Below are 57,671 nucleotides of genomic sequence, written 5' to 3'. Positions count from 1 at the left end.
CGTCAGCGCCGCCAGCACATGGTATTGCCGCCGCTGGAAGGGCACATCGTCCGCGCCTTCCATTTCGACACCGATGGAATAGCCATTGCACTGCGGGCGTCCTTCGAACATGGACGCGCCGGCATGCCAGGCACGTTGATCAGTAGAAACATATTGCAACAGCGCACCATCGCGCCGCACAAAAAAGTGCGCCGACACCTGCAAGCCACGCAGGTCGGCGAAAGAAGGATCGGCATTATAGTCTACCCGGCCGGTAAACAAGTCCGACACATGCGGTCCGCCAAAGTGGCCGCCCGGCAAGCTGATGTTATGGATCACCAGCAAATCGACTTGCGCACCGTCCGGGCGCGCATCGTGGTACGGCGAGTCATAGCGCAGCGCGCCGTCGCACCAGCCATCTTCATCTATCGTCCATGCTGTCATCAAGGTAGCGCTTCCTGTATCGTCAATTTCTGCATCCGGTAACGCAGCTGGCGCACGCTCAGGCCCAGCTGGCGCGCCGCCCGTGCGCGGTGATAGCGCGCCTGCAGCAGCGCCTGCATGATCATGTCGCGCTCGGCCTGGCGTAAATACATGTCCAGCGGCAAGACGGGCGGCACGCCATATGCCGCCATGCCGGGCAGACACAGCTGCCGCTCCGGCGCGGCCGGCGGTTCCGGCGCCGCCCGCAGCGGCATGCTGGCCGCCGCGGACGGCAAGGCCAGCGCGTCGAGTGCAATCACGCCGCCGTCGGCAAACGCCAGTGCGCGCTCCAGCAGGTTTTCCAGTTCGCGCACATTGCCGGGAAACGCATACGCGGCCAGAGCCGCCAGCACGGACGGCGCCAGGCTCACGGCCTGGCGTGGCGCCAGACGCGCCAGGATCACCTCACATAATACCTGCAGATCGCCGCGCCGCTCGCGCAGCGGCGGCAGCGCCAGCTCGATCACCTGGAGGCGGTAAAACAGATCCTGACGAAACGTGCCGGCGGCCACGCCGCGCGCCAGGCCATGCTGGCTGGCGCACAGGATGCGCACGTCGACGGCCTCGTCAGCACTACCGCCCAGCTTGCGCACGCGGCGCTCCTGCAGCACGCGCAACAGCTTGACCTGCATGGCCAGCGGCAGATCGTCGACTTCATCGAGCAGCAAACTGCCGCCATGGGCCGCCTGGAACAGGCCCTGGCGCTCATGCAGCGCCCCCGTATAGGCGCCCTGGCGGCAGCCGAAGAATTCGGCCTCCATCAACGCTTCGGGAATCGCGCCGCAGTTGACGGCAATAAAAGGGAAGCTGGCGCGCGCACCCTGCGCATGGATGGCGCGCGCCGCCAATTCCTTGCCCGTACCCGATTCGCCGCGGATGGCCACTGGCGCGCCACAGCGGGCGATACGGGCGATCTGCGCACGCAGCGCCTGCATGGGCAGGGAGTTGCCGCTCAGTTGAGGCGCCGGTGGCATGCCGGCGGCGGTCACGGCATGCGGGCTGGGGCTGGACATGGGACACGCCTTTCTGCAATGGCGGCGACGAAGCGCCTGCTGCAGATGCTACGCCGGACGCAGGCCGGAGGACGTTACGATACGGATGAGCAACGCGAGCGAATCTGCCGGCCGGCCCTTACAGCGTGGCGTGCGCGTGGCTGCAGTAATCGTGGCCCTTGGCCTGCACGTTTTCCGAGGCCGGGTAATATACGCCGCAATGGGCGCAGCACAGCATCAGCTCGGCATCGGGCAATTCCTGTGGCCGCACCGGCGACGCATACGGATTCGGCTGCTGCTGTTGCGCGCGGGCCCGTTGCTGCATGCCACGAATCTTGCTGCGGATAGCAAACAGCACCAGGAACACCAGCGCCAGCCAGAATAAAACACGTGTCATGCGAATCCTCGGTGTAAAACCACTTCCAGTACAAAACGGCTGCCGACATAGGCCAGCAACAAGGTGGCGAAACCGGCCAGGGTAAAACTCAGGGCCGTCTTGCCGCGCCAGCCGCGAAAGCGCCGGCCTGCCAGCAGCGCGGCAAACAACAGCCACGACAGCATGGTAAACACCGACTTGTGATCCCAGGTCAAGGCCTTGCCAAATAATTGCTCGGAAAACACGATGCCTGACAGCACGGTCAGGCTCAACAGGATGAAGCCCAGGCCAATCATGCGAAACAGCAACTTTTCCATCGTCAGCAGGGCCGGCAACTGGTCCAGCGCGCTGCCGATGAAGCCGCGGCTTTCGCTGCGCGTATGCAAACGCGATTCCTGCAGCGCCATCAGTACGGCGTGAAAGGCGGCAATCGTCAGGGTGCTGTAAGCGAGCACGGCCACGGCAATATGCCAGCCGAAGACGGCCGACTTGCCTTCCATGCTGACCTGGCTGCCAGGAAAGGCCCAGGCCAGGCCGATGGCGATGACGGCGCTGGGCATGACCATGCGGCGCAGGCCGTCCAGGCTGAAATTGCGGTTCTCTATCCAGTAGGCGCCCACCGATACCCACAGCGCGGCCGACAGCATGGCGGAAAAGCCGAAGCGCAAGGTGCCCGGCGCCATCAGGTCGAACCACAGGGTGGCGGCGTGCGCCAGCCAGGCGACGCCGGTCAGGCCGGCAATGAGCCGGGCACGGGACGAGGGAAGCACCGCGCACGCCGCGTACAACAGGGCGGCGATAAGAAAGAAATAGATCTGCATAGTTTAAGTTTACACCATAGCCGACAAGCGCGATTCAAGCGACAGCATGGGTGGCGGGCAATATGCCACCGACCGAGGCTGCAAGCCTGCCATGATATCGCGCCTGAGGCGTGACGGGGTGGCGCACCCTCAAGATTTCGACAATCTTTCGCGCCGCCCACCTATATATATGTGTGCCACAAAAAATGATGGCCCGCTCAAGCGGGCCATCGGGCACTGCCCATCTCCGGTTTACTTCACGTTCAGGCTCTTTTTCGCCTGCTCCAGCAAGTCCGTCTTGACCCAGTCCTTGGCCACGGGCGGCTTCGTCATGCGGCCCACGCCCGTTTTCACCATCACATCGGTGGTTACCTGGATATGCTCGGGCGAGATGTCGTACGAATACGGCGAATTGCTGATCGCGTCGTCGAAGTCATCCTTCGTGATCTGGCCGCGGAACACGACTTCGCGCACGTACTTTTCCGCCGTCGCCTTGTTATCGATAAAGGTTTTCGTCGCTTCGACGAAGCAGCGCATGAATTTTTCCGCCACCGGACGACGTTCCTTGTAGAACTTTTCCGTCATCACCATGGTCCGCACGGGCTCGCCGATCGGCGTGTCATACGGTTTCAGGATTTCCGTACCAAAACCTTTGTTGATCGCCTGCGACGATTGCGGTTCCGACTGCATCATGGCGTCGATATTCTTGCCCATCAGCGCCTGGTTCAAGTCGGCGTACGCGAGGAACACCAGTTGCACATCCTTGCCCTTGGTGTCGGCATACGTCAGGCCCGCTTGCGCCAGCTCGGCCAGCAGCAGCACTTCCTGGATGCCGCCGCGCGTCACGCCCACGCGCTTGCCCTTCAGATCCTTCACGTTGGCAATCTTTTGCCCGGCGCCCGCCACCAGGCGCGCGCCGCCCTTGGCAAAACCGGCCACCACATAGATGGGCGCACCGCCGGCACGGCCGGAAATGGCCGCTTCGGACGCCGTCGCGCCCACGTCCAGCTCGCCCGCGATGATCGCCTGCATCACATCGAGTCCCTTGGCGAAGATATGCTCTTCGACCTTGATGCCGCACTTGGGCGCGATTTCCTTGATGTACGACACGGCGCCGTAATGGGCGAATTTCAAATTCCCCAGGCGCACGACTTCCTGTGCCTGGGCCTGCACGGCGCCCATGCCGAACGCCAGCATGAGGGCGGCGGCGATACCGGTCTTCAAGGTTGATTTCTTCTGCATCGGGTTCTCCTGTGGTGGTTGGTGTGTGCCCGCAAGGGCATAAAACACAGCTTTTCTTATATTATGGGGAGATAGTACCGTGTGTTGGAGCCAGGGCAACATTTTTTTGCCGGCAGCGTGGCTGCCGGCATCGTGACGACACCTACTGTCCCGCCAGCGCCACCACCGGATCGAGTCCCGACGCCTTGCGCGCCGGCATGAAGCCGAACACCAGTCCCGTCACCACGGCGCAGGCAAACGCGCCGGCGATGGCGCTCAGGGAAAAGATCACCGGCACGTCCCACACCAGCAGCAAGCCGGCCACCGTCACGCCGACCACGATGCCGGCCACGCCGCCCACCACCGACACCAGCACGGCTTCGGTGAGGAACTGGCGCAGGATGTCGCGCCGGCGCGCGCCCGTCGCCATGCGGATGCCGATTTCGCGCGTGCGCTCGCGCACCGTCATCAGCATCACGTTCATGACGCCGATGCCGCCCACCACCAGCGAGACGGCGGCGATCAGGCTGAGCATCATGGTCATGTTGTCCTGCGTCTTCGCTTCGGCGGCGATCGACGCGGCCGCGTTGCTGATGCCATAGTCGCGGATGCGGTGGCGCTCGAACATGGTGGCGTCGACCGCCGCCTCCACTTCCGTCACGCGCTTGACGTCGGCCACCGCCAGGACCGTGTACGTCGGCTCGCGCTGGCCGAAGACGCGGATGCCGGCCGTGGAAAACGGCAGCAGCAGCACGTCGTCTTCATCCTTCTCGCCCGTCAGCGCGCCCTTCGCGCTCATCACGCCGATCACCTGGAACGGCACGTTGCCGATCAGGATGCTCTGCCCCACGGGGTTGGGCACGTCGGGCATCAGCTTTTCGGCCAGGTGCGCGCCCAGCACGGCCACGGTGGCCATCTCGCGTTCGTCCTCGTCGGTAAAGAAGCCGCCCTTGGCCACCGGCCAGGTCTGGATCTGCGGCAGGGCCGGCCCCGTGCCGCGCACATAGGTCTGCACGTCGAGGTTACCGTGGCGTATCACCTTGTTGCCCGTGACATTCGGCAGCACGTGGGTGATGCCCGGCACATCCTTGAGCGCATCGAGGTCGGCCAGGGTGATGCTGCGCCCGGGGATGCGCGAGCTTTCGCCGCGCGACGCCATGTACAGCAGGTTCGAGCCGAACGCGCCCAATTGGGCCATCACTTGCTGGCGCGTGCCCAGGCCGATGGCCAGCATGACGATCACGGAAGCGACGCCGATGACGATGCCGAGCAGGGTCAATCCCGTGCGGAAGCGGTTGATCCACAGCACGCGCCAGGCGGCGCGCGCCGCGTCGAGCAATTCCGTGCCCAGCGACGCGCCTGTATCGTGGGCGGCGCGCGACATGTCCAGCGGCGGCAGAGCCGTCGACGTGGCGGGAATGGCGATGGCGCCCGAGTCTGCGATGATTTCGCCATCGCTGATCTCGATCACGCGGCGCGCCTGGGCCGCCACCTTGCGGTCATGCGTAATGAGGATGATGGTGTGGCCCGCGTCGGCCAGTTCACCCAGCAAGGCCATGACTTCGGCGCCGCTGCCGCTGTCGAGCGCCCCCGTCGGTTCATCGGCGAGGATGATGCGCCCGCCATTCATCAGGGCGCGCGCGATCGACACGCGCTGCTGCTGCCCGCCCGATAATTGATTTGGCCGGTGATCGAGCCGCTCGCCCAGGCCCAGGCGCTTGAGCAGCGCCTCGGAACGGGCGTGGCGGGCGGCCGCCGGCATGCCCGCGTACAGGGCCGGCACTTCCACGTTCTCGCGCGCCGATTCGGTGGCGATCAGGTGATAACCCTGGAAGACGAAGCCGAACGCTACACGCCGCAGCCACGCCAGTTCATCGGGATTCAGGCTGGCCACGTCCTGGCCGGCGAAGCGGTAGGTGCCGTCGCTGGGACGATCCAGGCATCCCAGCAGATGCATCAGGGTCGATTTGCCGGAACCGGACGCGCCCACGATGGCGACGAATTCGCCGGCGCCGATGGACAAGGTCAGGCCGCGCAGCACTTCCACGGCCGGCGCGCCGTCATGGCCGCCGTAGCGCTTGCGGATGCCGGCAAGTTCAATCAGTGGCGCCGGCTGGCCAGGCTCTCCGGCCTGCCCCAGCGACGCGGCCTCGCTCATGGCGCTCACAGCTGGAACCTGCTGGCGCCGCTGCTGGCCGGCTGCTCGCCCGTGACCAGCAATTCACCTTCGCGCAAGCCTTGCAGCACTTCCGCGCTGAGGCGATTGCGCACGCCCACGGTGACGGCGCGCGTATCGACCTTGCCGTCGGCATCCATCACGCGGGCCGTGAACTGCCCCGGCTTGGCGCCTTCCTCGGTCGATGGCTTCAGGGCCGGCAAGGGCACGGCCAGCACATTGTTTGCCGCTGCCGTGACAAACACCACCTGCGCCGTCATCTGCGGCATCAATTCGCCATCGGCGTTATCCACGTCGAACAGCACGGTATATAAAATCACCTTGCTGGTCGACGGCGCCAGGGCCGTGCCGGCGGCGGAACCACCAGGCACCGGCGGGGCCGGCAGCACTTGCCGCACCTTGCCGCTCCAGCGCCGCTGGTCGCCACCGAGGGTGGTGAAGTACACGGGCATGTCCGGGCGCACGCGGCGCACGTCCGCTTCCGACACTTCCGTCCACACCGTCATGGCCGACAGATCGGCGATGCGCAGGATGTTCGGCGTCTGGTACGTGGCGTTCAGGGTCTGCCCTTCCTTGGCATCGAGGCCCACCACCTTGCCGGCCATCGGCGCGTAGATGCGCGTATAGCCGAGGCGCGCCTCGTCCGCCTTCAGGCTGGCCTGGGTCTGGTCGATCTGCGCCTTCAGGTGGTCGATCTTGGCGCCGGCCGAGGCCAGCGTGGCTTCGGCCGTTTCCAGGTCGGCCAAAGGCGTGGAATCAAACTTGGCCATCTGCTTCTGGCGGCCATGCTGCTGGCCCGCCAGGCGGTGCTGCGCCTGCTGGTCGGCCAGTTGCGCGCGCAAGCCCGCCAAGGCGGCGCGGCCCGCGTCGACCGTGGCTTGCTGCACGCTGGGGTCGATCTCGGCCAGCAACTGGCCTTTTTCCACGGCGCTGCCCGGTTGCACGTGCAGGCGCGTGATCTGGCCCGACACCTGCGCGCCCACGTCGACATAGGTTTGCGGCTGCAGGGTGCCGATGGCCGTGACGCTGGACTCGATATTGCCGCGCTTGACGGGCGCCGTGTCGAACACGGTGGCCGGGCCGCGCGTGGCCCACAGTGCGCCGGCGCCTAACAGCGCCAGCAAGACCGCGCCGCCCAGGATGCGGGCGCGGCGGGAAGGCAGGCGGGCCGCCATCAGGAAGCCGCCTTCACTACATTCAAAACATCAATCGGTGTCGCCAGGCGTGAAAAATGCATCAGTCTATCCTTGAAAATGGCGGTGAACATCACCGCAGAAACGTCACAAGACCTGCCAGCGCGGCGACGGCTGCCAGCAGGGAACTACGAAACAGCAAGCGGGGGGCATACGGCAGCAGCAGGGCCACCAGCAACGCTCCCGCCCCGATGAATCCCAGCCAGGCGACCACGCCGACGCTGGCGCTCCAGCCGGCCACGCAAGGCCAGATGGCCAGCGCCAGCAGGATGGCGCCCGCCAGTTGCAGCGCGCGCCGCACGTTCGGCGCCGCGTCCCTGCCCCAGACCTGGCCATGGTGGCGGTCCATCGCCAGCGAGAGGCTGGCCATGCCCGCATACGACAGGCCCAGCGCACACAGGATGCTGCTAATCATGACTGTCCTTCCGTGTTGACCTGCAGGCTGGCCGCGGGCGCAGCGTTTTCTCTGGCGGCGGCTTTTTTAAGCGGCTTTTCCTTGCGCTGGTGGACTTTCCACGCGCCCCAGGCGGCCAGCAGGCCGAAGGCCATGCTGCCCAGCTCCACGCCCGCGCTTTCCCAGTCGCCGCGTGCCACCTGCGCCACCAGGTTGTCGCCCGTGCTCAGGACATTGAGCACGGGCAGCAGCAGGCACAGGGCCGCCAGCAAGCCCAATTGCTCGATCCACGCGCGCTTTTCCGCGCGCAGGCAGGCATGCACCAGCATCAAAAACCACACGCCGAAGAAGGCGCGCACTTCCCAGCCGGCGCGGTGCTCGATGCCGACGGGGATCAAACGGTTGGCCCACAGGAAGCCCACGCAGGCGATGGACAGGCCGGCAATCGCCGCCACGTTCAGGCAGGCGATGACGCGGTACACGCGCTGCGTATAGGCGCCGAACTCGCCGCCGGACTTCTGGCGCCGCTTGACCATGAACATGATCGCGCCCGTGCCCATCATGGCCGTGCCGGCCAGGCCGCAGAAGAAGTACAGCCAGCGCATCGGCGTGCCGCCGAACCCCGCCATGTGCAGGTTCGACATGACGGAGCGCGTCAGGCCCGCGCCGCCCGTGTCGGACGCGCCGGGCCGGCGCAAGGCGACCTGCTCGCCCGTGGCCAGCGCATAGCAGGCCCTGCCCGAATTGGCGCTCAGGCGCGTGAGCAGTTCCGTGTCTTCATTCCAGCCGTACATGCAGACGCGCATGGAGGCATCGTTCGGATTGTCCAGCACCACGGCGCGGATTTCCTGGCCGATGGCCTGTTCGGCGCGCTGCGCGAACGACTCCAGCGCGGGAATGGCCAGCGGCTGGCCCGAGCGCGCAGGTTTCCCCGCATCGTTCCAGTCGGCCAGGAAGGCCTTCTTGGGATTGTCCATGCCGTATTGCGCCACCACGGGAGCCGGCACATAGTCATCGCTGAAAAATGCCAGGCCCGTGTAGGCGATCATGAACTGGAACGGCAAGGTCAGCACGGCCACCGCGTTGTGCGCGTCGAGCCACGAGCGCTGGCCCTTGGCCGGGCGGAAGGTAAAGAAATCCTTGAAGATGCGCTTGTGCGTGATGACGCCGCTCACCAGCGCCACCAGCATGATCATGGTGGTGATGGCGACGATCCATACGCCGATGCGTCCCGCGTGCAGCTCGTAATGGAAATCGACGAAATGGTGGCCGCCGATGGTTTCGCGCTCCGTTGCCTCGCGCGCATGCTCGATGACGGCGCCCGTCAGCGGATCGAGATCCGCCGAGCCATAGCCGCCGCTGGGCTGGAACCAGTAGGCGGACAAGCCATGGCCGGGACGCTGCACGGGCCAGATTTCCCACATGTCCGCCTGCGGATGCTCCTTCGCCATGAAGTCGAGCGCCAGTTCCAGGCGGTGCGCGCGGTCCGTGACCTTCGGCAGCGGCGGATCGTTCGCATGCGCCGTCTCTTCCAGGGCGTGTTCGGGCGTCATCCAGTGGCCGATCGGGTCGTCGAAGACGGCCAGGGTGCCGGTCAGGAAGATGGCGAACAGCAGCCAGGAAATCCACAGCCCGCTCCATGTATGCAGCCAGGCCATGGCCTGGCGCAAGCCGCCCTGCTGCGGCGTCTTGACCACTTTGTCTACCTTGACGGCGTTCATGCGGCACCTCGCGACAGCAGCATGCCGATGCCGCCGCAGGCAATGGCCGGCAGCAGCATGCCGAGCCAGGCGCGGCGCAGGTCTTGCACGGCAAAGACCCAGATCACGGCGCAGGTGTAGACGACGAAGGCGCTCAGGGTCGCCGTCAGCACGGCTTCGGCGCGCGACAGCGGCAGCACGGCCGACAGCAGCACGGCCACGCCGGACGTCAGCGCATAGCCGCCAAAGATGGCGGCGAGCACGCGCGAGAACAACATCATGTTGGCCGATTTCATCATCGCGGCGCTCCCTGCGGCACCAGCGTGGTCACGCCATCGCGGGCCAGGTTCAACTGCACATCCATAAGCCATGCATCCTTCATCAAGATAGGTCATTCAAAAGTGATTGTTTACAGTTTGTAGTTCAAGGTCAGCATCAGGTTGCGCGGCGCCCCTGCCAGATTGCCGAAGACATCGGAATAGATGCTCTGGTAATAGTGCTTGTCGAGTGCATTGTTGACGTTCAGGCGCAGCTCGGCGCGGCTGTCGATCTGCCAGGCCGCGTTCAAGCCCACGATCGCATAGCGGCCCTGGCGCAGATGGTAGGTGCCGTCGGTTGATTCGGTAGCGCCCTGCCCATACACCGAGGCGCCGACGCGCCAACCCTGCGCGGCGCCGGACAGGCGGTAGCTGGTGGCCAGCTTGAGCTGCTGGCGCGGATAGCGGCTGTTGAAATCCTTGCCGATATTGGCCGGATCGCTGTCGCGCGTAAATTGCGCCTTTACATAAGTAAAACCGGCCGACAGCTGCCAGTCGGGCGTCAGCGCACCCGCCACATCCAGCTCCACGCCTTCGCTGCGCACTTCGCCCGACGCGCGCTGGCAATAGCCCCAGGTGCTGCCGGGGCAAGGATTCGGGCCAGCCAGGTCGTCCACGCCGCGGTTTTGCTGGCGGATCTGGAACACGGCTGCGCTGGCATTGAGGGCGCCGCCAAAGTATTCGCCTTTCACGCCCGCTTCATAGTTGGTGCCGCTGATCGGCTTCAAGGGCTGTCCATTGGCATCCGTGGAAGCCTGCGGCTGGAAGATCTCGGTCCAGCTGGCGTACACGGAATGCTGCTTGTCGAGGTCATACACGACACCCGCATAAGGAGTGAATTCGCGCGCCACCGAGTAGCCGGCATCGTCCTTGTACCAGCTCACGCGCCCGCCCAGCACCAGCGACAACGGGTCGGCCAGGCGCATGCGCGTACCCGCATACACGCCGCTTTGCTCGGTGATGCTGGCCGTGCCCCACTGCGCGTAGTTGATGACGGGGGGCGCCACGCTGCCCGCATCCCAGTTGAACGGGTCGATCACCGGCGCGGCCGCGCCCCAGCTGTACGGCGCCCAGCCGCCATAGCTGTTTTTCGACGAACGGCGGTGGCTGGCGCCGACGGTCAGCTCGTGCTCTCGGCCGAACAGGCTGTAGCTGCCGCTGGCATAGGCGTCATAGCTGGTGTTGGCCAGCTCGGCGCGGTAGCTTTGCGAATTGAAGCGCAGGGTGTCGCCGCGGCGGCTGATGCCGGAAAACGTCGTGTCGATCTCGGGCGTCTTGCGCGTGGCGGCCAGCCTGGCCTTCCAGCCGTTAGCGAAGCGGTGCTCCAGTTCGGCGAAGATGGTCTTGTCCGTCTGGCGCCAGTCATCGAAGTCGGTGCCCAGGTAAGTCGAGCGGGGCAAGTTCAAAAAAGTGCCGTCGGCGGCCGTCACCACGCCCGTGGTGACGCCGTCGTTATCGGTCTTGCGGTAGTGGGCGCCCAGGGTCAAGGTGGTATCGGGGCGCAGGTCGGCCTCGATGATGCCATACAGCTGGTGATTGCGGCCATGCAGCACGTCAACATAGTCCTTCTTGTCCTGCAGCGTCACGACGATGCGCCCGCGCAGGGTCTTCGCTTCGTTGAGTGCGTTGGCCGCATCGGCTTCCAGGCGGTAGTTGCTCCAGCTGCCGATGCTGGCCGAGAACGAGGCTTGCGGCATGGCCGTCGGGCGCTTGCGCACCATATTGATGGCCGCGCTGGGCGTGCCGCTGCCCGTCATCAAGCCTGTGGCGCCGCGCACCACCTCGATGCGGTCGTAGATGGCCAGGTCATCATTGTCGCCATTGAAGGTGCCGTTCGCACCCAGGCTGGTAGGCAAGCCGTCGAACAGGATGTTGTCGACTGGAAAGCCCCGTGCGCTGAAACTGCCCGAATCGCCCGTAAAGTTGCCCTTCTGCATGACCAAGCCCGTGATCGACTGCACGGCGTCGTCCAGGGTCGTGATACCCAGGTCGTCGATCTGCTGGCGCGTCAGCACGCTGACCGACTGCGGTGTCTCGCGCAGCGACAGATTCAGCTTGGTGGCCGTATTGCTCACGCCTGTCGTGTAGGAGCCGCTACCTTCCGTCGTCGCATCGCGCCCCGCCGTGACGGACACGCCAAGCATGGTTTGCTCGGCAGCAGGAATCGCAGGCGCAGCCTGCTGCGCCTGCGCCGGCAGGCTGGCGGCCAGACACAGGGCTGCGGCGGCTTGCGCCAGTGGACGCAGTGCGGAGCGAGACGATGGCAAACTGACAAAATTTAAAGCGTACGACATGCAAGTTCCTGATAGTGGTGTCATGAGACGGTAGAAAACAGGCGCCCTACCCTGTAGGTGCCGCGAAAACGAAAAACGGGCAGTCCGACTGCAAATATTTTTTGCGGAGTACTACGCGGCCGGCTCCACCGTCACCCAGTACCGCGTGCGGCTGCGCACCTGCACCGGCAGCGAGTTGGGCAGCATGTTCAGGATGCGCTGGGTATCGGCCAGCGGGAACACGCCCGACAAGCGCAGCTGGGCCACTGCCGGCGCGCAGTCGATCACGCCCGGGCGGTAGCGGGCCAGGTCGGCCAGAAAGTCGCCCAGGGTCACGTCGTCGACGATCAGCTGCCCGCGCGACCAGGCATCGGCATACGCGTCGATGGCGTGCGGCGCGTCCGGCGCATGGCGGGAAAACGCCACGCCACGCCCGGCCGCCAGCAGCAAGGGCGCGCCAGCGCTGTCGCGCGGGCGGATTTCAACGGCGCTTTCAAACACCTCCACGGTGCTGACGCCATCCTGCTGGCGCACGACGAAGCGCGTGCCCAGCGCGCGCACCAGGCCTTCGCGCGTGGCCACCACCAACGGCGCGGCGCTGCCGGCACCGTGGCCGCTGCTGACGAGGATTTCGCCGGCCAGCAGTTCGATCAGGCGGCGCTTGTCATCGAAACGCACGCTCACGGCCGATCCCGTATTCAGGCTGAGCACACTGCCATCGTCCAGCACCACCTCGCGCCGCTCGCCCGTGGCCGTGCGGTAGTCGGCGCGCAGGGCGCGCACACCATCCCAGGCGCCCGTCTGCGCGGCCAGCACGCCGCCGCCAGCGGCCACGCCCAGCCATGCCAGCAACTGGCGCCGCTTGCCATTGACGGCTTGTTGCTGCGTGCCGGCCAGCGCCTGCGCGGCCGCACCGCGGTGCAAGCCGTTGAAGCGCCGCGACACCGCGTCGATATGCTGCCAGGCCCGTTCATGTTCCGGGTCGGCCCCGCGCCAGCGCTGCCAGGCGGCATGTTCCGCTTCGCTGGCCTCGTCCGACATCAACACGGTCAGCCACTCGGCCGCCTGCTGCTGCACTTCCTCGCCGATGGCCGCCAAGGCCGCGGGTTCTGCCAGCGTGCTCATGCCGGCAGCGAGAAAAACACCTGGCGGTTGGCACGCGTCAGGTACTGCTTGACCGAGCTGGCCGACACGTTCAGGCGCGCGGCGATCTCGGCATAGCTGAGGCCTTCCAGCTGCGCCAGCAAAAACGCCGTGCGCACGGGACCCGGCAAGCCGTCGAGGGCGACATCGATTTCCTGCAAGGCTTCCAGCGCCAGCAGCCGTTCTTCCGGCGCGGGCGCCACCTCGGGCGGCAGGCAAGCGAGCGCCTGCAGATACGCGTCTTCCAGCACTTGCCGGCGGTAACGGTGCGCCACCAGGCGCCGCGCGATGGTGGCGAGAAAAGGCCGCGCTTCGCGGATCTGCGGTGCCGTGCCATTGGTCAGCACGCTGACAAAGGTGTCTTGCGCCAGGTCCGCCGCGTCGCCCGCACTGCCCAGCTTATGCCGCAGCCAGCCCTGCAGCCAGCCGTGATGGCTGCTGTAGAGTGCGTGCAGGTCTTGTTGCTGGGCAAAATCGGCGGCCGACATGGCATCCCTTTCGGCTCAGGCGTGCGGCACCCGAGAATGTAAATAAGAATTATTCTCATTCTAACCGCGCAATGCCTTTGATGCAATCGCGGCATTGGCAGAAATACCAACTAATTCAAAAGCCGGCCAACCGCCAAGCACTGCAGCGCAAGACCGCCAGCCACCCGCGATGGGGTAAAATGGCGCCCATCGTCCGGCTTTCGCCGCCCACTCCCAAGCTTTTCATTGCAGGTTCATCATGCTAGATAATCTCACCCAACGGCTTGCCAAAGTCGTCAAGACCATGCGCGGCGAGGCGCGCCTGACCGAAGCGAACACCGCCGACATGCTGCGCGAAGTGCGCCTGGCGCTGCTCGAAGCCGACGTCGCCCTGCCCGCCGTGCGCGAATTCATCGCCAAAGTCAAAGAAAAAGCCATGGGCGAGGATGTCATTTCCTCGCTTACGCCAGGTCAGGCCCTGGTCGGCGTGGTGCAGCGCGAGCTGGCCGCCCTGATGGGCGCCGACCTGGGACCGGAAGCGTCGCAGATCAGCTTTGCGCAGCAACCGCCCGCCATCATCCTGATGGCCGGTCTGCAGGGTGTGGGTAAGACCACCACCGTCGGCAAGCTGGCGAAGTACCTGAAAGAAGAAAAGAAGAAGAAAGTACTGACCGTTTCGGCCGACGTGTACCGCCCTGCCGCGATCGCCCAGCTGCAATCGGTTACCGCCCAGGTGGGCGCCGACTTCTTCCCGTCCGCCAGCACGGACAAGCCGGTCGATATCGCGCTGGCCGCGCTGGATTGGGCGAAAAAGCATTACCACGACGTGCTGATCATCGATACGGCGGGTCGCCTGGGTATCGACGAAGAGATGATGCGCGAAATCGCCGCCATCCACGGCGCCGTGAAACCGATCGAAACCCTGTTTGTCGTCGACGCGATGCTGGGCCAGGACGCCATCAATACGGCGAAAGCCTTCAACGATGCGCTGCCGCTGACCGGTATCGTGCTGACCAAGCTCGATGGCGACGCGCGCGGCGGTGCAGCCCTGTCGGTGCGCCACATCACGGGCAAGCCGATCAAGTTTGCCGGCGTCTCGGAAAAACTCGACGGCCTGGAAGCGTTCGATCCGACCCGCATGGCCAACCGCATCCTGGGCATGGGCGACATCCTCGCGCTGGTGGAAGAAGCGCGCAAGGGCGTCGACAGCAAGGCAGCGGCCGACCTGGCGCAAAAGATCAAGGTCGGCGGCAAGTTCGACATGAACGACTTCAAGGCGCAACTGGGCCAGATGAAGAAAATGGGCGGCATGGCCAACCTGATGGACAAGCTGCCGGCCCAGTTCCAGCAGGCGGCCGGCGGCAAGAACATGGATCAAGCCGATAAACAGGTGCGCCGCATGTGCGGCATCATCGACTCGATGACGCCGCAGGAGCGCGCCAAGCCTGAACTGATCAAGGCCACGCGCAAGCGCCGCATCGCCGCCGGCGCCGGCGTGCAAGTGCAGGAAGTGAACCGCATGCTGACGCAATTCGAGCAAATGCAGACGATGATGAAGAAATTGTCGGGCGGCGGCATGATGAAGATGATGCGTTCCATGAAGGGCATGATGCCTGGGATGAGGTAAGGCTTCAAAATCCGCGATGAGGTAAGGCTTCAAAATCCGCTGCGCGGTGGTCCTTGCGGCCGGCGATGCTCACCGTACTAAAGTACGGTTGCGCTTCTCGGCCACAAATACCATCCGCTCGCTGTGATTTTGAAGGCCTTCGAGATGCCGCAGGATCATCGCTTTAAAACCCGAAAAACATCGTTCTAAATAATGCCGGATTGCATTTTCATGTGTCCGGCATCACTGTTCCCTCCCCCCACAGTGCCCCTCCCCGCATAGCCAGCAACCATGCCATTTACGGGCAAAAACGCCGTTCTGCGCCCCCAAGCGGTGCGCCCGGGCGACAGCATCGCCATTTCCCTGCTTTTTCCTCGTGAAAACGTGAAAAACACTTGCATACAAGGTAAATCCACACCAATATTAGCCGTGCGATTAATTGCGCAATTTCCCATGTGTTTGTTAAGGAGGCTCGAAGATGGCAACAGCCAAAAAAACCCCAGTAGCAGCGCCAGCCAAAGCAGCAGCAGCAGCCAAGCCTGCAGCCGCCAAAAAAGCAGCACCCGCAGCCAAAGCAGCAGCTAAACCAGCAGCGGTGAAGAAAGCGGCAGCACCGGCAACACCACGCAAGCCAAACGCAGCATTCATGAAAGCAATGACGCCATCGAAAGAGTTGGCCGCCGTTGTTGGCGCAGCACCACTGCCGCGCACGGAAGTGACCAAAAAGGTATGGGATTACATCAAGAAACTCGATCTGCAAGATCCGGCCAACCGCCGCATGATCAATGCGGACGACAAGCTGAAAGCTGTTTTCGGCGGCAAAGCCCAAGTCTCCATGTTTGAAATGACGAAACTGATCTCCGATCATTTGAAATAATCAGATACGCGCCGGCCCAACACCGAGCGAGTGCCCCGCCGCATCACTGCGAGCGGGGCATTTTTTTGCTTGCCATTCACCCGGCCGGTCTGAATTCCCACTGTTTCCACGCCGCCCTTACCGCATTCGGATACTCGGCCCGCCCCCGGCTGCCGTTATACCGCCCCAGCGCCAGGTACAAATCCCCGCGTTCCATATCCAGGTACATGCGCAAGATCGCGCAGCCATAGCGCAAATTCGTTTGCATGTGGAACAGCTTGCTGCGGTCGCTGTCGCCGATGACGCCCGTCCAGAACGGCATCACCTGCATGTAGCCGCGCGCGCCGGCCAGCGAGACGGCATATTTTCGGTAGGCCGACTCCACTTGGATCAGGCCCAGCACCAGGGCCGGTTCCAGGCCCGCGCGGCGCGCTTCATACCAGACGGTTTCCAGAAATTCCGTGCGCAGCTGCCCGTCCGGCAGCTTGCGCTGCAGGCGTTGCGACATCTGCGCCAGCCATTGCTGGTAGCGCTGCAGTTCGATAGGGGTGGCAAATTTGGGTTGCGGCGGGCGTTCGTCGCGGATCGCGTGCGACAGGGCCAGACGGACGGAGTCGGCCAGCGCCTCCTCCTTCTGATTGCCGGCCTGCGCCAAGGGAGCGCAGGCCAGGCCGGCGGCCAGCGCGAGCGCGCCAGCCACCTTGCTTACTGATGGACGCTTCACTGCGCCATTTTGCCCTGGATGAAGGCGACGATCTCGTCCGGCGCAACACCGGTGGCTTCCGCATCGCGGCGGCCCTGGTATTCCAGCTTGCCTTCTTTCAGGCCACGCTCGCCGATGACGATGCGGTGCGGCACGCCAATCAGTTCCCAGTCAGCAAACATGGCGCCAGGGCGCAAGCCGCGGTCGTCGACGATGACATCCACGCCAGCGCCTTGCAGGGCCGCGTACAGCTTCTCCGTCTCTTCCTTGACCAGTTCGCTACGGTCCATGCCCATCGGGCACAGCACGACCTCGAATGGCGCGATCGACGCCGGCCAGATGATGCCCTTGTCATCGAAGTTCTGTTCGATGGCGGCGCCCAGGATGCGCGTCACGCCGATGCCGTAGCAACCCATCTGCAGCGGCGCAGGCTTGCCGTTCTCGTCGAGGAAGGTGGCTTTCATGCTTTCCGAGTACGCCGTCCCCAGCTGGAACACGTGGCCCACTTCGATGCCGCGCTCGATGGCGAGTGCGCCCTGGCCGTCCGGCGACGCGTCGCCGGCGACGACATTGCGCAAGTCGGCCACGATGGCTGGCTCGGCCACGTCGCGGCCCCAGTTGGCGCCCGTGTAGTGGAAACCGGCCTCATTCGCGCCGCAGACGAAGTCGCTCATGTGGGCGACCGTGCGATCCGCCACCACGGTGACGGGTGCCTTCGTGCCGATCGGGCCCAGGTAGCCAGGAATCGTGCCGTAGACTTCCAGGATTTCCGCTTCCGTCGAGAAACGGTGACCGGCCAGGCCGGCAACCTTGCCCACCTTGATCTCGTTCAATTCATGGTCGCCGCGCAGCAGCAGCATGAAATGCTGTTGCGTGATTTTCTCATCCTTGCCCGTCGTGTCCACCGTCAGGGCGATGGTTTTCACGGTTTGCGACAGCTCCAGGCCCAGCAAGGCGGCCACGGTTTCGCACTTGACGGTGTCCGGCGTGGCCGTTTTCGTCAGTGCCTGGGTGGCGGCCGGGCGCTCGCCCGCTGGCGGCAGCGCTTCGGCCGCTTCCATGTTGGCCGCGTAGTCGGACGTCGGGCAGTACACGAGCGCGTCTTCACCCGTGTGGGCGATGACGTGGAATTCATGCGAACCGGAACCGCCGATGGCGCCATTGTCGGCGGCCACGGCGCGGAACTTCAGGCCGAAGCGCGTGAAGATGCGCGTGTAGGCGTCAAACATGACCTTGTACGACGCTTGCATGCCGGCCAGGTCGCGGTCGAACGAGTACGCGTCCTTCATGGTGAATTCGCGGCCGCGCATCAGGCCGAAGCGGGGACGGCGCTCGTCGCGGAACTTGGTCTGGATATGATAAAAGTTCAGCGGCAGTTGGCGGTAGGACTTGATTTCCGTGCGCACGACGTCGGTGATGACTTCTTCCGATGTCGGCTGGATCGCGTATTCGCGGCCGTGGCGGTCTTTCACGCGCATCAGTTCGTCGCCCATCTTGGTCCAGCGGCCCGTCTCCTGCCACAGTTCGGCCGGCTGCACGAGCGGCATCAGCAGTTCGATACCGGCGGCTTTGTTCATCTCGTCACGGATGATGGCTTCCACCTTGCGGATCACGCGCAAGCCCATCGGCATGTAGGTATAGATGCCGGAACCGAGGCGTTTGATCATGCCTGCACGCATCATCAATTGGTGGCTGACGATTTCCGCGTCAGAAGGTGCATCTTTAAGTGTGGAAATAAAAAAACGGGAGGCGCGCATAACGGTGAATTCTTTTTAAAAAGAGAGGGTTATAATCAACCTAATTTTAAAGGATTAGCTGGCTGATGCGTCCATACTTTACACAAATGCGCTCAATTGGTGCGATTCCGGCGCTTTTCGCACCCCGAAAAGGTCACCGGCTTGCGAAGTTGTGGGTAATTATGTAAAAAAGGACGCTCGGTCGCAGAAAGTTTGAGGTGCATTATGCTCGACCGTGAAGGGTTTCGGCCCAACGTCGGCATCATCCTGCTAAACGCCCAGAACGAGGTGTGGTGGGGCAAGCGGGTGCGCGAGCACTCATGGCAGTTTCCACAAGGCGGTATCAAATATGGCGAAACACCGGAACAAGCCATGTTTCGCGAACTTGAAGAGGAAATCGGACTCAGACAGGAACACGTCAAAATTGTCGGCCGCACCCGCGACTGGCTGCGCTATGAAGTGCCAGACCACTTCATCAAGCGCGAGATTCGCGGCCATTACCGTGGCCAGAAGCAGATTTGGTTTCTGCTGAGAATGTGCGCGCGCGATAACGACGTCAATCTGCGCCTGACCGACCATCCCGAGTTCGACGCCTGGCGCTGGCATGAATATTGGGTCCCGCTCGATGTCGTCATTGAATTTAAACGCGATGTGTATCAGCGCGCCTTGCAGGAGCTGTCCCGCTTCCTGACCTGGCCCGTGCATGGCAACGCACAGCAAGCGCAGCGCCACACCTCGCGCTACCTGCGCCAACCCCATGCGCCACGCCCGCAGGACGGCGCGGCACTGGCCAAGCCTTGCGACGGCATCGCCGCCGAAGGGTGTACACCGGAGCTGATCTTGCCGGACAAGGGGTAGTCCACCGCAATGAACGCACTTCCCACGCAAAAGGGGCAGCCTGACCAGGCTGCCCCTTTTTACATACCGACAGGAACACCCTGCCGGTCAGGCTGATTTAATTTGCCGCAGGCGCCGGTGGCACGTCCAGCGTGATCGCTTTCAGACCCAGGATATTGCTGCTGTAATGGCGGATCTTGTTGGCCAGGGCCGGGTCATTGTTCAGCTTTTGACCGTATGACGGCACCATTTCCATCATCTTCGCCTGCCATTCCGGTGTGGCCAGACGGCTCTTGAATGCCGTTTGCAGCACCTTGATCATGATCGGCGGCGCGGTCGAGGCGCCTGGCGAGGCGCCCAGCAGGGCAACGATGCTGCCATCGGCGGCGCCGACGACTTCCGTGCCGAACTGCAGCAAGCCGCCTTTGACGGGGTCATCCTTGACGATCTGCACGCGCTGACCCGCGTTTTGCAGGGTCCAGTCTTCCATCTTGGCGTTCGGCAGGTATTCGCGCAACGTCTTCAAGCGGTCTTCCGGCGTGTTCATGACTTGCTCGACCAGGTATTTGGTCAGCGGAATATTGTCGTAGCCGGCCTGCAGCATCGGTTTCACATTGCCCGTGCCGATCGAGGCAGGCAAGTCGGTCCACGAACCGTTTTTCAGGAACTTCGTCGAGAAGGTGGCAAACGGGCCAAACAGCAGGGCTTTCTTGCCATCGATGATGCGCGTATCGAGATGCGGCACGGACATCGGCGGCGAACCGACGGACGCCTTGCCGTAGACCTTGGCCGCATGCGCCGCCACCAGTTCAGGATTGGTGGTCACGAGCCATTGGCCGCCCACCGGCACGCCGCCGTAGCCCTTGGCCTCAGGAATGCCCGATTTTTCCAGCAGCGGCAGCGAACCACCGCCGGCACCGATGAAGACGAACTTGGCACGCATGGTCTTTTCCTTGCCACTGTTCAAGTCTTTCACCGTCACGTTCCACACGCCATCGGCACCACGCTGGATGTTTTCCACCTGGTGGCGCAGGTGCAGGACCATGCCGTGACTGTCCGTCAGGTAGCTCACCAACCCGCGCGTGAGGTTGCCGAAATTGACGTCGGTACCGATTTCCATGCGCGTCGCAGCCACTTTCTGGCCCTGGTCGCGCCCTTGCATGACCAGCGGCGCCCATTGCGCGATCTGCGCCGGGTCTTCCGAGTACAGCATGCCCTTGAACAGGTTTTCCTTTTGCAGCGCGGCATAGCGCTTCTTCAAGAAGGCAATATTGTCGTCGCCCCACACAAAGGCCATGTGCGGCACATTGTTGATGAAGGTTTGCGGCGCGCCCAGGTGCTTGTTGGCCACCTGATAAGCCCAGAATTGCTTGGAAATCTCGAATTGCTCGTTGATGGCAACGGCTTTCTTGGTCTCGATGCTGCCATCGGCCGCTTCCGGCGTGTAATTCAGTTCGGCGAATGCCGAGTGGCCCGTGCCCGCGTTGTTCATCGCATCCGAGCTTTCGGCGGCGACAGAATCGAGGCGCTCGACCATTTCCATCGTCAGCGAGGGATCGAGTTCCTTGAGCATGCTGCCCAGAGTGGCGCTCATGGTGCCGGCGCCGATCAACAGCACGTCGACCGGTTTTTCGGACGAGGCCGGTGGGGTCTTGTTACATGCCGCCAGGATCAGGCACGACATCAAAAGTAATAGCGATTTACGCATTCGTAACTCCATTTTTGGATACTGAAAGATGATTCTTGCGCGCCACCGGGGCGGCACCATCGCTGTATGAAATGAAAACAGTGGGCCAGCCGGAACGCCAGGGCGGCCGGACAGGTCAATGTCGATGGTGATAGGCATGCTGCCGCGCTCCGGGACAAGCCAGGAGCGAGATCCGGTGGCAAAGGTGCGGGCAATGGAAGCACGCAATGGCAACAAAATCGCCATCGTGTCCAGAGCAAATATCAAGAGCGGCGATTTTATCACCGTTATTTGGCGCCGCCGGGCCGTGGCGGTAGTGGATAATACTTACTGCAGGGTATTAAATTGCGGTGACTATCGGGTCATGCAAGCGGGTGCCAGACGGCAAAAAGGGCATCCCCGATGCCCTTGGTTGATGTACGCGGTACAATGCCGGCTGCCCTTTAGCCATAGTCCTTCAGCCATGTTCAACCCCTCTTCCGACGATGTGCGCCGCTTCTTTTGCGAAACATTACGCAAGCACCGCGCCCATGAGATCCTCACGCCGATGGAAGCCATCGCGCTCGACTGGATCCTCGAACACCCCGAGTATGAAAACGAGCTCTCCGACGTCGAAGCGGCGCTGGCGCGCGACTACTCCGTCGAAGGGGGCCAGGCCAATCCTTTCCTGCACCTGTCCATGCATCTGTCGATCACGGAGCAGGTGCAGGTGGACCAGCCGCGCGGCATCCGCCCGGCCGTGCAGCAACTCACGCAGCGCCTCGATTCGGCCCATGCAGCCCAGCACGAAGTGATGGAATGCCTGGGCCAGATGATCTGGGCTTCGCAGCGCTCGGGCTTGCCGCCCGATACGGATGCGTATATCGACTGCGTGCGGCGCCGCTAACCCCAGGTAGTATCCTGCACAAGTTTGCTTGATCTGGCATAAGACATACAGATAAGCAACACTCTACAGTGGCAACTCCTGCCATGAACAGGGTGTGCCATGAGCGATCCCAGCAACGGGCCGGTTAAGCCCGCTATCGATCCCCGCCTTATCATGGCAGGCAAGGTCTGCGGCAGCACCAATTTCAGCCGCAGCCTGCTGGACTGCCTGCAGCAGGTGCCGTCACCGGGCATCGTTATCTTTGTGCATGGCGTCAATTCCGATGGCGAGTGGTACCACCAGAGCGAGGAGGGCCTGTGCAAGGGCTTGAATACCCGCCTGAAACGCTGCGATGAGCACCTGGCCTACCCCAGCGTGGAAGGTGGACAGTTATGGCCCGTTACCTACCGGCGCGAATTGACGGATGACGGCTTTGTCGACCCCGACCGCACGCCCAACACCTTCATTGCCGACGCCGGGCACCACTCGCCCGTGATCCAGTTCCGCTGGGGTTACAAGGCCAGTGACCTTGAATTACAGGAATACGGCGCTTCCATTTATCTCAACGAATATGACTACTGGGGCGGCGGGCCATTCGCGAACGGCTGTTCTTCCTTGCCTGACCTGTGGGGCAATGGCTTGTCCGGAACGGGGCAGCCTGGACTTCTGGGTGCCGCATTCGAAGATCGCCGACTATTCCAGCCAGAAAGGGCGATTGGCCAACAGCACGGGAAGCGGCCGCGCCATGACGCAAGTCGCCGCCCTGGCCTTGATTCCCCTGGCGAAAGGAGCGGGCGTGCGCATCAACGCGCTGCCGCCGCGCGACTGGAGCATCCCCGTCAATGCGCCGGCGCTGCCCGAACCGTTCTTGCCGCAGGCAGTGCAGTACGGCGTGGCCAGCGAGGACTTCGACCAGCTATACAATCCGCGCGGCAGCCTGCGCGATCCACGGCGCAGCCATGCCGCCGGCGATCCATACCAGGCCTTGAGCGACGAGCAGATAGGCGCGCCCAAGGGCGACCGCGACAGCCACGCCACCATGCTGTACGAAGACCACGCCCGCGTGCGCTTGATGGCCAAACGCACGGGTCGCACGCCGATGGGAGAGAAGGTCAGCGAGGAAGACATGCCGGCCACCGCCAGCGAAGAGCACAAGCGATGGCGCGGCGACATCATCACCGCCAATCTGGCCGCCAACCTCGACACGCACGCCACCGATCATTCAACCATCATGACCAATGGCATGCATGCGGAAAAGGCATTGGCGTATGACGTGGCGGTGGGGGTGAGCCATATTCAAGAAAAGGCGTTGCGCAAATTGCGAGTGATAGCCGATTGGCGATTGTTGAAGAACTTGGATGACAGTCATTCGCACAAGATATTTTATGAATACTTTAGAACTGGAAAATTCAAGACAATGAGTGTGTTCGATTGGGTTCATAGTCCTGGCAGCACTGGCGCGTTACCGGATTCCATCGTTAACAAACGCAGGAACTCGCGCTGGAAGGATCACTGATGCGTGCACTGATCGCCACTCCCCTACGCCGCCTGGCTTGGAGCTGCTGTGCATTTTTCCTGCTTGCCAGCATGGCAGTCTGGTTCGCCAGCCAGTCCGACGCCGCTCCCCTCACCGATGGAGACATGATGAAACGCTATCTCGTGATGCCGTTTTTATTTTCCCTGATGATATTTTCCTTGCTCAGTGCTTGCGCGATCAAGCCAGCCACGAAAGGCGATGTCGCGACAGCGACGCCTGCGCAGCCAGCCAGGCCTTATATGGCCCAGGTGGTGGGCGTGCAATGGCTCAATCCCTTGCAACGGCGCGACTATTCGACGGAGTGGCAATTGTTGTGGACCTTGGGGCTGGCCAAGCCGAACCAGAACGATGACAAAGTCAGGGAAAATCCAGCGCGCTACAGCAAGGTGCAATCCATCGGCATGATTGCCTCGGGCAGCAATGGCGAGGAAAATTTCGAAGGCTATCATCATAAATATGTGGAAAAAATGATGCCGCTATTCCGACAAAACTATTTTTCCAATTCTACCTATTTCTACAATGCCCATGCATTGAAAGACCGATCGACGCGGCGCGAACTGGCCGGCATCCATGTCGAATATGCCCTGCCTGCGGGGCGACTTGACCCTGTACAGGCGGCAGATGTGGTGCGTAAGCTGATCATGCGCGCCTTCAGCATCGGCAACCCCCACTTCCCCAATTCCTGGACCACGGCAACGCCGCCCGACGTGCGCGTGACGATGGGAGATGCGAACGCAGGTTTTACCTCGCTGGCGGCGGGCCTGGCATATTTGCAGGCGCATCCCGATAAAACCGTATGGGTGATGAACTGGGACGCGCCCAGCTTTCCACCCAAGGATGAGCAGATCGATGAAAATATCGCTCTGTTAATACTGGCCGGTACCGACTTCAAGACGCAGCGCGCGCCGCTGGCCTGGCTGGGCTTCCCGGCAACGGCCGCCGTCTCCGACTACCAGGCAGCGAAAGGTCAACCGCCGCGCGCGGTGCAGGCATGGGCGTCGGCCATCGAACAGGCGGCGGAGCAGGCCAATCTCGATACTGACAAGATAGCCTATGTGATCCACGATGCGGGCAATAGATATCCGGCATCTTCCGAGCGTATCGGCTCGCTGGCGCAAAGCCTGACCCTGAATTTACCCGATCTGGATTTTACCAAGCAAACCTTCAACACCTCGGCCCTGCTGGGCGAGATGGGGGCCGGCACAGCGCTGACGAATGTGGCGCTGGCCGTCGCCTACGCGAATCACCTGGGCCGGCCGGTGCTGGTGGCGGGCACGGGCGACCTGGAGGCGCCCGTTGCCGTGCTGGTGGCGCCACCCGCGGTGGCGCGCCCCATCGATCCGGAAAAACCCTGGTTCCGCGCACGCGGCGAAGCTTCAGTCTTTTTACCGTGGTGGGGACTGCGCCACGATGCCAAGACCTTGATGCAGGGCTATTCGAACTGAGCTCACAATGGTATGCCGGCAGCCGCCGGCCGCGTGCCCTCGCTCACCTGCGGCCTTAGCAATCCCAGCACCACCTGCAACGCCATGGCCACCGCGCCGACGATGAATACCACGTCACCAAAGGTACGTATCCAGCGCAGGTTCTGCAACAGCGGCTGCTGCATGAATGCCTCGCTGCGCGCATACCACAGGCCTTCCGTGACGCTGGCGTGGAACTGGATGATGCCAATCGGCAGCAAGCTGGTAAAGAGCATCAGCACCAGCCCCCCGTTCAAGCCCCAGAACGCCGTCTTCATCAAGGCAGGGCTGAAGCGGTAATCGGGCCGCAAATAGCGCAGCACCAGCAAGGTAAAGCCCAGCGCCAGGAAACCGTACACGCCGAACAGCGCCGCATGCGCATGCGTCGCGGTGGTGTTGAGTCCCTGGATGTAATACAGCGCCACGGGCGGGTTGATCATGAAGCCGAAGACACCGGCGCCCAGCATGTTCCAGAAGGCGACGGCGACAAAGCACATCATCGGCCAGCGCAACTGCTCCATCCACGGCGCACGCGCTTTCAGGCGCCAGTTCTCCCAGGCCTCGTGGCCCAGCACGATCAGCGGCACCACTTCGAGCGCGCTGAAGCTCGCGCCGATGGCCATCACGGGCGTGGTGGTGCCGGAAAAGTACAGATGGTGGAAGGTGCCGGGTATGCCGCCCAGCATGAACAGCGAGGCCGATGCCAGGCTGGCCGTCGTGGCCATGCGCACCGACACCAGGCCCAGGGTCGAGAAGATGAAGGCCAGCGCCGTGGTGGCGAACACTTCAAAGAAGCCTTCCACCCACAGATGCACCACCCACCAGCGCCAGTACTCCATCACCGACAGATGCGTGCGTTCGCCGTAGAACAGGCCGGCGCCATAGAACAGGCCGATGGCGCCCACGGACGCGGTCAGCAGCGCCAGCAGGTTCCTGTCGCCGCCCGGCTGGCGCAGGGCCGGCACGACACCGCGCAGCATCAGCACGAGCCACAGCAGGATACCGACAAACTTGCCAATCTGCCACAAGCGTCCCAGGTCCACATATTCATAGCCCTGGTGGCCGAGCCAGAAATTCCACTCGGGGGGCATGATTTGCGCAATGGCCAGGTAATTGCCGATAAACGAGCCGACGACGACAGCGACCAGGGCCCAGAACAGCACGTCGACGCCCAGGCGCTGCCACTTGGGATCCTTGCCGCCATTGATCAGCGGTGCCAGGAACAGACCGGCGGCCAGGAAGCCCGTGGCGATCCAGAACAGCGCGGCCTGGATATGCCAGGTGCGCGTGAGCGCATACGGGAACCAGCGCGACACGTCGATGCCGTAGAACTGCTGCCCTTCCACCGTGTAGTGCGCCGTGAAGCCGCCGATGAAGACCTGGAAGATGAACAGCGCCACCACGAGGAACAGATATTTTCCCAGTCCCCGCTGCGAAGGCGTCAGCGCGAAAGTGGTGAGCGGATCGCGCGCGCCGGGCGTCGGCAGCGCTTCGTCATGGTCGCGCAAAAAGGCCCAGCCCCAGACGAGGAAGCCCACGCCGGCCAGCAGCACCACCACGCTGGCGACCGACCAGACGAGATTTTCGCCGCTGGGCTGGTTGCCGATCAGCGGTTCATGCGGCCAGTTGTTCGTATAGGTCACTTTCTGGCCCGGACGTTCGGTGGCGGCGGCCCACGCCGTCCAGAAGAAGAACTGCGTCATCTGCGCGCGCCGCTCGGCGCTGGGCAGGGTATTTTCCTTCATCGCGAAATGCTCGCGGCTGGCGTGCAGCGCAGGCGCGTCGGAGAACAGCTGGTCGTAATAGTGCGCCGTGTTGGCGATCGCTTGCACGCGGCGCGCCGACAGGTGCAGTACTTGTTCTTCATCGACCCGGTTGGCGCGGTACTCCATCTTGAGCGCTTCGCGCAGCGCCGCCTGCGCGGGACCGTCGAGCGCCGCGTACGCCTTGCCATGCTGCTCTTGCGCGGCCAGTTCCAGCCACGCCGTCAGTTCGCGGTGCAGCCAGTCGGCCGTCCAGTCGGGCGCCTGGTAGGCGCCGTGGCCCCAGATGGAGCCCAGCTGCATGCCGCCCACCGATTGCCAGGCCGTCTGGCCGTCGAGGATGCCCTCGCGGTCAAACAGTTGCCGGCCATCCTGCGCCAGCACTTGCGCGGGAATGGGCGGCGCCTGCCGGTAGACTTCCGTGCCGTAGTAACCGAGCAGCGAAAACGTCACGATCAGCACACCGATCAGGGTGAACCAGAGTTTTTTGTAGGGACCCATGGGTCTTTCCTTTGTCAGTGCACCACGGCCGGCGCAAAGCGCTCGAACAGGATATTGTTTTCAGTATGGATATGCGCCATCAGATCCTCGCGGAAGGTGCGCAAGCCCGTGTACAGCGCGCGCCAGGTGGTGCAGGCGCCGGCCGGTGCGGTGATATCGTTCGTCATCGCCTCCATCGCGCGCAAGGCCACGCCATGGTCGTCGTGCTCCATGCGCATCACGTTGATGGGCGCGCCGGCCCGGGGGCCCTGGCCGCGCACGATCATGGGGAACAGCACGTCTTCTTCCTTGCGCATATGGCTTTCCAGCTCCTGCGCCATGGCCGACAGGTGTTGCGCCAGCCCGTGCGGACAGTCGGCGCGGTCGCCATGCACCTGCTCGACCTTGCGCGCCAGGCGTATCAGCTCGGGCAACTGCTCGCGGTGCACCGCGTGATAGCGCGCCAGGATGTGTTCCACCAGCGCGGTGGCCGGGGCGTCCTGCCAGTCACGCGCGCCGCTGGTATCTGCGCGTCCGGCCAGCACTTGCAGTTCCTTGACGATGGGCGCGGTGTCCACGCCGGCCGCCTCGGCCGCCGCGCGCAGGGTCTTGTTGCCGCCGCAGCAGAAATCCAGGCGGTGCGCATCGAACAGGCGCGTGGCGCCAGGGATGCGGCGGGCCAGCTGGCCCAGGGATAGGTCGATCATTTCCATAGCAGTTCCTTGAGGATGAATAGGTAGATTTATTGCACCGCGCCCGCGTGGTAGACGCCGGGCACGGCTTCGCCCGTCACTTCCAGCACGCCCACGGCGCCCTTGCCGGCGCGCGACAAGGCATGGTCGACCAGCAGATAGCTGCCAGGATGCTGCACCTTGAGTTCCACGATGGTCGCGCCGCCCGGAGCCACAAGCGTGGTTTGCACGTCGTGTTTCGGGCTGCTGATCGAGCCTTCGCTGTACACCTTGTCGAAGATCTCGCCGATGATGTGGAACGATGAAATCTTGTTCGGACCGCCCACGCCAAAATAGATGCGCACCGTCTCGCCGACTTTCGCCTGCAACTTATGCGTCTTGCTCAGGGCGCCCACTTCGCCGTTGAAGACGTAGTAGTCGGGCAGTTCATTGGCCATTTTTTCCAGGTTCGGTTCCTGGTGCACGGGCGCGCCGTGCGGACGTCCCGTATACATCTCGCCCTGCATCACGTAGTACTCGCGGTCCACTTTTGACAGGCCGCCTTCCGGTTCGACCAGGATCATGCCGTACATGCCGGCCGCGATATGCTGCGGCACCAGCGGCGTGGCGCAGTGGTACACGAACAGGCCCGGATTGAGCGCCTTGAAGGTCACCGTCTTTTCCTGCCCCGGAGCGACCTGCGTGTGCTGTCCGCCGCCATGGCCGCCCGTCACGGCGTGCAAATCGATCGAGTGGATCATCTTGCTGTCCTTCGCGTTGAACAGGGTCAGTTCCACCGTGTCTCCCACCTTCGCGCGCAGCATCGGGCCGGGCACTTGCCGGTTGAAGGTCCAGTACGTAAAAGTGGTGCCGTCATCGAGCTTGCCCGGCAATTCCACCGTCTCCATGCGGTACTTGAGTAACTGCGGCGCGCGCGCGCCGATGGCGGCCGGTACCTGCGCCGGGTTGGCCGCCACGTTGACGGCGGACGGATCGGGACCGCGCATCGGCGACGGCGCGGGCGTGTACAGGGCCAGCGCGGCGGCTTGGCTCGATTCGCTGGCAGCGCTGCCGGCGGCTGCAGCCTTCGGTGCCCCGGCTTCGGCCAGCGACGTGCCGGTCACTTCCAGCTTGCCTTCCATGCCGATCTGGCGGTGGCCGGGGATCGAGCAGTAATAGGTGAACGTGCCGGCGCGCGTGACCTTGAAGCGCACGCTGGTGCTGCCGCTATTCGCGCTGAATTTGGCGGATGCGACGTTCAGTTCCGGGATCAGCAAATCGTGCTCGGCGCCTTCGCCGCTTTTCAGCACCAGTTCGACCGTGTCGCCCACCTTGGCCGCCAGCACGGGGTTGACCTGGCCCTTGGCGTCGATGAAGACCATCTTGCCGTCGACGATATTGGTTTGCAGTTCATAGCGCTTGAGCGTCGCCGGCGCGGCTTTGGCCGCAGTGGCGGCGGCGCTGGCCGGCAGGCTCGCCTGGGCTTGCACGGACAGGGGCATGGCCAGGACGCAGACGGCGGCGGCGATGGCGCGGAGGGAGGGAGTCGTTTTCATCAGGCTTTCCTTGGTCTTGTATGCCGGTTCGGCACACTTATCTAGGCAAACCGTGTGCCAGGAAAAACTTGTTTTAAATCAATGATTTGAAAAATGCAGGGTCGCTATGACCCTTGTTTGCCGTGGTTCGTTGTACCCTGCGTGGTACTTATGACCACTACCGCCATCCACCTGCTGTTACTCACCGACCTGGTCGCCGACCTGCCCGTGGCCGTGCGCCTGCAGCGCCTGGTGGGCAGCCTGCGCGCGCACTTCGGCTGCGAGGCCGTGGCCTTGCTCAAGCTCGATGGCGAGCACCTGCGCCCTGTGGCGATGGCCGGCCTGGCCAGCGACGCGCTGGGACGCCGCTTCGCCGTCGCCGACCATCCGCGCCTGGCCGCCATCCTGCAGCGGCGCGGCGTGCTGTGCTTCCATCACGACAGCTCCCTGCCCGATCCGTATGATGGCCTGATCGCCGAGCGGGCCGGCGAGCCGCTGCCCGTGCACGACTGCATGGGCATGGCGCTGGACCTGGAAGGCGAACGCTGGGGCGTGATCACGCTCGACGCGCTGCAGGTGGGCACCTTCGACGCGCGGGCGCAGCGCGACCTGGGCGAGCTGGCCTGCGCCATCGAGGCGGCCGTGCGCGTGACCCGCCTGGAAACCGAAATCCGCGCCCTGCGCCTGTCGGGCGGCGCCATGCAGGCCGATGCGCAGGCGCCACGCGAGGAACACGAGTTCGTCGGCCAGAGCAGCGCCATCATGCAGCTGCTGCACGAGCTGCAGGTGGTGGCCGAATCGGACCTGCCCGTGCTGTTGCTGGGAGAGACGGGCGTGGGCAAGGAACTGTGCGCGCACCGCCTGCACCGGCTGTCGCGCCGCGCGGGCAAGCCTTTAATCCACGTCAATTGCGCGGCCTTGCCCGAGTCCTTGGCCGAAAGCGAATTATTCGGCCATGTGCGCGGTGCGTTTTCCGGTGCCGTCAGCGACCGGCCTGGCCGCTTCGAGGCGGCCGAGGGGGGCACCCTGTTTCTCGATGAAGTGGGCGAATTGCCGCTGTCGATACAGGCCAAGCTGCTGCGCACCCTGCAAAATGGTGAAATCCAGCGCCTGGGCGCGGACCGGCCACGCCGGGTCAACGTGCGCGTGATCGCCGCCACCAACCGCAGCCTGCGCGAGCATGTGCGCGACGGTACGTTCCGCGCCGACCTGTATCACCGTTTATCCGTGTATCCCGTGCCGATTCCGCCGCTGCGCGAGCGGGGCAATGACGTGTTGCTGCTGGCCGGTGGTTTCCTGGAACTGAACCGCGCGCGCCTGGGCTTGCGCAGCCTGCGCCTGTCCGCCGCGGCGGAAAACGCCTTATGCCATTACCGCTGGCCGGGCAATGTGCGCGAACTCGAACATGTGATCAGCCGGGCCGCGCTGAAAGCGGTGATCCGCGGCGCGGACCGCAAAGAGATAGTAACGCTGGAAACGGATATGCTCGACCTCGATGCGCTGGAAGCGCCGGCCGGCACGGATGCGCTGCCGCCAGTGCCAGGCGCGTGCGGCACGCCGGCGGCCGCGCAGCTGTCGATGCATCAGATCGTCGAAGCGAGCCAGCGCCAGGCCATCCGGCAAGCGCTGGTCCTGCATCAGGATAACTGGGCCGCCGCGGCGCGCCAGTTAGGGCTCGACGCCAGCAATTTGCATAAGCTGGCGCGCCGCGTCGGAATGAAATCCTGAGCTTAGCGGTGGATCACGAGGGTGGTCGGCAGGCTGTGCAGGTAGGCGGCCAGGTCCTTGATGTCCTGGTTGCTCAGCGGTTTCACCTGGCCCGTCATGATGGCGTTGTTGCGGCCGTTGGCCTTGTCGCCCCGTTTATACGCCGTCAACGCGTGTTCCAGGTAATCCCTGTGCTGGCCCGCCAGTTTCGGGTACGACGGGTCGATGGGCGAACCGTAATCCTTGCCGTGGCAGGTGGCGCAGCTGTATTTTTCGGCCAGGGCTTTACCTGTATTGACATTGCCGGCGGCGCTGGCGCCGAACGAGATGGTGGCGCAAACGAAGGCGGCGAGTAGTGTTTTCATCTGGCTGATCCTCAGTTCGGCTTGGCTTGTTGCGCATAATACGCGGCGACATCGGCGATATCCTGGTCCGACAGGCTGCTGGCAATGCCCTTCATGCTGGGGTGCTTGCGATCGCCCTTCTTGTAGGCTTGCAGCGCATTTTCGATATATTTTGCCGGCTGGCCGCCGATCATCGGCACCTGGAACACTTCGGGGAAGGTCGCCTTGTAACCGGGAATGCCGTGGCAACCGATACACATTTCCACCTTGGCAGTCGCTGCCTTGGCGTTTCCTACAATGTCAGCCGCTGTGACGGCATTTGCTATGCCGGCAAGCACGAGAAGTGCAAATATTTTTTTCATAGTGGCAATGTGAACAAAGGTAATCGGAGAAACGCCAGAGCTGGTTTTTTTGATCTTATGTGTTGACAATTAAGGTTGACAATTAATCTGCTGCTTGCCGATTCTAGCCAAGATATTCTTGCAAGTCCACCTATAAAACCCGCATTGTAGGCAGGCGGGCACAGGCCGTCCGCGTGGCGGTGCGCCACAGTTCTGTTTATACTCTCCCTTTCCCTACTTTGGCAGACCGCTCATGCAAGCACAGCACTCCCAGCAAGGCCAACGCTTCGAAGGTTCCGACAGCTATGTCGCCACCGCCGACCTGAAACTGGCCGTGAACGCGGCGCTGACCTTGCAACGCCCGCTGCTGATCAAGGGCGAACCGGGCACGGGCAAGACCATGCTGGCCGAGGAAGTGGCGGCCGCGCTGAACATGCCGCTGATGCAATGGCATATCAAATCGACCACCAAAGCGCAGCAAGGCTTGTACGAGTACGATGCCGTGTCGCGCCTGCGCGATTCGCAACTGGGCGACGAGCGCGTGCGCGACATCCAGAACTACATCGTCAAGGGCGTGCTGTGGCAGGCATTCACGGCGCCCGAACCGGTGGTACTGCTGATCGACGAGATCGACAAAGCCGACATCGAATTCCCGAACGACTTGCTGCGCGAACTCGATCGCATGGAATTCTATGTCTACGAGACGCGCGAAATGGTCACGGCGCGCCATCGTCCGCTGGTCATCATCACCTCGAACAACGAAAAGGAATTGCCGGATGCCTTCTTGCGCCGCTGCTTTTTCCATTACATCAAATTCCCGGACAAGGACACGATGGAGCAGATCGTCGCCGTCCACTACCCGCACCTGAAACAGGAATTGCTGGCGCAGGCGCTGCAAACCTTCTATGAAGTGCGCGACGTACCGGGCCTGAAGAAAAAGCCGTCGACCTCGGAATTTCTCGACTGGCTCAAGCTCCTGCTGGCCGAAGACATCCCGGTCGAAGCCCTGCGCAGCAAGGACAATAAAGCCGTGGTGCCGCCGCTGCACGGCGCGCTGCTGAAAAACGAGCAGGACGTGCACCTGTTCGAGCGCCTGATGTTCATGTCGCGCACCAACCGCTAAGGAGCGCCGGTGAACGACATCAGCCCCGACAAGGTCTTCGTCCCCCTGGAACTGCACGGCATCCGCCTCGAAGCGCTGGCGCCGCACCACGCGCAGGGCCTGCGCGCGGCGGCCACGGATGGCGAGCTATGGAATCTGCGCGTCACCTCCGTGCCCGAACCGGAGCAGGTGGACCAGTACATTTTCAAGGGCATCGAGATGCGCCCCGCGCGCTTCGCCTTTGCCGTCATCGACGTGGCCAGCGGCGAGGTGCTCGGCACCACCAGCTACCACGACGTGGTGCCCGAAATCAAACGCCTGGAAATCGGCTACACCTGGTATGCGCAGCGCTGCCAGCGCAGCCACGTCAACACCACCTGCAAATTGCTGCTGCTGGCGCACGCCTTCGATACCCTCGGCTGCGCGCTGGTGGGTCTGCGCACCGACAATTTCAACCATGCCTCGCAGGCGGCCATCGAGCGCCTGGGCGCGAAAAAGGACGGCGTGCTGCGCCACCATGCGCTGCGCCGCGACGGCACCGTGCGCGACACGGTCATGTACAGCATCACGCGCGGCGAATGGCCGGAAATTGCCGCCCATCTGCGCTACAAGCTGGCGCAGCGCCCCATCGCAGCACTGCCTCCCGCAGGACACGCAGGAACACAGGCATCGCCATGCTGATCGATTTCTTCTTCACGCTCAAGGATGCGAAGATTCCCGTCTCGATCAAGGAATTTCTGACCCTGCTTGAAGCGCTGCAAAAGAACGTCATCGACGCCTCGATGGACGATTTCTACTATCTGGCGCGCCTGACCCTGGTCAAGGATGAAGCCCATTTCGACAAGTTCGACCGCGCGTTTGCGCAGTACTTCAAGGGCGTCAATGCGGCCTTCGACACGAACGCGGCGATTCCCCTCGACTGGCTGCTGAAACGCATGCAGCGCGAACTGTCCGAAGAGCAGAAGGCGCAGCTGGAAAAATTCGGCTACGACAAGCTGATGGACCGTCTGAACGAGCTGCTGAAGGAGCAGAAGGAGCGCCACGAGGGCGGCAGCAAGTGGATCGGCACGGGCGGCACGTCGCCATTCGGCAATGGCGGCACGAATCCGGAAGGCATCCGTATCGGCGGCAAGGGCGGCAACCGCACGGCCGTGAAAGTGTGGGAAGCGCGCAGCTACAAGGATTACGACACCGAGCGCGAACTGGGCACGCGCAACATCAAGGTGGCCTTGCGCCGCCTGCGCAAATTCGCGCGCGAAGGCGCGGAAGACGAACTGGCGCTGGACGCCACCATCGCCGCCACAGCGAACAACGCCGGTTATCTGGACATCCGGATGCGGCCCGAGCGCAAGAACCGCATCAAGGTGCTGATGCTGTTCGACGTGGGCGGCAGCATGGACGACCATATCGAACGCACCGAGGAACTGTTTTCGGCGGCGAAGACGGAATTCAAGAACATGGAATTCTTTTACTTCCATAACTGCGTCTACGACACCCTGTGGAAGAACAACCGGCGCCGCAATGCCGAGCGCTTCCCCACCTGGGACGTGCTGCGCAAATACCCGCCCGACACCAAGCTCATTTTTGTCGGCGACGCCACCATGAGCCCCTATGAAATCCTGCAACCGGGCGGCAGCGTCGAATACAACAACGAAGAAGCCGGATCGACGTGGCTGGCGCGCTTTACCCAGGCGTTCCCGAAGTTCATCTGGCTCAACCCCGAGGCGGAGGGATTGTGGCAGTACCGCCAGTCGATCGGCGTGATGCGTCAGTTGATGAACAACCGCATGTTCCCCCTGTCGATCGACGGGCTGGAACGGGGCATGCGTCTGCTCAGTAAATAAAGTCGCGCAACAAAAAGTCCATGGCGGCATGCCGCCGCCATGCCGTACACTGCGGTACAAAACTACCGTGCGGAGCATCTCCGCTGCGGGCGGGTACCATACGCTGACACCAGCCCTGCCCCATCCTGCTGCATCCCGTGCGCGGCCGCCATGGCCGCGACACTGTTCGATTGCGCACATCGTGCGCGCCTTCTGCTCCGGTAGAATCGGCGCATCGCTCTGCGCAAACCATGCACCATCGCTGCACCACGACATTGCCGCGCCAGCCTCCGTGCTGCCGGCCGGTACCAGCGCCATTTTCAAAGGAATGAGCATGCAAAGTCTGATCTCGATCGCCGCCGACCTGTCCTGGCCGTTCGCCATTACCTTGGCCTGGGTAGTGGGCGAATTCGGTCACCGCTGGACGGGCCTGCCGCGCATCAGTTTTTACGGCGTGATCGGTTTCGTCCTCGCGCAGACGCAGGTAGGCGTGCTGCCGCAGACGGACGCCGGCCCCATGCTGGTGCTGGCCGACGTGGCCTTCGGCCTGATCCTGTTCGAGGTGGGCTACCGCATCAACCTGCGCTGGCTGAAGAACAACCCGTGGATCGCCGTCACGGGCCTGGTCGAATCCCTGCTGACCTTTGCCGTCGTCTACTTCATCGGCATCGAATTCGGCAGCACCTCGATGACGGCGCTGCTGCTGGCATCGCTGGCCATGTCCACCTCGCCGGCCACCATCATGCGCGTCATCAACGAGGAACGCAGCTCGGGCCAGGTGACGGAACGCATCGTCCACCTCACCGCCCTCAACTGCGTGCTGGCCGTCTTCACGTTCAACATCATCGTCGGCTTCTGGATGTTCCAGAGCTCCACCGACCTGATCGAGGCGAGCAGCAGCAGCGCCGCCGTGCTGGCCGCCTCGGTGGGCGCCGGCACCGTCTTCGGCATCGTCGTGCCGGCCATGCTGCGCCGCCTGGGCAACATGGCGCAGGATGCCACCGTCGCCTTCGCGCTGTCGGTGATGCTGCTCGTCGCCCTGACCTACACCACCAGCCTGTCGCCGCTGCTGGCCACCCTCACCTTCGGCCTGGTGGCCCGCCACCGCCGCGTCGCCTTCAGCCAGGCGCAGCGCAATTTCGGCGCATTGGGCGAGCTGCTGACGGTGCTGCTGTTCGTGTATGCCGCCTCGACCCTGGAATGGGCCAGCGTGACGGCCGGCGCGGGCCTGGCCCTGGCCGTCGTCGGCGGGCGATTGCTGACGAAGGTCGCCGGCGTGGCCGCGTTCTCGCATGTGAGCGGCATTTCCTGGCGCAAGGGCGTGCTGACGGGCGTGGCCCTGACGCCCGTCTCCGTCTTTATCATCCTGCTGCTCGAACACGCGCGCCAGCACGGCGTGAACTTCGGCGACGAATTGAACGCCCTGGCCGCCATCACCCTGGGCCTGGAACTGATCGGCCCCGTGCTGGTGCAGCGCGTGCTGATGCTGGCCAAAGAAACCCACGAAATCAAGGAGCGCTAAATGCCGCTGGAACCCTTTGGCCAATCGGCCGCGCTGACCTTCGGCGTCGAACTCGAACTGCAACTGGTGAACCTGTCGGACTATGACTTGACGGCCGCCAGCCCCGACCTGCTGCATCTGCTGAATAAAAAGCCGTTCCCCGGCAACGTCACGCCGGAAATCACCGAGAGCATGATCGAGATCAACTCGAGCGTGCACACGCACCACGGCCCCCTGCTGGAGCAGTTGCAGGAAATCCGCGACACCTTGATCACGGCCGGCGACAAGCTCAATATCGGCATCGCGGGCGGCGGCACGCACCCGTTCCAGCAATGGTCGTCGCAAAAGATCTTTTCCAAGCCCCGCTTCCAGGAGATTTCGGAACTGTACGGCTACCTGGCCAAGCAGTTCACCATCTTCGGCCAGCACGTGCACATCGGCTGCGCCTCGGGCGACGACGCCATGTTCCTGCTGCATTCGCTGAACCGCTACATCCCCCATTTCATCGCCCTGTCGGCTTCCTCGCCCTATGTGCAGGGGCGCGACACCCTGTTCGACTCGGCCCGTTTGAACTCCGTGTTCGCCTTTCCCATGAGCGGACGCGCGCCGTTTACGCTGAGCTGGGAGCAGTTCTCCAACGAGTATTTCGCCAAGATGGAGAACACGGGCATCATCAAGAGCATGAAGGATTTTTACTGGGATATCCGTCCCAAGCCGGAATTTGGCACCATCGAACTGCGCGTCTGCGACACGCCGCTGACGGTGGAGCGGGCCGCCGCGCTGGCCGCCTACCTGCAGGCCCTGTGCCGCTACCTGCTCGAACGCAAGGAGGTGCCACCAGTGGAAGACGATTATCTCGTATATAACTACAACCGCTTCCAGGCCTGCCGCTTCGGCCTCGATGGCGCCATCACGCATCCGAAAACCTACGAAACGATGTCGCTGCGCGAAGACATCATGACCACCCTGCGCAAGATGGAGCCGCACGCCGAGGCGCTGGGCAGCACGCCGGCCCTGAAACACCTGTCGGACGTGGCCAAGCAGTGGAGCGACGCGCAATACCTGCGCAAGCAGCACAGCCTGCAGGGCAGCGCCGAGGGCATGGTCGATTCGGCGATCCGCTGCTTCCGTGGCGAACCGATGAACTATTGACGCTGCACAGCATGAAAACGTAGGTCGGATTAGCGGCGTAGCCGCGTAATCCGACAGCACCACCGGCCGGGCCAACAATGTTGTCGGATTACGGTCCTTCGGACCTCGGCGGCCCCACCTAATCCGACCTACCCGCTCCTCAACCCAAAAAACCACACCCCATCTCCCCGTCATTTACAGCCACCTCCCCCGCTTGTTACAATAAGTGAGAATGATTCTTATTATTGTTTAAAAATGCAAAGGGAATGCGATGCCGCTGGCAGAGCCGCTACAACGCCAGGACATCGCGACACTGTATGCCGACCACCACGGCTGGCTGCAGGGCTGGTTGCGTAAAAAACTCGGCAGCACGGCCTGCGCGGCCGATGTGGCGCAGGACACCTTCATGCGCCTGCTCGACCGCGAAGACGCCGTCGCCGCGCGCGAGCCGCGCGCCTTGCTCGCCACCGTGGCGCAGCGCGTGCTGTTCAACCATTACCGTCGCCAGAAACTGGAACAGGCCTACCTCGATGTGCTGGCGCAGCTGCCGCCCTCGCATGCGCCATCGCCCGAGGAACGCGCGCTGCTGCTGGCCACCGTGTCTGAACTGGACCGCATGCTCGACGGCTTGCCGCCCCCCGTCAAACGGGCCTTCCTGCTGCGCCAGCTCGACGAACTGCCGCAGGAAGACATCGCGCGCCAGCTCGGCATCTCGCTGGCGACAGTAAAACGCCATCTGCAGCGGGCCGGCAGCGCCACGCAGGCGTGGCAACAGCTGCAAATGCAGCATGAACACCTGCCGCCCGCGGCGCATGCGAGCCTGCTGCGCGCCTGCGTGCAGGCGAACGCGCCGCGCCGCCATGCCGTCAAGACCCTGGCCCTGCTGCTGGCCTGCGGCGCCTCGCTGCATGCGTTCGAACGCCGCAGCCCCTGGCGCAGCTGGACGGCCGACTACCGCACGGGCGTCAACCAGCGCCGCGTCGTGACCCTTGATGACGGCACGCAGCTCACGCTCAACACCAGCAGCGCCGTGAATGTCGTTTACGACGGCGCGCAGCGCCGCGTCGACCTGCTGGCCGGCGAAATCTTCATCGCCACCGCCAAGGATGCGGTACAACGACCGTTCTTCGTCGGCACGCCGCATGGCAGCCTGCAGGCGCTGGGCACGCGCTTCACCGTGCGCCTGCACGAGCAATACGCCAGCGCCGGCGTGCTCGAAGGGGCCGTCGCCGTGCTGGCCGGCGATGGCGCACAGCGCCTGGTGCTGCATCCCGGCGAAGGCGCGCATTTCGACGGCACGAACTGCCACCGCCAGGCGCTTGCGCCGTATGGCGGCGCATGGCTCGATGGCATGCTGGTGGCGCGCGACATGCGCCTGGCCGATTTCCTCGCCGAGCTGTCGCGCTACAGCGCCCATCCGCTGCGCTGCACGCCCGCCGTCGCAAGCCTGCGCGTGTCCGGTTCCTACCCGCTGGCCGACGTGGGCGCCATCCTCGACGCCGTCAGCGCCAGCCTGCAACTGCGGCGCAATACCGTCACGCGCTTCTGGGGCCATCAGGTGGTGCGCATCGAACTGGCGGCGCGCTGAATATATTTTCTGCAAAGTGAGCTGTTTCAGCGTGCTCGCGTGACTTGGTAGACAGGTAGTCTCCATCTTGCGCATCCACGAAAGGTTTTATTCCATGCACCACGCTTCGCGTTCCCTCCTTACCCGCACCGTCCTGGCCTGCGCCCTGGCGCAGATCGGCATGGCCCTGGCCCTGCCGGCGCCAGCGCTGGCACAAAGCCAGCAAGTGCGCGTCTATGGCATCCCGGCCGGCGCGCTCGGCGACGTGCTGACGCGTTTCGGCAGCGACAGCGCCATCCTGCTGTCCTTCTCCAGCGACACTACGCAAGGCTTGCGCAGCGCCGGCCTGCAAGGCAGCTATGGCGTACAAGACGGTTTCCGCGTGCTGCTGGCCGGCAGCGGCCTGCAAGCCGTGCCGCAATCGAATGGCGGCTACCTGCTGCAAAAGGTCCCCGCCAGCGCCAGCGCGACTACTCCCACGGCGGACAGCCGTGGCGTGGCCGTCATGAGCGGCGTCACCGTGGTGGCGGCGGCCGAGCGCAGCGCCGCCACCAGCGGCACGGACAGCTACACGGGCGGGCCAGCCAGCGGCGCCACGGGCCTGGCCCTGACGCAGCGCGAAACGCCGCAGTCGCTGACCATCGTCACGCGCCAGCAGATGGATGACCAGAACAGCAACGCCGTCTCCGACGTCATGAAAAACGTCAATGGCGTGAGCGTGCAAAACTATGACAGCGACCGCTGGAGCTTCCAGGCGCGCGGCTTTGCCGTCACCAATTTCCAGTACGACGGCGTGTCGGCCATCTATGACGGCGTGTACGACTGGGGCACGACCAACAGCGACATGGCCATCTATGACCGCATCGAAGTACTGAAGGGCGCGACGGGCTTGATGAGCGGCTCGGGCGACCCGTCGGCCACCGTCAACATGGTGCGCAAGCGCCCCACCGCCAGCTTCGAGGGTTCGGCCACCCTGGGCGCGGGATCGTGGGACAACTACCGCGGCGAAGCCGATATCTCCGGCCCCCTGAACGACAGCCGCACGGTACGCGGCCGCCTGGTGGGCGCCTACCAGGACAAGCACTCGTACCTGGACCGCTACAAGCAGCAAAAATCCGTCGCCTACGGCATCATCGAGGCGGACCTGACACCCGTCACCCTGCTGACGGCCGGCTTCACGCACCAGGATTACAAGCCGCGCGGCTCGACCTGGACGGGCTTCCCCGTGCTGTTTGCCGACGGCAGCCGCACGGATTTCCCCACTTCGTGGAATCCGGCCACCGACTGGAGCCGCCGCGACATGCGGAACACCACGCTGTTCACATCGCTCGAACACAGTTTCGCCAACGAGTGGAAACTGAAATTGAGCGCCAACCAGCTGCGCAGCAAGCATGACAGCGTGCTCGGTTCGGCCAGCGGTGGCAATCCCGATCCTGTCACAGGCGCAGGCACGTTTTTCTTCATGGGTAAATACAAGGGCGACCGCCGCCAGAGCACCGTCAACGTGGACGCCAGCGGCCCATTTACGGCCTTCGGCCGCCGGCATGAAGCGATGATCGGCTACTCCACCTCGACGGCAAAGCAGGATGGCCCCGTCTACGAATCGGTCTATCCGCCCCTGGACGGCAGTTACTTTGACTGGCGCGGCCAGTATGCGGAACCCGCTTTTACCCGCCTGGGCAACGACAACGACAGCACGCGCCAGAGCGGCCTGTATGGCGCCGTGCGCCTGCGGCCAGCCGATGCCTTGTCCGTTATCGTCGGCGCGCGCGTCAGCAACTACAAGCAGGAGCAGGAGCGCAGCTTCTTCGACCCCAAGACTGCGCGCATCACCTCGCGCATCGAGGAAAATAACGTCATCACGCCGTATGCGGGCGTCGTGTATGACCTCGACAAGAACTATTCCGTATTCGGCAGCTACACCAGCATCTTCGCACCGCAGAGCAACCGCGACGTGAACCGCAACTTTCTGTCGCCCGTGCGCGGCAAGGGTTTTGAAGCAGGCGTGAAGGCAGAGTATTTGGATGGCAAGGTCAATGCCAGCGCGTCCCTGTTCCAGATCCGTCAAAGCAACGTGGCCAGCTCCGTGGGCGAAGTCAACGGCGAAGAAGCGTATACAGCCATCGACGGCGTGACCAGCCGCGGCGTGGAAATGGAGGTGACGGGCGAAGTGATGAAGGATGTGAAGCTGAGCGCCGGCTATACTTACACCCACGTGCGCGACGCGGATGGCAAGGATGTCTTTTCCACCATGCTGCAAACCACGCAGCCTGCCCACCTGCTGCGCGTACAGGGCACATGGCGCCTGCCGGCCAGCCTGGACAAGCTGACCGTCGGTGGCGGCATCAACTGGCAAAGCAGCTACCACGGCAATATCTGGAACCCCGCCATCGTGGACTATTCGCGCATCAAGCAGGGCAGCTATGCGCTGGTCAATCTGATGGCGCGCTACGAAATCAGCAAGAACGTCACGGCCAGCCTCAACGTGAACAACCTGCTCGACAAGAAGTACTTCACGGGACTGGGCCTGTTCCAGACGGGCTTCTACGGCGAACCGCGCAATGTGATGTTCACCGTGCGCACGAAGTTTTAACGCGAAGTTCTGACTAAGTTCCGTACAGCGCCAGCGCCCAGGCTGGCGGGCGCAACTCCAGCGCCAGCGGCAGGTAAGCGGGGTCGAAGCGCGCCGCCAGCAGGTACACATTGGCGGCGCCCCCGGGCTCCCAATTCCCCGTAAATCCTTTTTCGCCGGCCGCCACGCGCTTGCGGTCGAAGGGCACGGCGCTTTTCGCGAATTCCTCGTGCGTCTTTCTACCCTGCGCATACGGCGCCAGCCAGGCCAGCGCCTCGGACAGGCGCCGCGCTTCCGGCGCGCCATACCAGTCGTCGCCATGCGCCTGCGCCATCAGGGCCGTCGTCAACAACGGCTCCAGGCTGTAGGTGGTGTAATGCAGGGCATCGCGCTGCTCGAAGTCGAAGGGCACGCCGCTGGCGCCGATATTGCGCGGCACGTGCGCCAGGAAGCGCTCCTTCGCGCGCGCGATCAGCAAGGCGTCGCCCGTGACATACGCGGCGGCCGTGCCGATCTTGATGCGGTGGCTATGCCAGTTGTTGCGCGCCGTGGACGGGCCGCCCACCTTGACGGGATCGCTCAGATACCCGTGCGCCAGAGTGCGGCAAAACGCCTGTACCTGCTCGCGCTCGACGCCGCTCAAGCGCTCCTGTACCAGATCAAAGCCCATCAGCAGGCTGGCCAGCTCGGTCTCGTCGACAGGGCTGAACGAGGGTGCATAGCCGCCGCTCCAGGCCAGCAGCAGCTGACGCGCCGCTTCGAAATGCGGCATTTCTCCCGACAAGCGCCAGGCCAGCGCCTGCAGGCGCGCCTGGCGCCAGTCTTCCTGCGCCTGCTGGCTGGTCTCGCGTCCGCCTTCTCCCTTCAGCAAGCCGCCCGTGCGCACTTCGGCCATCAGGTGCACGGGCCGCGCCGCATCCTTGCGCGCCGCCTTGACCACCTGCTCGGCAATGGCCGGCGCCACCCGCGCCTTGAGCGTGCGGGCGCGCGCAGCGGACGTCAGCGCAAACGGCAGCGCCCCCTCATGCGGGCGCGGCGCCGCGCGCAAGCCGGCCAGGGGCAGCGCCAGCAGGCCGGCCAGCAAGGTGCGCCGGCGGATCAGATGCGTACTCAAAACCGCGTCTCCCGCGCCGCGCGCAAAAAATTATCAAGGATGGGGGTGCAATCGAGCAGTTCGACGCCGCCCGCCGAATGGAATTCCGGGTGCCATTGCAAGCCCATGACGAAGCGCGCCCGCTGGTAGCGGATGGCTTCGACGATATTGTCGCCCTGCGAATACGCTTCCACGGTGATATCGCGCCCCAGGTCCTTGACCGACTGGTGGTGGATGGAATTGACGAGCGCCTCGCCCGTCTTCGGAAACATGCCCGCCAGCGACGAGCCTTTCGGGAAGACGATGGTATGGCGGTGGCGGTCATACAGGTCGTTGACGTGAGAAGTCGCGCCTGCCACGTCCGAGGCGATGTCCTGGTACAGGGTGCCGCCAAAGCCCACGTTGATCAGTTGGCAGCCGCGGCAAATACCCAGCACGGGTTTGCCCGCATCGACGAATTCGTGCAGCAGTTCCAGTTCGTACAGGTCGCGCGCGCGGTCGCCGCTCCATTCGGGCCGCGTGGCCGCCTCGGAATACGTCTGCGGCGAGACGTCGGCGCCGCCCTGCAGCACCAGGCCGTCGAGGTGACGTGCATAGTGGCGCAAGGTGATATTGCTCGGGTGTAGCTGGCCACTGGTATTGACGGTCGGGATCATGAACACCAGCACATCGCGCGACATGACCCACTGCGCGATCGACTCTTCCAGGTATTGCAGGTTCTTGCTGCGCAGGCCGGTGGCACCCGGCTCCGGGTGGAAAATGCGCGCCGAGATGCCGATGCGCAGGGTACGCCGCATGAAATCGCGGCTGGCCTTGTCGCGCATGGAGCGGTAGCGCGACGAGATCACGCGCCAGGCCAGCGCCAGCGGCGTGTCGTTATCCTTCAGGTAACGGGGCGCCGCATCGCGCGCGCGGTGCTCATCATCGGGCGCCCGGCGGCCCACGCGGTCCGGCCTTGACGGCGCTGGCGCCGCGGGATCGGTGAAAGGGGGATGCTGTGGATCTTTTTCGTCTGACATGGCAAGGCTGACTGAAGGCGGAGACGCTTTCAATATAAACCCCTGCTTCCCAAAGCACGATTCAATTTTGTAACAAAAGCACAGGCGCGGCGCATCCACGCAACACGCCGGCTGTAAAACTGCATACAGTCCGTTTACACCAAAGGCGCGGCTTTTTAGAGAATCTTTACGCCCCCGCTGCTAATCTTGAACGTACCTCAACCACCGCTGCAAAGCCACCATGGAACCCCATTCACGCCTGTCTGCACATCAAGCACTGCCGCACCGCCATCCCCGCCTGCCCACTTTCCTCATGCATATCACGGTCGACAAGTCCTGCCTGGCCGAGCTGCGCCAGCTGGTCGTCAAGACGTGCGGCGGCATGCTGTCGTTCATGCGCGTCGAGGCGGTCGACCACGCCGAACGCATGAAAGTCTGGCTGTGCGTGACGGAACCGGCCTTGCGCCTGACCATGGATGCCGTCATGCGCCTGCTGCCGGCAGCGGAATTTGGCCGCATCAGCCAGGGGAAATCGCTATGAACCAGTATGCCTGCGAGCAGGCGATGTCTTCATCGCGCATCACCGCGCACTTCCAGGGCATCTGGGTGCCGATGGTCACGCCATTGCGTGACGGCGAACTCGATCTCGACGCCGCCCAGCAGCTCGCTTGCGAGCTGGCCGCCAGCGGCGTCGATGGCCTGGTCGTGTGCGGCACCACGGGCGAAGCGGCCATGCTGAGCGCCGCGGAACACACCATGCTGCTCGATAGCGTGCTCGAAGCCATCGGTCCCCGCTTCCCCGTCGTGATGGGGATCGGTGGCAGCGATACGCGCAGCGTCGTCGCCACGGTACAGCGCTATCACGACCATCCGCTGGCCGGTCTGCTGATCTCGGCACCGTCCTATGTACGCCCTTCGCAGGACGGCATCGTGCGCCACTTCGAGGCCATCGCCGCCGCCACCGACCAGTCCATCGTGCTGTACAACGTGCCGGCCCGCACGGGGGTCAATATCGAACCGCAGACGGCGGCGCTGCTGGCGCGCGACTCGCACTTCGTCGCCATCAAGGAAGCGGGCGGCAAGCTGCAGCAACTGGGCGAACTGCTGCTCGACACGCGCCTGGACGTGCTGTGCGGCGACGATGCGCTGCTGCTGGCCAGCCTGTCCATGGGCGGCCATGGCGCCATGTCGGCCGCCGCCCAGATACGCCCCGACCTGTATGCGCAGCTGTACCACCTGGTCAGGCAGGGCCGCCACGGCGCCGCCGGTGCCCTGTTCAAGGTCATGCTGCCCGTCATCCGCCTGCTGTTTGCCGAACCCAATCCTGGCCCCGTGAAGGCGGCGCTGGCCATGCAGGGCAAGGTGCGCGACGAGCTGCGCCTGCCGATGACGCCGATGTCGTCCGCCGGCCAGCACAAGCTGGCCGCAGCACTCGAACCCCTGATGGAACTGCCCGTATGGACAGCCGGCGACAGGGACGCGCCGCGCGAAGGCTGTCTGCTGCAGCTGGTCTCCGCCGCCAACATCATGCCAGCCGTGCGCCAAGATGATCATCGCCATCACGGATGAACGCGGGGGGATGGAGAAATCCATCCTGGCCGGACGGCTGGCCGCCTCGCGCGCGCTGGCCGGACGCAAAGTATTGCTGCTCGATGCCGATCCGCGCCAGGGAGCCATGGAGCAGGCCAGGAATATGCACGATGGGGCCAAACATGGCAGCCTGACGCGGCCGCGCCTGATGGCGCGCGCCATCAGCGCCAAGGGCTTGCAGCCGGAGCTGGAACACCTGGTGCACTGCTACCACGACATCGTCATCGACAGCGAAGGCCGCGACTCCATGGGCAGCCGTTCGGCCCTGATCGCCGCGCGCGTACTGGTGGTGCCGCTCGACGGCGTCGTGGACGGCGCCGCGCAGGCTGGCCTGGCGCGCCGCATCGCGCACGCGCGCAGCGTCAATCCGGACCTGCGCGTCCTGCTGGCAACGGACACGCAGGCGACCCCCGCCCATGCCCTGGCCGCACAGATTCCGGCCGCGCGCGTGGTCAGCCTGGGACAGCTGTATTGCGCCGTCTTTAACCTGCCAGCCTAGCTCGGCATGCAAAAAAAAGGCGGCGCATGCGCCGCCTCTCCTCTGATCTCCGTCAATTAAAACGTCTTGCTGACCGTCAGCTGCAGCGCCGTCTTGCCCATGAATTTGCCGTTCACTGGCGAGGCATAGGCCGACTTGCCCGCGTTCGTGCCGATCACGGCCAGCGCGCCCGAAACAAACCCGAAATCGCGCGTGACGCCCACTTTCCAGTCCGTATAGCTAGCCGCATCATTGTTTTTGACCTTCTGGTGGCCCGCGTGCAGGTTGCCGGTCCAGCCATTCGTCAGGTCGATATTCGCGCCGATGTCCAGGTAGCCGCTGTTCTTGCTGTTGACGATACCGAACAGGTTGGAGACGGCGTGCGAATACTTGATATAGGCAGGGCCGTACGACAGCTGGCCGTAGACTTCCTGCGTGTCCGCGTTGGCCAGGCCGATATTCTTCAAGCCGTTGTCCGCATACACATACGCCAGCACGCCCACGTCGTAACCGATATCACTGGTCAGCTGGCCGCGCTTGCCCGCATACAGGTCCACTTCCACGTCGCCGCTGCCGCCCGCATCCTTGGTCCACTTGATGGTGGAAGCCCAGGCGCCCGCATACAGGCCGGTCGGATTGTTGACATAGTCGACGCCGCCCTGCAGCGCTGGCTTCAGGCGCGTCTGCGAGATGCCGCGATAGCGGTAGTCGGACACGCCGGCCACGTTGAAACTGACTTCGTTGTCAGGCTTGGCCTCTTCCGCGTGGACCAGGCTGCCCGTAAAGGCGGTCGCGACGGCAAGTGCAAGTAGCATTTTATTCATGGTTTTTTCTTCTTCATGGGTGGTATGGGCCTTTGCCAACATGGCGCAGCTGGCCCGCCGCTGCAAAAATTTAAAGTAAAGCATCCCCCCGGCGCGCGCGGCGCCTGTTTTCCAACAGGGGATTCACAGGTATTAGAGCGGCAGCAGCAGCCGGTAGCCGACGGCCGTTTCCGTCAGCAGATACTGCGGCTGGGCCGGATCGGCTTCCAGCTTCTGGCGCAGATGGCCCATGTAGATGCGCAGGTAGTGGCCGTTTTCGCTGTTCGACGGCCCCCACACTTCACGCAGCAGCTGCGGATTGGTGACCACCCTGCCAGCGTTCTTCACGAGCACCGAGAGCAAGCGAAATTCCGTCGGCGTCATGTGCACCAGTTGCTTGTTGCGCGTCACCAGACGGTCCTTCAGGTCAACCCGCACGTCGCCGAACTGCACCACGCCATCGTCGCTGGCGGCGGGCTGGCGCTGGCGGCGCAGGGTGGCCCGTACGCGGGCCAGCAGCTCGCCCACGCCGAACGGCTTGGTGAGATAGTCGTCGGCGCCCGCGTCCAGTGCGCGGATCTTGTCCTCTTCGTCGACCCGCGCCGACAGCACGATGATGGGCACGGCCGACCATTTTCGGATGTCGGCGATGAAGTCGATGCCGTCGCCGTCGGGCAAGCCCAGGTCCAGCACGATCAGGTCGGGCCGGCGCGTGCCGGCATCGATCAAGCCCCGCTGCATGGTGGCGGACTCGAAAATCTGCCAGCCCTCGTCTTCCAGCGCGGCGCGCACGAAGCGGCGGATTTGCGGTTCATCCTCGACCAGCAAGGCGGTGGCGGAAGGTTCGTTCATGATGGTTTTCCTGTTTCATGGTCGTTGGCGTCATCAAGCTCGATCTCTGGAGGCGCAGGGGGCGTGCCCAGCGGCAGGCTGAAGACGATGGCGGCGCCCTGTCCCGGCGCGTGCGGCTGCGCGTGGATGGTGCCGCCGTGGGCTTCGACGATGGCGCGGCAAATGGCCAGCCCCAGTCCGACGCCCGGCTTGTTCGATTCGCGCTCGCCGCGCGTGAATTTTTCAAAGATGGCCTCTTCGCGGCCGGGCGGCAGGCCCGGACCATCATCAGCCACCCTCACCTGCAAAAACTGGCCGTGCACCCCGGCCGCGACCGTGATGGTGCTGCCGGGCGGCGTGTACTTGGCCGCGTTTTCCAGCAGGTTGCACAGCACGCGCTCGATCAGCACGGCGTCGTAGCGCACCAGCGGCAAATCCGGCGCCAGCTGCGTCTGCACGGCATGCTGCTGCAATTGCGGGCCGCTGGCGCGCAGCGCGCTGCCCACCACTTCTTCCAGTGCCTGCCATTGCAGGTTCAGGCGCACCTGCCCGCTTTCGATGCGCGCCATGTCCAGCAAGTTCGCCACCAGGGCGCTCATGCGCACGGTTTCGGACTGCAGCGAGCGCGCCATGTCCAGCTGCGCGGGCGACAACGCGGGCCGGGACAGGGCCAGCGACTCGGCCAGTCCCACCAGCGACGTCAATGGCGTGCGCAAGTCGTGCGACAGGGCCGCCAGCAGCGAATTGCGCAGCCGCTCTGACTCCATCTGCAGCAGCGCGCCCTGGGCCACGTCGATGTAGTGCACGCGTTCGAGGGCGATGGCCGCCAGGGCGGCAAAGGTATCGAGGTGCTGGCGCTGTTCCGGCACCAGCAGCCAGCGCCCGTGCGTTGGCGCCTCCAGCGGCAACAGCGCCAGCACGCCCCGCGTGCGCATCGGCGCGATCAGCGGCAGGTAGAAAATGGGCGAAGCCGGCAAGGTATCCGTGCCCGTCCCCGCCGCCTGCGCATGGTCGAAGGCCCACTGCGCGATGCCGATGTCGAGCGGTTCGCCGCCGTTCGGGGTCTGCAAACTGCCCTCGTCATCAGGCAAAAGCAAGGTGGCGCGCGCGCGAAAAGCCCGCTCGATGGCGCTTTTCGTGATGTCGAAAATCTGCTCCGTCTGCAGCACGCCGGACAATTCACGCGAAAACTCATACAGGGCGCGGGCGCGCGCTTCACGGTGCGAGGCCACGCGCGCCTGGAAACGCAGGCCGGCCGTCAGGTGGCCCGTGATCAGGCCCACGGCCAGCATCACGCCAAAGGTGATCACGTACTGAAAATCGCCTACGGCAAACGAGAAACGGGGCGGCACGAAGATGAAATCGAAGCAGGCCACGCCCACCAGGCTGGCCAGCGCCGCCGGTCCGCGTCCCAGGCGCACGGCCACCAGCACCACCGTCAACAACGACAGCATGGCGATATTGGCCAGGTCCAGGTAGGGTTGCAGGGGCACCGAGGCGAGGGCCGTGCCCAGGCTGGCACCGGCGGCCAGCAGGTAACGCCAATGGCGCGATGGCCGGCGCGGCGCCTGCGCATCGTCGCCCGCCGCGCGCCGCAGCGCCGCATCGGCTGGTGGCAAGCCGACCTCGATCAAATCGATATCGGGCGCCAGACTGGCCATGCGCACGGACGGCGGCGCCTGCCACAGGCGCGCCAGTACGCTGGCGCGGCCACGGCCCACGATGACTTTCGAGATATTCGCATTGCGCGCATACTCGACGACGGCGCCGGCGATGTCGGCGGACGGCACAATGGCCGTGCGCGCGCCCAGGTCCTGCGCCAGTTTCAGCGTTTTCAGGATGCGTTCGCGCTCGCGTGCCGGCAGGTGCTGCAGGCGTGGTGTTTCCACGTACAGTGCGTGCCATTCCGCGTTCAGCTGGCTGGCCAGGCGCGCCGTGCTGCGGATCACGTGTTCGCCCCCCGCGTGCGGTCCCACGCAGGCCAGCAGCGCGGCGCCCGTCTTCCACACGGGATTGATGGATTTCTCGACGCGGTATGCCTGCACGTCGTCCTGCACCCGGTCCGCCGTGCGGCGCAAGGCCAGTTCGCGCAGGGCGATCAGGTTACCCTTGCGGAAAAAATGCTGCGACGCCCGCTCGGCCTGCAGCGGCTGATACACCTTGCCCTGTTTCAGGCGGCGCAGCAGTTCGTCGGCGGGGATATCGACCAGCACCACTTCATCGGCGCGGTCGAACACCGTGTCGGGCAGGGTTTCGGCCACGCGCACGCCGGTAATCCCCCCCACCACGTCGTTGAGGCTTTCCAGGTGCTGCACATTCACGGTCGACAGCACATCGATGCCGGCCGCCAGCAATTCCTCGACATCCTGCCAGCGCTTCGGATGGCGCGATCCCGCCACGTTCGAATGGGCCAGTTCATCCATCAGTATCAGCGACGGCGCCCGCAACAGGGCCTCGTCCAGGTCGAACTCGAACAAGGTCTTGCCCCGGTACTCGATGGCCTTCAGGGGCAGCACGGGCAAGCCGTCCAGCTGGGCCGCCGTATCCTGGCGCCCATGCGTCTCCACAACGCCCACCAGCAGATCCTGGCCATCGGCCAGCAGTTTGCGGGCGGCCGCCAGCATCGCATAGGTCTTGCCGACGCCGGCCGAGGCGCCGAAGTAAATGCGCAGCCGGCCGCGCGCGGCTTTCTTTTCCTGCGCCTGCACTTGCGCCAGCAGGGCATCAGGGTCGGGGCGTTGGCTGTCGTTGGGGAGCATGTTGTATTTTAATCTTCTTGCGTAATGCTATCTTGTTATTTTGCCGTGGCGTCAAGCGGCGACGTAAGCACGTAGGTCGGATTAGCGCTTGCGCGTAATCCGACGACATTGTTGGCCTGGCTGGTGGTGGTGTCGGCTTACGCTGCGCTAAGCCGACCTACGCCGATCCAGGCCAACGTTTGCCGACCTACGCACCGTTGCCAGCTTACTTTGCCATGGCATCGAGCGCCAGATTCAGTTCCAGCACATTCACCCGCGGTTCGCCGAAAAAGCCGATATACGCGGTTTTCTGCAACTTGGCGATGGCGTTTTCCACCTGCGCCAGCGGCACTGCGCGCACGCGGGCCACGCGCGGCGCCTGGTACAGGGCTGCCGCCAGGCTGATTTCCGGGTCCAGGCCGCTGCTCGACGCCGTCACCAGGTCGACGGGAATGGCGCGCGTATTGCCGGGATCAGCTTCCTTCAGGGCCGCGATGCGCGCCTTGACGGCGTCCACCAGGGCCGGATTGCTCGGTCCCTGGTTCGAGCCGCCCGAACCGGCGCCATTGTTCGCCATCGGCGCGGTGGCCGATGGCCGGCCCCAGAAATACTTGGGCGAGGTGAAGGACTGGCCGATCAGCATCGAGCCGACGGGCTTGCCACCACGCTCGACGATGCTGCCGTTGGCTTCATCGTTGAAAGCCAGCTGTCCGATGCCGGCCGTGGCAAACGGATAGACCACGCCGCAGATCACGGTCAGCGCGGCAAACAGGACCAGGGCGGGACGTACGATAGTGCTCATGATGGTTCCTTTAGACTAAATTGAGTGCGGACAGCAGCATGTCGATCAGCTTGATCCCGATGAAGGGCAGGATGATGCCGCCCAGGCCGTAGATCAGCAGATTGCGGCGCAACAGGCTGGCCGCGCCGATGGCCCGGTACTGCACGCCTTTCAGCGCCAGCGGGATCAGCACGACAATGATCAAGGCATTGAAGATCACGGCCGACATGATGGCCGACGCGGGGCTGGACAAGTGCATGATGTCGAGCGCCTTCAACTGCGGATAGGTGCCCACGAACGCCGCCGGGATGATGGCGAAGTACTTGGCGATGTCGTTCGAAATCGAGAACGTCGTCAGCGAACCGCGCGTCATCAGCATCTGCTTGCCGATTTCAACGATTTCCAGCAGCTTGGTCGGATTCGAATCCAGGTCGACCATATTGCCCGCCTCTTTCGCCGCCTGCGTGCCCGAATTCATGGCCACGGCCACGTCGGCCTGCGCCAGCGCCGGGGCATCGTTGGTGCCGTCGCCCGTCATCGCCACCAGGCGGCCTTCGGACTGGTAGCTGCGGATGAGTTTCAGCTTGTCTTCCGGCGTCGCTTCGGCAAGAAAATCGTCCACGCCAGCCTCGGCGGCGATGGCCGCAGCCGTCAGCTTGTTGTCGCCCGTGATCATGACGGTCTTGATGCCCATGCGGCGCAGTTCCGCAAAACGCTCCTTGATGCCGCCCTTGACGATATCCTTCAGTTCCACGACACCCATGACGCGGCCATCATCGACCACCACCAGCGGCGTGCTGCCGCGGCGCGCGATATCGTCGACGGCGCGCGCCACCTCGGCCGGATACGGCTGGCCCAGCGCTTCCACATACTTTTTCATGGAATCGGCCGCGCCCTTGCGCAACTGGCGCACCAGCTGATCGCCAGGGATATCCACGCCGCTCATGCGCGTTTGCGCCGTGAAGGGCACGAAGGTGGCGTGCAGGCTGGCCATCTCGCGTTCGCGGATGTTGAACTTCTGCTTGGCCAGCACGACGATGCTGCGACCTTCCGGCGTTTCATCGGCCAGCGAGGCCAGTTGCGCCGCGTCGGCCAGCTGCTGCTCCGTCACGCCGGGCGCCGGCACAAAGGTCGAGGCCTGACGGTTGCCCAGGGTGATGGTGCCCGTTTTATCGAGCAGCAGCACGTCCACGTCACCGGCCGCTTCCACGGCGCGGCCCGAGGTGGCGATCACATTGGCCTGCATCATGCGGCTCATGCCGGCCACGCCGATGGCGGACAGCAAACCGCCGATGGTGGTCGGAATCAGACACACCAGCAGCGCGATCAGCACGGTGATGGTGACCGGCGTGCCGCTGCCGGCCGCCGCGACGGAAAACAGCGAATACGGCAGCAAGGTCACGGTGACGATCAGGAACACGATCGACAAGGCCACCAGCAGGATCGTCAGGGCGATCTCGTTCGGCGTCTTCTGGCGCTTGGCGCCTTCGACCATGGCGATCATGCGGTCGATAAAGGCTTCGCCGGGGTTGACGGAAACGCGCACCAGCAACCAGTCCGACAGCACGCGGGTACCGCCCGTGACGGCCGAAAAGTCGCCGCCCGATTCGCGGATCACCGGCGCCGATTCGCCCGTGATGGCGCTTTCGTCGACGGAGGCCACGCCGGCCGTCACTTCGCCGTCGGCGGGAATCACGTCACCCGCCTCGACCAGCACCGTCATGCCCTTGCGCAGGTCGGTGGCCGGGGTCGGCAGCCAGGAGGTGCCGTACTTCGGCGTTTGCATTTTCTTTGCCATCACCGTCTGCTTCAGGGCGCGCAGCGAGGCCGCCTGGGCCTTGCTGCGGCCTTCGGCCAGCGCTTCGGCGAAGTTCGCAAACAGCACGGTAAACCACAGCCACACGGCGACGGCGATGATGAAGCCGAACGGCGCTTCACCCTGGCCGTTCAGGGCCTGGATGGCCAGCAGCGTCGTGATGATGCTGCCGACATAGACGACGAACATCACGGGGCTGCGCCACTGCGTGCGGGGGTCAAGTTTTTTGAACGCATCGACGATGGCGGGGCCAATCAATGCGGAATCGAACAAGGTCAGGCTTGTGCGTGACATGGTAGCCTCTTATTTTGTAAAAAGTTGCAGGTGTTCGACGATCGGGCCCAGGGCCAGCGCGGGAACGTAATTGAGCACGCCGACCAGCACCACCACGCCGATCAGCAGGCCGATGAACATGGGGCCGTGCGTGGGCATGGTGCCGGCGTTGGCCGACAGGCGCTGCTTGGCCGCCAGCGAACCGGCCACCGCCAGCACGGGCACGATCACGCCGAAGCGGCCGAACCACATGGCGATCGCCAGCATCACGTTGTAGAACGGCGTGTTGGCGGACAGGCCGGCAAACGCGCTGCCGTTGTTGTTGGCCGCTGACGTGAAGGCGTACAGGATCTCCGAAAAACCGTGCGCGCCCGGATTGGCCACGCCGATCTTGCCCGGTTCGACCATCACGGCGATCGCCGTGCCCGTCAATACCAGGGCTGGCGTAATCAGGATGGCCAGCGACACCATCTTCATTTCATAGGCCTGGATTTTTTTGCCCAGGTATTCAGGCGTGCGGCCTATCATCAGGCCGGCGATGAAGACGGCCAGGATGGCGAACATCAGCATGCCGTACAGGCCCGTGCCCACGCCGCCGAAAATCACTTCGCCGAATTGCATCAGCAGCAGCGGCACCATGCCGCCCAAGGGCATGTAGGAGTCGTGCATGGAATTGACGGCGCCGCACGATGCCGCCGTCGTCACCGCCGCGAACAGGGTCGAGGAGCTGATGCCGAAGCGCGTTTCCTTGCCTTCCATATTGCCGCCCGATTGCAGGCTGCTGGCCTGCTGGTCCACGCCCAGCGCCTGCAGCGCCGGATTGGCTTGCTGCTCGGCGCTCATCACGCCGGCCGTCATGACGACAAAGATCAGGGTCATGGCGGCCAGCACGGCCCAGCCCTGGCGCAGGTCGCCCACCATGCGGCCAAAGGTGAAGCACAGGCCGGCGGGAATGATGAAGATGGCCAGCATCTGCAGGAAGTTCGACAGCACGGTCGGATTTTCATACGGGTGCGATGAATTGGCATTGAAGAAGCCGCCGCCATTCGTGCCCAGCAGCTTGATCGATTCCTGCGAAGCGACGGGACCCATGGCGATCGTCTGCGTGGTTGCCACTTGCGCTTCCATCACGGGTTTGCCGGCCGTATCCAGCACTGGCTGGCCGTCGGCCGTCACTTTCGGCGTTTCATACGCCACGTGGTCGAGCAGGGTCACTTCCTTGTAAGCGGAAAAATTCTGGATCATGCCTTCGCCCATGAAGACGACGGACAGGGCCAGCGACAGCGGCAGCAGGATGTACAGCGTGGAACGCACCAGGTCGACCCAGAAATTGCCGATCGACTTGCCCGAGCGCGAGGCGAAACCACGCACCAGCGCGAAGATCACGGCGATGCCGGTGGCCGCCGAAAAGAAGTTCTGGCATGCCATGCCCAGCATCTGGGTCAGGTAGCTCATGGTCTGCTCGCCGCCGTAGCCCTGCCAGTTCGTATTGGCGACGAAGCTGACGGTGGTATTGAACGAGGAATCGGGGCTGACGGCGCCCAGGCCCTGTGGATTGAGGGGCAAGAAGCCCTGCAGGCGCTGCAGGCCGTACACGAAAACGGCGCCCACCGTGTTGAACACGATCAGGGCGATGGCATAGCTTTTCCAGCCCATGGCCTTGTCGGCGGGCAGGCCCGACCAGCGGTACAGCAGGTTTTCCAGCTTTTGCAGCCAGCCCAGGCCGCGCACGGGGCCGTCGCCGGCCACCCTGGCCATATACAGGCCCAGCGGATAGCCGGCGGCCAGCAGTACGGCCAGGAAGGCCACCAGCAGCAATATCGATTGCGTCGTCATCACAGTTCCTCCGCCTTCAGCAGCGCCACCAGCAGGTACACGAGCAGGCCAGCCGAGACCACGGCGCCCAGCACATAAAACGCGTTCATTTGACGCTCCCTAATTTGTCGCAGGCGACGGCAAATCCGGCCGCCACGACGAAAAAAACGGCAATCAAGCCGAGATACACGATATCCATTCCCACCCTCATTCAGGTTTGTTTTGATAGTGAGCAGATTAGCCAAAAGGGTCTAAAAAATTCGTAAAGACTGGGGAGGTGCTTGTAAACAAGATGTAAAAACGGCGGCTTTACCGCATAAAATCGTCCACAATGGGCGCCAAACCACGCGCACGGCGCACTGTTGTTGCCCTGGAGTAGCGCTATTGCTCGCTGGACAAGATAGAATGCGCGAGCGTCCGCACAAGGACGCCAAGCCTGCCGCACTGCCCTCTGCCAGTGACGCTGGACGGAATATACTGTATATTCATACAGTTATCGCCGCCGTTGTCACTGCGCCCCGCAGTGCCCCGGCCTGGCGTTCCAACCACTGTCTTTACTTAGCTTGAACACGTATGGCCACTAAAAAACCAGCATCCGACTACAGCGAATCATCCATCCGTGTCCTGAAAGGACTGGAACCCGTCAAGCAGCGCCCGGGGATGTACACCCGCACTGAAAATCCGCTGCACATCATTCAGGAAGTGATCGACAATGCCTCCGATGAGGCGCTGGGCGGTCATTGCACGCATATCGCCGTCACGCAAAATACGGATGGCAGCATCACCGTCGAAGACAATGGCCGCGGCATTCCCGTCGGCATCCACCCGGAAGAAGGCGTACCGACGGTGGAGATCGTGTTTACAAGGCTGCACGCGGGCGGCAAGTTCGACAAGGGTTCGGGCGGCGCCTACGCGTTCTCGGGCGGCCTGCATGGCGTCGGCGTGTCCGTCACCAATGCGCTGTCGACGCGCCTGGAAATCACCGTCTGGCGCAAGGAAAGCGACGGCAACGGCTTGCATCACATGGTGTTTGCGAATGGCGACGTGATCGAGCCCTTGAATTCCCGCCCCGCCCCGCGCGACGGAAAAAAATCCGGTACGCGCGTCACCGCCTGGCCCGATGCAAAATACTTTGATTCGCCGAACATCTCGCAAACGGAGCTGCAACGGCTGCTGCGCTCGAAAGCCGTGCTGCTGCCGGGCGTCACCGTCACCTTGACCAACGCGAAGACGGGCGATACGCAGACCTGGCAGTACGCGGAAGGCTTGCGCGGCTACCTGACCGAAACGCTGGCGCAGGTATCGAATGGCGAAACCCTGATTCCCCTGTTCGAAGGCGCGCAGTACGCGGGGCCTGACTCGGAAGGCTTTGCCGAAGGCGAAGGCGCGGCCTGGGTGGTGGCGTGGACGGAAGAAGGCGCCATCGTGCGCGAATCGTATGTCAACCTGATTCCCACCTCGAATGGCGGCACGCACGAATCGGGTTTGCGCGACGGCCTGTTCGGCGCCGTGAAAAACTTCGTCGAAATGCACTCGCTGCTGCCCAAAGGCGTCAAATTGCTGCCGGAAGACGTGTTTGCGCGCGCTTCCTTCGTGCTGTCGGCCAAGGTGCTGGACCCGCAATTCCAGGGCCAGATCAAGGAACGCCTGAACTCGCGCGACGCCGTGCGCCTGGTCTCGACCTTCACCAAGCCGCCGCTGGAACTGTGGCTGAACCAGCACGTCGACTATGGCAAGAAGCTGGCCGATCTGGTGATCAAGCAGGCGCAGTCGCGCCAGCGCTCGCTGCAAAAAGTGGAAAAGAAAAAATCCTCGGGCGTGGCCGTGTTACCCGGCAAACTGACCGACTGCGAATCGTCGGACATCGCACGCAATGAACTGTTCCTCGTCGAGGGCGACTCGGCGGGCGGTTCGGCCAAGATGGGCCGCGACAAGGAATTCCAGGCGATTTTACCGCTGCGCGGCAAGGTGTTGAACTCGTGGGAGACGGACCGCGACCGCCTGTTCGCGAATAACGAGATCCACGACATCGCGGTGGCCATCGGCGTCGATCCGCACGGCGTGGGCGACTCGCCCGATCTGTCCGGCCTGCGCTACGGCAAGATCTGCATCCTGTCGGATGCGGACGTGGACGGCTCGCACATCCAGGTACTGCTGCTGACCTTGTTCTTCAAGCACTTCCCGGCCCTGATCAACAAGGGCCATATCTGCATCGCCCGCCCGCCCCTGTACCGCGTGGACGCGCCGGCGCGCGGCAAGAAGCCGATGCAGAAAATCTATGCGCTCGACGACGGCGAACTGGTCGCCATCGAGGACAAGCTGCGCAAGGAAGGCGTGAAACAGGGCGCCTGGTCGATCTCGCGCTTCAAGGGCCTGGGCGAGATGAACGCCGAGCAGCTGTGGGAAACGACGATGAACCCGGACACGCGCCGCCTGCTGCCCGTGACTCTGGGCGAAATCGACCACATGACTTCCTCCGCGCGCTTCAACATGTTGATGGGCAAGGGCGAAGCGGCAGGACGCCGCGCCTGGATCGAGGAACACGGCAATGAGGCGGAGGCGGATATCTGATGATCATCGGTATCGACCTGGGCACCACCAACAGCCTGGTCGCCATCTGGCGCGACGGCAAGGCTGCCATCATCCCGAATGCACTGGGCGAGCACCTGACACCGTCGTGCGTCAGCATCGATGACGACGGCAGCGTGCTGGTGGGCCGCGCCGCGCGCGAACGCCTGCAGACGCACCCGCAGCTGACGGCGGCCGTCTTCAAGCGCTACATGGGCAGCGAAAAGAAGATCACCCTCGGCACGCAGCAATTCCGCCCGGAAGAACTGTCGTCGATGGTGCTGCGCGCGCTGAAGGAAGATGCCGAAGCCTTTTTGGGTCACAAGGTCGAGGAAGCCATCATCACCGTGCCCGCGTATTTCAGCGATGCGCAGCGCAAGGCCACGCGCATCGCCGGCCAGCTGGCGGGCCTGCGCGTGGAGCGGCTGCTGAACGAGCCGACGGCCGCCGCGCTGGCCTACGGCATCCGCGACAAGGAACAGGAAAGCAAATTCCTCGTCTTCGACCTGGGCGGCGGCACGTTCGACGTGTCGATCCTGGAGCTGT

49 protein-coding genes and 1 pseudogene (2 of these 50 cut by a window edge) are annotated in these 57,671 nt (G+C 63.8%); 20 read left to right on the top strand and 30 right to left on the bottom strand.

The features are described from left to right. From ampD to K0F86_RS02280, 13 genes are all read right to left on the bottom strand, one after another. A protein-coding gene (gene ampD / locus K0F86_RS02340) for a 1,6-anhydro-N-acetylmuramyl-L-alanine amidase AmpD (protein WP_219132948.1) crosses the window boundary here: on the bottom strand, window positions 1-423 show its 5' portion. 189 nt of this gene lie to the left of the window's left edge; only the first 423 of its 612 coding nucleotides appear in the window; it begins with the start codon at window positions 421-423; its stop codon lies beyond the left edge, outside the window. Then, complete coding sequence (locus K0F86_RS02335) at window positions 423-1,475, bottom strand: sigma 54-interacting transcriptional regulator (protein ID WP_219132752.1); 1,053 nt, start codon at window positions 1,473-1,475, stop codon at window positions 423-425. The genes ampD and K0F86_RS02335 overlap by 1 nt, the downstream gene beginning before the upstream one ends. 118 nt (window positions 1,476-1,593) lie before the next feature. Continuing rightward, on the bottom strand, window positions 1,594-1,851 hold the full coding sequence (locus tag K0F86_RS02330) for a PP0621 family protein (RefSeq protein WP_219132751.1): 258 nt from the start codon (window positions 1,849-1,851) through the stop codon (window positions 1,594-1,596). Then, on the bottom strand, window positions 1,848-2,651 hold the full coding sequence (locus K0F86_RS02325; RefSeq protein ID WP_219132750.1) for an inner membrane protein YpjD: 804 nt from the start codon (window positions 2,649-2,651) through the stop codon (window positions 1,848-1,850). Before K0F86_RS02325 ends, K0F86_RS02330 begins: the two co-directional genes overlap by 4 nt. A gap of 231 nt (window positions 2,652-2,882) precedes the next feature. Further along, complete coding sequence (locus K0F86_RS02320; protein ID WP_374197253.1) at window positions 2,883-3,872, bottom strand: ABC transporter substrate-binding protein; 990 nt, start codon at window positions 3,870-3,872, stop codon at window positions 2,883-2,885. A gap of 142 nt (window positions 3,873-4,014) precedes the next feature. After that, complete coding sequence (locus tag K0F86_RS02315) at window positions 4,015-6,009, bottom strand: MacB family efflux pump subunit (protein WP_219132749.1); 1,995 nt, start codon at window positions 6,007-6,009, stop codon at window positions 4,015-4,017. 5 nt (window positions 6,010-6,014) lie between these two features. Then, the gene (locus K0F86_RS02310) at window positions 6,015-7,202 is read right to left on the bottom strand and encodes an efflux RND transporter periplasmic adaptor subunit (protein ID WP_219132748.1); all 1,188 of its coding nucleotides are present in this window, start codon (window positions 7,200-7,202) and stop codon (window positions 6,015-6,017) included. 91 nt (window positions 7,203-7,293) lie between these two features. Continuing rightward, window positions 7,294-7,635, bottom strand: coding sequence for a DUF3325 domain-containing protein (locus K0F86_RS02305; RefSeq protein WP_219132747.1), 342 nt, complete (start codon window positions 7,633-7,635; stop codon window positions 7,294-7,296). Further along, window positions 7,632-9,335: a PepSY domain-containing protein gene (locus K0F86_RS02300; RefSeq protein ID WP_219132746.1), complete on the bottom strand. Its 1,704-nt coding sequence runs from the start codon at window positions 9,333-9,335 to the stop codon at window positions 7,632-7,634. The genes K0F86_RS02305 and K0F86_RS02300 overlap by 4 nt, the downstream gene beginning before the upstream one ends. Beyond that, window positions 9,332-9,613 carry a hypothetical protein gene (locus K0F86_RS02295; protein WP_080753264.1) on the bottom strand — a complete coding sequence of 94 codons (282 nt, stop codon included), beginning with the start codon at window positions 9,611-9,613 and terminating at the stop codon, window positions 9,332-9,334. Before K0F86_RS02295 ends, K0F86_RS02300 begins: the two co-directional genes overlap by 4 nt. A 110-nt stretch (window positions 9,614-9,723) precedes the next feature. After that, window positions 9,724-11,925, bottom strand: a complete 2,202-nt coding sequence (locus K0F86_RS02290; RefSeq protein WP_219132745.1) for a TonB-dependent siderophore receptor — start codon at window positions 11,923-11,925, stop codon at window positions 9,724-9,726. A 111-nt stretch (window positions 11,926-12,036) separates the two neighbouring features. Continuing rightward, window positions 12,037-13,029, bottom strand: a complete 993-nt coding sequence (locus tag K0F86_RS02285; protein ID WP_219132744.1) for a FecR domain-containing protein — start codon at window positions 13,027-13,029, stop codon at window positions 12,037-12,039. Continuing rightward, window positions 13,026-13,535, bottom strand: a complete 510-nt coding sequence (locus K0F86_RS02280) for a sigma-70 family RNA polymerase sigma factor (protein ID WP_219132743.1) — start codon at window positions 13,533-13,535, stop codon at window positions 13,026-13,028. Before K0F86_RS02280 ends, K0F86_RS02285 begins: the two co-directional genes overlap by 4 nt. A gap of 238 nt (window positions 13,536-13,773) precedes the next feature. Between K0F86_RS02280 and ffh the strand changes: the two genes are divergently transcribed. Then, window positions 13,774-15,141: a signal recognition particle protein gene (ffh, locus tag K0F86_RS02275; protein WP_096237853.1), complete on the top strand. Its 1,368-nt coding sequence runs from the start codon at window positions 13,774-13,776 to the stop codon at window positions 15,139-15,141. 457 nt (window positions 15,142-15,598) lie between these two features. Beyond that, window positions 15,599-15,997, top strand: a complete 399-nt coding sequence (locus K0F86_RS02270) for an SWIB/MDM2 domain-containing protein (protein ID WP_081344413.1) — start codon at window positions 15,599-15,601, stop codon at window positions 15,995-15,997. A 76-nt stretch (window positions 15,998-16,073) separates the two neighbouring features. On the opposite strand, the gene K0F86_RS02265 is transcribed toward K0F86_RS02270, so the two are convergent. Together K0F86_RS02265 and K0F86_RS02260 are read right to left on the bottom strand one after the other, a co-directional pair. Continuing rightward, complete coding sequence (locus K0F86_RS02265; RefSeq protein WP_219132742.1) at window positions 16,074-16,700, bottom strand: lytic transglycosylase domain-containing protein; 627 nt, start codon at window positions 16,698-16,700, stop codon at window positions 16,074-16,076. After that, window positions 16,697-18,436 carry a proline--tRNA ligase gene (locus tag K0F86_RS02260; protein ID WP_219132741.1) on the bottom strand — a complete coding sequence of 580 codons (1,740 nt, stop codon included), beginning with the start codon at window positions 18,434-18,436 and terminating at the stop codon, window positions 16,697-16,699. The genes K0F86_RS02265 and K0F86_RS02260 overlap by 4 nt, the downstream gene beginning before the upstream one ends. Window positions 18,437-18,640: 204 nt before the next feature. On the opposite strand from K0F86_RS02260, the gene K0F86_RS02255 reads away from it, so the two are divergent. After that, window positions 18,641-19,273 (top strand): RNA pyrophosphohydrolase, encoded by a 633-nt coding sequence (locus K0F86_RS02255; RefSeq protein ID WP_219132740.1) that lies wholly within the window; start codon window positions 18,641-18,643, stop codon window positions 19,271-19,273. A gap of 97 nt (window positions 19,274-19,370) precedes the next feature. Here the strand turns inward: K0F86_RS02255 and mqo are convergent, their stop codons facing one another. Beyond that, complete coding sequence (gene mqo, locus K0F86_RS02250; protein WP_257571950.1) at window positions 19,371-20,960, bottom strand: malate dehydrogenase (quinone); 1,590 nt, start codon at window positions 20,958-20,960, stop codon at window positions 19,371-19,373. A 442-nt stretch (window positions 20,961-21,402) separates the two neighbouring features. On the opposite strand from mqo, the gene K0F86_RS02245 reads away from it, so the two are divergent. The 3 genes from K0F86_RS02245 to K0F86_RS02235 all read left to right on the top strand — a co-directional run bounded on the left by K0F86_RS02245 (window position 21,403) and on the right by K0F86_RS02235 (window position 24,786). Then, complete coding sequence (locus K0F86_RS02245; protein ID WP_034780276.1) at window positions 21,403-21,825, top strand: DUF1841 family protein; 423 nt, start codon at window positions 21,403-21,405, stop codon at window positions 21,823-21,825. A 724-nt stretch (window positions 21,826-22,549) separates the two neighbouring features. After that, window positions 22,550-23,320 carry a DUF3274 domain-containing protein gene (locus K0F86_RS02240; RefSeq protein ID WP_219132739.1) on the top strand — a complete coding sequence of 257 codons (771 nt, stop codon included), beginning with the start codon at window positions 22,550-22,552 and terminating at the stop codon, window positions 23,318-23,320. Next, window positions 23,320-24,786 (top strand): hypothetical protein, encoded by a 1,467-nt coding sequence (locus tag K0F86_RS02235; protein WP_219132738.1) that lies wholly within the window; start codon window positions 23,320-23,322, stop codon window positions 24,784-24,786. Before K0F86_RS02240 ends, K0F86_RS02235 begins: the two co-directional genes overlap by 1 nt. Before the next feature lie 2 nt (window positions 24,787-24,788). On the opposite strand, the gene K0F86_RS02230 is transcribed toward K0F86_RS02235, so the two are convergent. The 3 genes from K0F86_RS02230 to nirK are packed head-to-tail and all read right to left on the bottom strand — an operon-like array spanning window position 24,789 to window position 29,274. Further along, complete coding sequence (locus K0F86_RS02230; protein ID WP_219132737.1) at window positions 24,789-27,068, bottom strand: nitric-oxide reductase large subunit; 2,280 nt, start codon at window positions 27,066-27,068, stop codon at window positions 24,789-24,791. 14 nt (window positions 27,069-27,082) lie between these two features. Then, window positions 27,083-27,760: an iron-sulfur cluster repair protein YtfE gene (gene ytfE / locus K0F86_RS02225; RefSeq protein ID WP_219132736.1), complete on the bottom strand. Its 678-nt coding sequence runs from the start codon at window positions 27,758-27,760 to the stop codon at window positions 27,083-27,085. A gap of 29 nt (window positions 27,761-27,789) precedes the next feature. Further along, window positions 27,790-29,274, bottom strand: a complete 1,485-nt coding sequence (gene nirK / locus K0F86_RS02220) for a copper-containing nitrite reductase (RefSeq protein ID WP_219132735.1) — start codon at window positions 29,272-29,274, stop codon at window positions 27,790-27,792. Window positions 29,275-29,424: 150 nt separating this feature from the next. Here nirK and norR point away from each other — a divergent pair, with 150 nt between their 5' ends. Further along, window positions 29,425-30,981 carry a nitric oxide reductase transcriptional regulator NorR gene (gene norR / locus K0F86_RS02215; RefSeq protein ID WP_219132734.1) on the top strand — a complete coding sequence of 519 codons (1,557 nt, stop codon included), beginning with the start codon at window positions 29,425-29,427 and terminating at the stop codon, window positions 30,979-30,981. A gap of 2 nt (window positions 30,982-30,983) precedes the next feature. Here norR and K0F86_RS02210 read toward each other — a convergent pair whose 3' ends face one another. Together K0F86_RS02210 and K0F86_RS02205 are read right to left on the bottom strand one after the other, a co-directional pair. Further along, the gene (locus K0F86_RS02210) at window positions 30,984-31,325 is read right to left on the bottom strand and encodes a cytochrome c (RefSeq protein WP_219132733.1); all 342 of its coding nucleotides are present in this window, start codon (window positions 31,323-31,325) and stop codon (window positions 30,984-30,986) included. 11 nt (window positions 31,326-31,336) lie between these two features. Then, window positions 31,337-31,666 carry a cytochrome c gene (locus K0F86_RS02205; protein ID WP_092796428.1) on the bottom strand — a complete coding sequence of 110 codons (330 nt, stop codon included), beginning with the start codon at window positions 31,664-31,666 and terminating at the stop codon, window positions 31,337-31,339. 232 nt (window positions 31,667-31,898) lie between these two features. Here K0F86_RS02205 and K0F86_RS02200 point away from each other — a divergent pair, with 232 nt between their 5' ends. From K0F86_RS02200 to K0F86_RS02170, 8 genes and pseudogenes are all read left to right on the top strand, one after another. After that, window positions 31,899-32,768, top strand: coding sequence for a MoxR family ATPase (locus K0F86_RS02200; protein ID WP_219132732.1), 870 nt, complete (start codon window positions 31,899-31,901; stop codon window positions 32,766-32,768). A 9-nt stretch (window positions 32,769-32,777) separates the two neighbouring features. Continuing rightward, window positions 32,778-33,428, top strand: a complete 651-nt coding sequence (locus K0F86_RS02195) for a GNAT family N-acetyltransferase (protein WP_219132731.1) — start codon at window positions 32,778-32,780, stop codon at window positions 33,426-33,428. Continuing rightward, window positions 33,422-34,591, top strand: coding sequence for a VWA domain-containing protein (locus K0F86_RS02190; protein ID WP_219132730.1), 1,170 nt, complete (start codon window positions 33,422-33,424; stop codon window positions 34,589-34,591). The genes K0F86_RS02195 and K0F86_RS02190 overlap by 7 nt, the downstream gene beginning before the upstream one ends. Before the next feature lie 313 nt (window positions 34,592-34,904). Then, window positions 34,905-36,092, top strand: a complete 1,188-nt coding sequence (locus K0F86_RS02185) for a cation:proton antiporter (protein WP_219132729.1) — start codon at window positions 34,905-34,907, stop codon at window positions 36,090-36,092. Then, the gene (locus K0F86_RS02180; RefSeq protein ID WP_071075480.1) at window positions 36,093-37,223 is read left to right on the top strand and encodes a YbdK family carboxylate-amine ligase; all 1,131 of its coding nucleotides are present in this window, start codon (window positions 36,093-36,095) and stop codon (window positions 37,221-37,223) included. 250 nt (window positions 37,224-37,473) lie between these two features. After that, window positions 37,474-37,956, top strand: a pseudogene (locus K0F86_RS27300) (sigma-70 family RNA polymerase sigma factor); the annotation flags it as partial. A 27-nt stretch (window positions 37,957-37,983) separates the two neighbouring features. After that, entirely contained in the window at window positions 37,984-38,790 is an 807-nt protein-coding gene (locus K0F86_RS27295) for a FecR family protein (RefSeq protein ID WP_257571966.1), read from the top strand. A gap of 94 nt (window positions 38,791-38,884) precedes the next feature. Beyond that, window positions 38,885-41,362 (top strand): TonB-dependent receptor, encoded by a 2,478-nt coding sequence (locus K0F86_RS02170; protein ID WP_219132727.1) that lies wholly within the window; start codon window positions 38,885-38,887, stop codon window positions 41,360-41,362. Window positions 41,363-41,375: 13 nt separating this feature from the next. Here K0F86_RS02170 and K0F86_RS02165 read toward each other — a convergent pair whose 3' ends face one another. Both K0F86_RS02165 and K0F86_RS02160 read right to left on the bottom strand, forming a co-directional pair. Continuing rightward, window positions 41,376-42,455, bottom strand: a complete 1,080-nt coding sequence (locus tag K0F86_RS02165; RefSeq protein WP_219132726.1) for an alginate lyase family protein — start codon at window positions 42,453-42,455, stop codon at window positions 41,376-41,378. Continuing rightward, entirely contained in the window at window positions 42,452-43,453 is a 1,002-nt protein-coding gene (locus K0F86_RS02160; RefSeq protein WP_219132725.1) for a gamma-glutamyl-gamma-aminobutyrate hydrolase family protein, read from the bottom strand. Before K0F86_RS02160 ends, K0F86_RS02165 begins: the two co-directional genes overlap by 4 nt. A gap of 220 nt (window positions 43,454-43,673) precedes the next feature. On the opposite strand from K0F86_RS02160, the gene K0F86_RS02155 reads away from it, so the two are divergent. The 3 genes from K0F86_RS02155 to K0F86_RS02145 are packed head-to-tail and all read left to right on the top strand — an operon-like array spanning window position 43,674 to window position 45,521. Then, window positions 43,674-43,973, top strand: a complete 300-nt coding sequence (locus tag K0F86_RS02155; protein ID WP_257571949.1) for a hypothetical protein — start codon at window positions 43,674-43,676, stop codon at window positions 43,971-43,973. Continuing rightward, window positions 43,970-45,001: a 4-hydroxy-tetrahydrodipicolinate synthase gene (gene dapA, locus K0F86_RS02150; RefSeq protein WP_219132724.1), complete on the top strand. Its 1,032-nt coding sequence runs from the start codon at window positions 43,970-43,972 to the stop codon at window positions 44,999-45,001. The genes K0F86_RS02155 and dapA overlap by 4 nt, the downstream gene beginning before the upstream one ends. A gap of 10 nt (window positions 45,002-45,011) precedes the next feature. Further along, window positions 45,012-45,521, top strand: coding sequence for a cobyrinic acid ac-diamide synthase (locus tag K0F86_RS02145; protein WP_257571948.1), 510 nt, complete (start codon window positions 45,012-45,014; stop codon window positions 45,519-45,521). 56 nt (window positions 45,522-45,577) lie between these two features. Here K0F86_RS02145 and K0F86_RS02140 read toward each other — a convergent pair whose 3' ends face one another. The 7 genes from K0F86_RS02140 to kdpF form a co-directional block, all read right to left on the bottom strand. Next, a complete protein-coding gene (locus K0F86_RS02140) occupies window positions 45,578-46,324 on the bottom strand; it encodes a TorF family putative porin (protein WP_219132722.1) in 747 nt (248 codons plus the stop codon). 132 nt (window positions 46,325-46,456) lie between these two features. Further along, a complete protein-coding gene (gene kdpE / locus K0F86_RS02135) occupies window positions 46,457-47,155 on the bottom strand; it encodes a two-component system response regulator KdpE (protein WP_071075474.1) in 699 nt (232 codons plus the stop codon). Beyond that, window positions 47,152-49,893, bottom strand: coding sequence for a DUF4118 domain-containing protein (locus K0F86_RS02130; protein ID WP_219132721.1), 2,742 nt, complete (start codon window positions 49,891-49,893; stop codon window positions 47,152-47,154). Before K0F86_RS02130 ends, kdpE begins: the two co-directional genes overlap by 4 nt. A gap of 205 nt (window positions 49,894-50,098) precedes the next feature. Continuing rightward, window positions 50,099-50,674, bottom strand: coding sequence for a potassium-transporting ATPase subunit KdpC (kdpC, locus tag K0F86_RS02125; RefSeq protein WP_219132720.1), 576 nt, complete (start codon window positions 50,672-50,674; stop codon window positions 50,099-50,101). A 10-nt stretch (window positions 50,675-50,684) separates the two neighbouring features. Beyond that, the gene (gene kdpB / locus K0F86_RS02120; RefSeq protein WP_219132719.1) at window positions 50,685-52,763 is read right to left on the bottom strand and encodes a potassium-transporting ATPase subunit KdpB; all 2,079 of its coding nucleotides are present in this window, start codon (window positions 52,761-52,763) and stop codon (window positions 50,685-50,687) included. Window positions 52,764-52,772: 9 nt separating this feature from the next. Then, the gene (gene kdpA, locus K0F86_RS02115; RefSeq protein ID WP_219132718.1) at window positions 52,773-54,578 is read right to left on the bottom strand and encodes a potassium-transporting ATPase subunit KdpA; all 1,806 of its coding nucleotides are present in this window, start codon (window positions 54,576-54,578) and stop codon (window positions 52,773-52,775) included. Beyond that, on the bottom strand, window positions 54,578-54,667 hold the full coding sequence (gene kdpF, locus K0F86_RS02110) for a K(+)-transporting ATPase subunit F (RefSeq protein ID WP_034746483.1): 90 nt from the start codon (window positions 54,665-54,667) through the stop codon (window positions 54,578-54,580). The genes kdpA and kdpF overlap by 1 nt, the downstream gene beginning before the upstream one ends. 463 nt (window positions 54,668-55,130) lie before the next feature. Here kdpF and K0F86_RS02105 point away from each other — a divergent pair, with 463 nt between their 5' ends. Both K0F86_RS02105 and K0F86_RS02100 read left to right on the top strand, forming a co-directional pair. Further along, entirely contained in the window at window positions 55,131-57,128 is a 1,998-nt protein-coding gene (locus K0F86_RS02105) for a DNA topoisomerase IV subunit B (RefSeq protein ID WP_219132717.1), read from the top strand. Further along, window positions 57,128-57,671, top strand: the beginning of a protein-coding gene (locus K0F86_RS02100; protein ID WP_306823171.1) for a molecular chaperone HscC. The gene runs 1,166 nt beyond the window's last position; 544 of the gene's 1,710 nt are visible here — the first part of the coding sequence; its start codon is at window positions 57,128-57,130; the stop codon falls past the right edge of the window. Before K0F86_RS02105 ends, K0F86_RS02100 begins: the two co-directional genes overlap by 1 nt.

The sequence above is a fragment of the Janthinobacterium sp. UMAB-60 genome, assembly GCF_900095235.1.
Classification (GTDB): domain Bacteria; phylum Pseudomonadota; class Gammaproteobacteria; order Burkholderiales; family Burkholderiaceae_D; genus Janthinobacterium.
This window is presented reverse-complemented; position numbering and strand designations above follow the sequence as displayed.

Bases quoted from the DNA above. Each gene is read 5' to 3' on its own strand.
- K0F86_RS02335 (WP_219132752.1), bottom strand. From the start codon at position 1,475: ATGTCCAGCCCCAGCCCGCATGCCGTGACCGCCGCCGGCATGCCACCG.
- K0F86_RS02330 (WP_219132751.1), bottom strand. From the start codon at position 1,851: ATGACACGTGTTTTATTCTGGCTGGCGCTGGTGTTCCTGGTGCTGTTT.
- K0F86_RS02325 (WP_219132750.1), bottom strand. From the start codon at position 2,651: ATGCAGATCTATTTCTTTCTTATCGCCGCCCTGTTGTACGCGGCGTGC.
- K0F86_RS02320 (WP_374197253.1), bottom strand. From the start codon at position 3,872: ATGCAGAAGAAATCAACCTTGAAGACCGGTATCGCCGCCGCCCTCATG.
- K0F86_RS02315 (WP_219132749.1), bottom strand. From the start codon at position 6,009: ATGAGCGAGGCCGCGTCGCTGGGGCAGGCCGGAGAGCCTGGCCAGCCG.
- K0F86_RS02310 (WP_219132748.1), bottom strand. From the start codon at position 7,202: ATGGCGGCCCGCCTGCCTTCCCGCCGCGCCCGCATCCTGGGCGGCGCG.
- K0F86_RS02305 (WP_219132747.1), bottom strand. From the start codon at position 7,635: ATGATTAGCAGCATCCTGTGTGCGCTGGGCCTGTCGTATGCGGGCATG.
- K0F86_RS02300 (WP_219132746.1), bottom strand. From the start codon at position 9,335: ATGAACGCCGTCAAGGTAGACAAAGTGGTCAAGACGCCGCAGCAGGGC.
- K0F86_RS02295 (WP_080753264.1), bottom strand. From the start codon at position 9,613: ATGATGAAATCGGCCAACATGATGTTGTTCTCGCGCGTGCTCGCCGCC.
- K0F86_RS02290 (WP_219132745.1), bottom strand. From the start codon at position 11,925: ATGTCGTACGCTTTAAATTTTGTCAGTTTGCCATCGTCTCGCTCCGCA.
- K0F86_RS02285 (WP_219132744.1), bottom strand. From the start codon at position 13,029: ATGAGCACGCTGGCAGAACCCGCGGCCTTGGCGGCCATCGGCGAGGAA.
- K0F86_RS02280 (WP_219132743.1), bottom strand. From the start codon at position 13,535: ATGTCGGCCGCCGATTTTGCCCAGCAACAAGACCTGCACGCACTCTAC.
- ffh (WP_096237853.1), top strand. From the start codon at position 13,774: ATGCTAGATAATCTCACCCAACGGCTTGCCAAAGTCGTCAAGACCATG.
- K0F86_RS02270 (WP_081344413.1), top strand. From the start codon at position 15,599: ATGGCAACAGCCAAAAAAACCCCAGTAGCAGCGCCAGCCAAAGCAGCA.
- K0F86_RS02260 (WP_219132741.1), bottom strand. From the start codon at position 18,436: ATGCGCGCCTCCCGTTTTTTTATTTCCACACTTAAAGATGCACCTTCT.
- K0F86_RS02255 (WP_219132740.1), top strand. From the start codon at position 18,641: ATGCTCGACCGTGAAGGGTTTCGGCCCAACGTCGGCATCATCCTGCTA.
- mqo (WP_257571950.1), bottom strand. From the start codon at position 20,960: ATGCGTAAATCGCTATTACTTTTGATGTCGTGCCTGATCCTGGCGGCA.
- K0F86_RS02245 (WP_034780276.1), top strand. From the start codon at position 21,403: ATGTTCAACCCCTCTTCCGACGATGTGCGCCGCTTCTTTTGCGAAACA.
- K0F86_RS02240 (WP_219132739.1), top strand. From the start codon at position 22,550: ATGACGCAAGTCGCCGCCCTGGCCTTGATTCCCCTGGCGAAAGGAGCG.
- K0F86_RS02235 (WP_219132738.1), top strand. From the start codon at position 23,320: ATGCGTGCACTGATCGCCACTCCCCTACGCCGCCTGGCTTGGAGCTGC.
- K0F86_RS02230 (WP_219132737.1), bottom strand. From the start codon at position 27,068: ATGGGTCCCTACAAAAAACTCTGGTTCACCCTGATCGGTGTGCTGATC.
- ytfE (WP_219132736.1), bottom strand. From the start codon at position 27,760: ATGGAAATGATCGACCTATCCCTGGGCCAGCTGGCCCGCCGCATCCCT.
- nirK (WP_219132735.1), bottom strand. From the start codon at position 29,274: ATGAAAACGACTCCCTCCCTCCGCGCCATCGCCGCCGCCGTCTGCGTC.
- norR (WP_219132734.1), top strand. From the start codon at position 29,425: ATGACCACTACCGCCATCCACCTGCTGTTACTCACCGACCTGGTCGCC.
- K0F86_RS02210 (WP_219132733.1), bottom strand. From the start codon at position 31,325: ATGAAAACACTACTCGCCGCCTTCGTTTGCGCCACCATCTCGTTCGGC.
- K0F86_RS02205 (WP_092796428.1), bottom strand. From the start codon at position 31,666: ATGAAAAAAATATTTGCACTTCTCGTGCTTGCCGGCATAGCAAATGCC.
- K0F86_RS02200 (WP_219132732.1), top strand. From the start codon at position 31,899: ATGCAAGCACAGCACTCCCAGCAAGGCCAACGCTTCGAAGGTTCCGAC.
- K0F86_RS02190 (WP_219132730.1), top strand. From the start codon at position 33,422: ATGCTGATCGATTTCTTCTTCACGCTCAAGGATGCGAAGATTCCCGTC.
- K0F86_RS02185 (WP_219132729.1), top strand. From the start codon at position 34,905: ATGCAAAGTCTGATCTCGATCGCCGCCGACCTGTCCTGGCCGTTCGCC.
- K0F86_RS02180 (WP_071075480.1), top strand. From the start codon at position 36,093: ATGCCGCTGGAACCCTTTGGCCAATCGGCCGCGCTGACCTTCGGCGTC.
- K0F86_RS27295 (WP_257571966.1), top strand. From the start codon at position 37,984: ATGCAGCATGAACACCTGCCGCCCGCGGCGCATGCGAGCCTGCTGCGC.
- K0F86_RS02170 (WP_219132727.1), top strand. From the start codon at position 38,885: ATGCACCACGCTTCGCGTTCCCTCCTTACCCGCACCGTCCTGGCCTGC.
- K0F86_RS02160 (WP_219132725.1), bottom strand. From the start codon at position 43,453: ATGTCAGACGAAAAAGATCCACAGCATCCCCCTTTCACCGATCCCGCG.
- K0F86_RS02155 (WP_257571949.1), top strand. From the start codon at position 43,674: ATGGAACCCCATTCACGCCTGTCTGCACATCAAGCACTGCCGCACCGC.
- dapA (WP_219132724.1), top strand. From the start codon at position 43,970: ATGAACCAGTATGCCTGCGAGCAGGCGATGTCTTCATCGCGCATCACC.
- K0F86_RS02145 (WP_257571948.1), top strand. From the start codon at position 45,012: ATGGAGAAATCCATCCTGGCCGGACGGCTGGCCGCCTCGCGCGCGCTG.
- K0F86_RS02140 (WP_219132722.1), bottom strand. From the start codon at position 46,324: ATGAATAAAATGCTACTTGCACTTGCCGTCGCGACCGCCTTTACGGGC.
- kdpE (WP_071075474.1), bottom strand. From the start codon at position 47,155: ATGAACGAACCTTCCGCCACCGCCTTGCTGGTCGAGGATGAACCGCAA.
- K0F86_RS02130 (WP_219132721.1), bottom strand. From the start codon at position 49,893: ATGCTCCCCAACGACAGCCAACGCCCCGACCCTGATGCCCTGCTGGCG.
- kdpC (WP_219132720.1), bottom strand. From the start codon at position 50,674: ATGAGCACTATCGTACGTCCCGCCCTGGTCCTGTTTGCCGCGCTGACC.
- kdpB (WP_219132719.1), bottom strand. From the start codon at position 52,763: ATGTCACGCACAAGCCTGACCTTGTTCGATTCCGCATTGATTGGCCCC.
- kdpA (WP_219132718.1), bottom strand. From the start codon at position 54,578: ATGACGACGCAATCGATATTGCTGCTGGTGGCCTTCCTGGCCGTACTG.
- kdpF (WP_034746483.1), bottom strand. From the start codon at position 54,667: ATGAACGCGTTTTATGTGCTGGGCGCCGTGGTCTCGGCTGGCCTGCTC.
- K0F86_RS02105 (WP_219132717.1), top strand. From the start codon at position 55,131: ATGGCCACTAAAAAACCAGCATCCGACTACAGCGAATCATCCATCCGT.